The following is a 57671-nucleotide window of genomic DNA, read 5'->3' as shown; positions in this document are numbered from 1 at the left end:
ACATGCTGGTGCTGCGCAACCCCTCGGTGTTCAACTTCTATGACCTGCCCGCAGTGTCGCTGCCGCTGCCGCGCGCGCCTGGCGAGATGCCGGTCGGCCTGATGCTGGTCGGTCAGCGCAACGCCGACCGGGCGCTGCTGGCCGTGGCCGCGGCGCTCGAGCAGTTCCTGCAGCGCTGAGCACGGGCGCCCGCCCCCGACCCAAGGCACCCCGCGCGGGTGCCTTTTTCATGGCGCACAGCGCTTCAGTCCCGGCGCCGCGGCGCCGTGCCGAACGCCACATCCGGCACTTCGGCAATCGCGCGGAACGCCGGCTTGGCGAACAGATAGCCCTGCATCAGGTGGATGCCGATGTCGCGCAGGAAGTCGCGCTCGCCCGGGGTCTCTATGCCTTCGGCGATGACCTCGATGCCCAGTTCCTCGCACAGCCGCACCAGGCTGCGCACGATGGCCTGGCGCGGGCGATGGCTGTCGACATTGCGTATCAGGTCCATGTCGATCTTGACGATGTCGGGCTGGAAGTCCGCCAGCAATTTCATGCCCGCGAAACCCGCGCCGAAGTCGTCGATGGCGGTCTTGAAGCCGCAGCGCTGGTACTCGCGCAGGATTTCGGCAAACCACGGGCCGTCCTTGACGCGCTCGCCTTCGGTCACCTCGAAGATAATCCTGTCCAGCGGGAAGCCGTGCGCCCGGGCCGCGGCCAGCGTGGTGCGAATGCACAGCTCGGGCTTATAGATCGCATTGGGCAGGAAGTTGATCGACACCAGCTCCTGGATACCCAGCTCGGCCGCGCCCTTGATGGCCTTGACGCGGCAGGCCTGGTCGAAGCGGTAGCAGTTGCTTTCGTCGACCTGCGACAGCACCGACATCGCGCTTTCGCCATGCGGCCCGCGCACCAGCGCCTCGTGCGCGAACACGCGGCCGTTGGCCAGGTCGACGATGGGCTGGTACGCGTAGTCGAACTGAAACGGCAGGCGCTCGCCCCGCGCGCAATCCTCGCAGTCCTGCGCACTGCCGTGCAGTGGAACGAAGCCGGCGGGAAACGACGTATGAGGGGTGGAGTGGGGAAGCGGGTGCATGCGGAACATTCTGCGCGCAGGATGAGCGCCCCGGGCATGTGGCCGCCAATACCCTGACCCGGCACAAGCCCGTCCCGGAGCGCAAATCGCGCCCGTTTTTGCCGCAGCCGGCATTTGGTTCATTTGCACATCCGATTTTACAAATGGCCGCGCTGCATGCGCGTCCGGCATTCTGGCGCCGTGGTAAAAACCGTCGCTTCCAGATATTCACAAGGTTTTCATGGCCGAAGAAAAACACGGGCAATTGTCTTTGCCCGCATTGATTGCCGTGGTGGTAGGCTCCATGGTCGGCGCGGGAATCTTCAATCTGCCCGGGCGCTTCGCCATGGCCACCGGCCCCTTGGGCGCGCTCGTATCCTGGGCCATTGCGGGCGCGGGCATGTATGCGCTGGCCCGGGTTTTCCAATGGCTCGCGCAAAAGCGCCCCGATATCGATTCCGGAGTATTTGCCTATGCCAAGGCGGGTTTCGGCAATTACCTGGGTTTTCTCTCGGCGTTTGGATATTGGTTGGGCAGTTGCCTGGGCAATGTCTTTTACTGGGTGCTGATCTGCACGACGCTGGGCCGCTTTTTCCCCGGGATATTCGGCGGAGGCAGCAGCCTGGGCGCGATCGCGGTGGCATTGCTGGGCATCTGGTCGTTCCACCTGCTGATCCTGCGCGGCGTGGAACAGGCGACCTTCATCAACACCGTCGTCACCATTGCGAAGCTCGTGCCCTTGCTGGTGGCAATCGTGGCGATGGTGGTGGCCTTCAATGCCGATCTGTTCCGGGCGAATTTCCACGGGGGCGCCGGCATGGCCGGCAAGCCGCTGTGGACGCAGGTGCGCGACACCATGCTGATCACGGTGTTCGTGTTCCTGGGCATCGAAGGCGCAAGCGTCTATTCGCGCTACGCGAAAAAGCGCGCTGATGTCGGCAGCGCCACGCTGCTGGGCTTTGTGGGCGTGACCGGGCTGATGGTGGCCATCACGCTGCTGCCCTATGGCATCGCCAGCCCGCAGCAGATTGCCGCCGCGGCCAAGCCGTCGCTCGCCGGCGTGCTGGAACAGGCGGTCGGGCCGTGGGGCGCGCTGATGGTGTCGGTGGCGGTGCTGGTGGCCGTGCTGGGCGCCTACCTGGCCTGGACGCTGATGGGCGCAGAAGTGCTGTATGCCGCGGCGCGCTCGCGCGACATGCCGCGGCTTTTCGCCGCGCAAAACCGCAACGGCGTTCCGGCCAATGCGCTGTGGGCCACCAATGCCATCGTGTCGCTGTTCGTCATCTCCACCCACTGGTCGACCGACGCGTTCAACTTCATGCTGGACATGGCCAGCGTCACCGCGCTGTTTCCCTATCTGATGGTCGCGGGATATGCCGTTGTGCTCACGCGCGCCGGCGGCGCGGCGCGCAAGGACCGGGCGGTTGCCTGGGTGGCCCTCGCCTATACCGTGTTCATGTTCGTCGCCGCGGGCCTGCAATATGTGCTGCTGACGGCCTTGCTCTACGTGCCCGGCAGCCTGCTTTATGCCTGGGCGCGGCGCGAACACGGGGCGCTGGTCTTCGAGCCCTTCGAACGCCCCATCCTGCTGCTGGCGGGCGCCGCGGCCGCGGCCGGGCTGTATGGACTGCTCGGCGGGCAGATTGCGCTCTGACCGGCGCCGCCAGCATCGCAGCCCGGCCGGCCGGGGCCGCAGGCGATGCCGCTGGCCTCGGCGCCGCGCGCATATGCCGATTCGGCGCTTGCAAACGCGATCTTCTTCTTTGGCCTGCGCCGCACCCGGCGCTACCATGGCTCCATGGAACAAGCCTCCCGAACGTGCCGCAAGGCCCCGTTCGCCAAGGCAGTTGCCATGGCCCAGGCGCAAAAAAACGCGGCAAGCCCGCTGGAAGGCCCATGCCTCCAGCAGCTCCCGCGTGATGCCTGAGCCACCGCGCCTGCGGGCCCCGCGCCGGGGCCCGCAGGCGCGCCATGTCAGTTCTCGAGCGTGATGTTCGACGCCTTGATCAGGCCGCCCCAGCGCACGGGCTCGTCGGCGACGATCTTGTCGAACTCCTTGCCGTAGGTGCCCGCGGGCACATAGCCCTGCGAGACCAGGCGCTGGCGCACTTCGGGCACGCGCAGCGCGTTCGATGCGGCCTTGGCCCAGCTCGCGACCTGTTCGTCGGAGGTGGCCGACGAGGTGACGAAAGCGATCCAGCCGACCAGATCGTTCATCGAGGCATAGCCCTGCTCGCCGAACGTCGGCACGTCGGGGAAGCCTTCGGAACGCGCCGGGCCGGTCACGGCCAGCGCGCGCAGCTTGCCGTCCTTGCCGATGTGCTGGCCCGCGACACCGAAGTCGGCGACCACCGAGTCGACCTGGCTGCCCAGCAGGTCATTGATCGCGGGCGCCGTGCCCTTGTAGGGCACATGCACCTGCTTGAGGCCGGCGGCGTTGTTGAAGGCCTCGCCCGTGACATGGCTCGAAGTGCCCGCGCCATACGAGCCAAAGGTCTGCGGCTTGCGCTTCGACATCGCGACGAATTCGGCCAGGTTCTTGGCGGGATGGTTCTTGTTGACCAGCAGCACGAAGGGGGTGATGCCCAGCTGCACCACGGGCTTGACGTCCTTGACGCTGTCATAGGGCACCTTCATCAGGTGCGGCACCACGGCCAGCGTCGAGCCCAGCACCAGGCCGAAGGTCGGGTTGCTGACGGGCGTGCGGATCACTTCGCCCAGTGCCAGCGTGCCAGAGGCACCGGGCTTGTTTTCGGCAACGATGGTGGTGCCCAGCGTCTTGCTCATCTCGTTGGCCACGGCGCGGCCGATGGTGTCGGAGCTGCCGCCCGCGGCCAGCGGCAGCAGCATGCGCACCGGCTTGCCCGATTGCGCCAGCGCCATGCCGGACACCGCCAGCAGGCCGGCGGCGGCCATGATCTTCAGAACCTTGCGCTTGGAATCCATTGCTTGTCTCCTGTTTGTCGTGGGGTGGAACTCAGGCGCGCGCGGCGATGAGTTCCCGGGTGGATTGGCAGGCGTCGCGGTATTGCTGCGCCAGCTTGTCGATGAATGCGGCCGCGGGCTGGATCTCGCTGAGCACGCCAATGCCCTGGCCGCAGCCCCAGATGTCCTTCCAGGCCTTGGGCTTGGCGGTGCCCGCGGCCCAGTTCATCTGGCTGGCATCGCCGGCGGGCAGGTTGTCGGGGTCGAGCCCGGCGCGCGCCATCGAGGGCTTGAGGTAGTTGCCATGCACGCCGGTGATCAGGTTGGTGTACACGACGTCGTTGGCGGCGCTGTCGAGGATCATCTGCTTGTGGCCCTCGACCGCATTGGCCTCCTGCGTGGCGATGAAGGCCGAACCCATATAGGCCAGGTCGGCGCCCATGACCTGCGCCGTGAGGATGGCGCGGCCGCTGGAGATCGAGCCCGACAGCGCCAGCGGGCCGTCGAACCATTGGCGGATTTCCTGCAGCAGTGCGAACGGCGACTGCGCACCCGCATGGCCGCCCGCGCCCGCCGCGACCGCGATCAGGCCATCGGCGCCCTTCTCGATGGCTTTCCTCGCGAAACGGTTGTCGATCACGTCATGCAGCACGATGCCGCCCCATGCATGCACGGCGTCGTTGATTTCCTTGCGCGCGCCCAGCGAGGAGATGACGATCGGCACCTTGAAGCGCGCGCAGACTTCCATGTCGTGCTCCAGGCGCTCGTTGCTGCGGTGCACGATCTGGTTCACGGCAAACGGCGCCGAAGGCTTGTCGGGGTTCTGCCGGTCGTATTCGGCCAGCTCCGAGGTGATGCGTTCTAGCCAGACCTCGAGCTGGTCGGCGGGCCGCGCGTTGAGCGCCGGAAACGAGCCGACGATGCCGGCCTTGCACTGTGCAATGACCAGTTCGGGCGTCGAGATGATGAACAGCGGCGAGGCAATCAGCGGCAGTCGCAGCTTGTCTTTGAGAATGGAAGGCAATGCCATGGGAAAACGGGTCCTGGAAAATGTCGTTTCAGATGCGGCGGTCGACGCCGGCCCAATAGGGTTCGCGCAGCAGGCGCTTGAAGATCTTGCCGGTGTCTTCGCGCGGCAGGCTGTCATGGAAGGTGATGGTCTGCGGAATCTTGTAGTTGGCGATCTTCTCGCGCAGGCGTTGCTGCAGCGTGGCGGGATCGAGCCGGCAGCCGGGCTTGAGCTGCACCGCGGCGGCCATGGCTTCGCCGAACTCGGCATCCGGAATGCCGAACACCGCGACGTCGCTGACTTCGTCCATGGTCAGGATGCTGGCCTCGACCTCTGCCGGGTAGATGTTCACGCCGCCGGAGATCACCATGTCCGACTTGCGGTCGCAGATGAACAGGTAGCCGTCGTCATCGATGAAACCCATGTCGCCCAGCGTGACCAGCCCGTCGCGGCTGATGTTCTCGCGGTCCTGCGCACGGCCGATATAGGTGAAATCGGGCATGGCCGGCTGGCGCACATAGATCAGGCCGATCTCGCCGCGCGGCAGCTCCTGCCCGTCGTCGCCGACGATGGACAGCTGCGCGCTGCCCAGCGCCTTGCCGGCGGAGCCGGGCTTGGCGAGCCATTCGCCGGCGGTGATGAAGGTGGTGTAGCCGGCCTCGCTCGAGCCATAGGCCTCGGTGACGACCGGGCCGAACCAGTCGATCATGCGCAGCTTGAGCTCGCGCGCGCAGGGAGATCCCGTGGACGACACCTGCTGCAGCGAGCCCAGGTCGTGGCGCGCGCGCACCTCGGCGGGCAGCGCCAGCAGCCGCTGGTACATGGTGGGCACGAGGTACGCATGCGTGACGCGGTGCTGCGCGATCAGCTCCAGCGTGCGCTCGGCCTTGAATCCGGGCTCGAGCACCAGCGTCGCGCCGCGCGCGCAGGCATGCGAGACGAACGACATCGTCGCGCTGTGGTACATGGGCGCGCTCAGCAGCGCCACCGATTCGGGCGTGGTGCCGTAGACCGCCTGCGCCACCTTGGCGGCTTCGGCATCGATTTCGGCGCGCACTTGCGGCGCGACCGGCAGGCGGCGCACGCCCTTGGGCTTGCCCGTGGTGCCCGAGGTATAGACCACGGCATTGAAAGGAAAGCGCTGGCTGTCGGGCAGCGGCTCGCCCTGCTGGCCCAAGGCGGGCCACTCCTGGCGGGCCACGCTGTCTGCATCCTCATGCAAAGGCGCGACCAGCAGCGCGACCTGCGCGGGCACCCCGGCGCGAATCGTCTCCACCAGGTCCTCGTGCACCACCAGCGCCTGGGCACCGCTGTCTTCGAGCAGGAACTGCACCTCGCCGGCCTTGAAGTGCCAGTTCAGCGAGACCAGGTAGACGCCCGCGCGCTTGCAGGCAATCACCGTGGCCACGTAGCTGGGGCTGTTCCTGAGCATCGCGGCCACGGTGCCGCCTTCCTTGACGCCCAGCGCGTTGAGGCTGCGCGAGATGCGCTCGGCCAGCAGCGCGACGTCTTGCTTGCGCCAGTGCTGATTGCCGAAAACCAGGGAAGGGACCATTTTGACTCCGCGCGCGAACTGAATTGAACAGTGTTCAATTTAGCGCCCTCCACCGGTTTCCCATGCTAGGGACTTCCCTGGTTTACGCGCTTTCGCCAACCGGCAACCATCGGCCATCTCCCCGTTGATGGCGCTGCCCCGGCAGCCGCAAAAGATTTGAACCATGCTTGATCCCTCCCGCGCACCCGCCGTGAAGCCACCGGGCCAGTGGCACCACGGCAACCTGCGCGAGTCGCTGGTGCAGTGGGGCATTGCGCTGCTGCACGAGGTGAGCCTCGACCAGCTGAGCCTGCGGCTGATCGCCAAGTCCGCGGGCGTCTCGGTGGGCGCGCCCGCGCACCATTTCGGCGACAAGGACGGCTTGTTCGCGGCCATGGCCGCGCAGGGTTTCCGGGAGTTGATCGCGCTGCGCCGCAGCTATCTGGCGCAGCTGCCCGCCGACGACCTGCCCGGCCGCATGCATGCGCTGGTGCGCGGGTATGTCGAATTCGCGCAGGCCAATGGATCGCTGTTCGAGCTGATGCTGGGCCCGGGCCTGCGCCACCGCGAGCAGTACCCCGAACTCGTCGAGGAAGGACGCGCCTCGTTTGCGCTGTTCTGCGAAATGGCCCAGCCCATGCTGCCGCCGCCCGGCCAATGCGCGATGCCGCATGCCGATGCGCTGCAAATGCTCTGGTCATCGATCCATGGCCTGGCCATCCTGCGCGTGCACCGCCGGCCCGCACCCGTGAAGGCCAGCCGCTCGCGCACGCTGGACCATCAGGTGGGCACCATGACGCAGTTCTGCCTGGCGGCGATTGCGGGGCTCAAGATCGCCTGACCTACTGGCTCATTGCTGCCCTTCCGAACGGCGTATGCACCGGTCCAGATACGCCTCCAGCCGCAAGGGGCTGCCGTCCGCGACGGCGCAGCCGACATAGCTGTCCGGCCGCAGCAGGTAGGCGGCGTCGCGCTGCAAGCCGGCCGCGGCGTGCGCTGCGCCGAAGTCGAAGCGGTGCAGCGCCATGCCCTGGGCCTCGCACCACGCGGCCAGATCGGGGCGCGCGCGGCCGTAGACATGCACCTGCCAGGCAATGGCGCAAAGCGGCGCGTGGTTGTCGTCCGTGTGCACCCAGGGCAGGCGGTCGCCGCCCTGCACCGCACCGGCCTGCCCCTCGCTGATCGGGCCGCCGCGGTAGCTGATCAGCGTCTGCGACAGCAGCCGGAACAGGTATTCGCGCACATCGTCGATGCCATACGCCAGCGGCGCGACGACCGGTGCGATGCGCGTGCGCACGAAGTCGGCAAACCGCCCCTCGGCGGTGATGAACTGGAACAAGCGGTCGGTGGTCTCGACCAGCCGCAGCGCGAACGCGCGGCGCTCGGCCTGGTAGCTGTCGAGCAGCGCCACCGGCGCACCCTGGCGCAGCACGGCGGCCAGTTTCCAGGCCAGGTTGATGGCATCGCCGATGCCGGTGTTCATGCCCTGGCCGCCGGCCGGGCTGTGGACGTGCGCGGCGTCGCCGGCCAGGAAGGCGCGGCCCGTGCGGTAGCGGTCGGTGACGCGGTGGTGTACGCGATAGGTCGAGAACCAGTGGACCTTGTCGACCTCGATCCCGATGTGGGCGATCGCACGGTGCCCGACGTCATGGAAGCTCAGCGTGTCGGCGCGGTCCGCGCCGTCGTCATCGACCACGCCGATCAGCCGGCCACGGCCCTGGTCGTCATAGGCCAGCCAGGCGACGAAATCGGCGTCATCGAGCGCGATCTGGATGTCGCCGCAGGCCGCCGGCCCATGCGCCTGCACATCGGCCACGTAGAAGAACTTGCCATAGGTGGCGCCGGGAAAGCCGGTGCCCATCTGGTGGCGCACGATGGAGCGCGCGCCATCGCAGCCCACGACATAGGCCGCCGCGCAGCGCTGTTCGCGGCCGCCGGGCAGGCGCAACTGGACCTCGACATGGTCGCCGCGGTCCTCGAAGCCCAGGCATTCGGTTTCCCGCTCGACGGCCACCCCCATGTCCTCCAGCCGCGCGATCAGCAGGCGCTCATGGCGGTCCTGCGGGTAGATCAGCACATACGGATAAGGTGTCAGATCTGCGCCCGCATTGGCGAAGCGCAGCGTCGCGCGCTTTGTGCCGCTGGTCCAGAGGTTGAGGGCCGCATTGCGGTGGCCTGCGGCCACCACGGCCTCGGCCAGGCCCAGCTGGCGGTACAGCTCGAGCGTGCGCGCCTGCACGGCCAGCGCGCGCGACTGCATGCCCGGCCCGCGCGCCTTGACGCCTTGCGCGGTGAGCCACAGCGCAAGCACCAGGCCGGTGGGCCCGGCTCCGACGATGACCACGTTATCGAGCGGCTTCATGGACAGCAGATGGAATGCAGCCCACACAGTGTGGCCAAAGTCCATCCCACGGCTTGTAGGCGCGCATGCGCTCTGGATGGGATTTGCCTGCCACGCCGGCAGCATCGATCACGCCTGCCCGGCCGGCACGGGCTGCCAGCGGCTGCCGGCGGAACTCAGCGCAGGTCTTGCGCCGGATCCACGCGGTCCGCGGCCGGTGCGGACTTCGCTTCGCCAGCGCGGCCGGGCACGGCAACGATGCTGCTGCCCGGCATGGCATGCGCGACCTGCACGATGCTGCCGTCATGCGCATGGTGGATGACGCAGACCGGCAGCTCGCGCAGGCGCCGCAAGCCATCCGCCGGAATGCCGTAGTGGCGCAGCAGGCTGTCGTCGTCCATCGGCAGGGGTGCGGCGCGGCGCTGGTGGCCGCGAAAGCGCCAGAAGTTGTAACGCGCCCACAGCACCAGCAGCCCGCCCAGCACCAGCATCGCCAGCAGGTACAGGCCCAGGTCGGAAAGGCCCGACTGCAGCGGCATCAGCCAGTGCGCCTCGATGTCCTCGCGCGGCGCGGCCAGCACCGACCAGATGCCGCGCGCCATGAGAAAGGTGAAGAACGCCCATGCGATCCAGGTCAGCAGCAGGTCCAGCGCATGGCGCCAGTAGCCGCGCGCGCTGCGGATCACCATGGTGGAGGCATTGATCTCTTGGAAAGTGTTCATGGCTTGGAATCCAGTGAGTGGATGCCCCGGTCGGGACTGACCCAGCGGGCGCGCCTGCGCTTCCTGCCGAGCATGATTTGTGGAAAGCTCACCAGCGTGGTGAGCAGGTTCAGCAGCCAGAACACCAGCGGGTACCAGACGACCCACACCAGGCTGCGCGCAAAGCCTTTTTCATAGCGGCGCTCGATCAGGATGCTGACCACGAACTGCAGCAGGCAGAAGCTCGCGAGCACCAGGCCGGTGAAGGCCGGCGGCACCAGCGTCTCGACACGCAGGTGCGCGGGCAGCGCGATGAACCAGCCCAGCACGTGCAGCAGGATGGACAGCGCAAACGAATAGGCCCACAGCGCCGACAGCGTGAACTCGAGCAGCAGCAGCCACAGCCGGCGGTTCTTCCAGTGGCGCAGCGCGCCCAGGTTCTTGATCAGGATCTCGGCGCCGCCCTGGGCCCAGCGCAGCCGCTGCTTCCACAGGCCGCGCAGCGTCTCGGGCATCAGGATCCAGCACAGCGCGCGCGGCTCGTAGAAGATCGACCAGTGGTCGCGCTGCAGCTTCCAGCTGATATCCAGGTCCTCGGTCACCATGTCCAGGCTCCAGTAGCCCACGCGTGCCACGGCCTGGCGGCGGAACGCGGTGATCACGCCCGAGACGGTAAACACCTGGCCGTAGATGCGCTGCGTGCGCTTGATCAGGCCGATGATCGAGGAGAACTCGCCGACCTGCAGCGCGCCCGTGAGCGTCGAGCGGGTGCGCACGCGCGGGTTGCCGGTCACCGCGCCGACCCGGGGATGGTCGAGCAGCGGCCGCACCAGGAAGGCCACTGCATCCGGGTCGAGCACCGCATCCCCATCGATGCACACCAGGTAGTCGCTGCGCGCGGCCAGCGCCCCCATGCGCAGCGCCATGGCCTTGCCCTGGTTCTGCGCCAGGTGCAGCACGCGCAGCCGCAGGTGCTGCGCGGCCAGGCGTTCGAGCAGCGCGCCGGTGGCGTCGCTCGAGCCGTCATTGACCGCGATCACCTCGACATGCGGATAGTGCTGGCCCAGCGCGGCGAGGATGGTCTGCTCGCCGTTGCGCGCCTCGTTGAAGCAGGGAATGATGATCGACACCAGCGGCATGCCGGGCAGCAGCGGCACGTCGCGCTCGGCCAAGGTCTCGCCCCACTTCCAGTGGCGCTCGCGCTGCAGGTAGAAGCTCAGCCCGCCGATCATCCAGAAGCCGGACATCAGCAGCGGGTAGAAGAAGACAAACGCCAGGATCGCCTTGCCCGTCAGCACGAAGGCCAGCGCCATGGGCAGCGCGATGACGGCTGCCATCAGCATCCAGGAAAGAAGTCGGTGTTTCATGGTGCAGGCAGCCAGGAGGTGGTCATTTGGGAGCGGATGGCATCCACGCGCGGATGGTCCTGGATGAAGTCATCGGGGTAGTAGCCGAAGTTGAGCGCGCCGCGCAGCTTCAGCCGGCGCATCCAGCCGGCCAGCACCTCGGCATCGATGGGCTTGGCCTCGCCGCTGTGAGCCGTGCGCCAGTCCATGCTCTGCAGCTCGAACACCGTGCGATCGAGCGCGCCCGGGCGCCGGCGCATCGCGTCCACCAGGCGGTCGAGCCAGGGCGCGGCCCCGGCATACCCCACGCCTTCCATCAGCGGCATGGCCATGGGCGCGGTCCAGTCATAGGCGGCGAGGAAGTCGTCGGGGTTCTGCGCGAACCACTCCTCGGCGCGCGGATCGAGCACCGGCTGGGCAAAGATGTTGCGCGCCGTGAGCACGCCCGCGCCGCGGATCGCGCGTACCTTTGCCGTGAGTTCCAGCGTGAAATCCACCAGCGCGCGCGACTTCATGCGCGTCCAGGCCTGGCGCTGGCCATCGGCGCGCAGCAACGCCATGTCCGCGGGCAGCCCGGCCGCCGCATAGGCGCGCAGCGCATCGGGGCCCGCGTCCTCGAAATCGGACAGCAGCGCGTCGTCGTGGAACAGCAGGCCGTCGAACGCCGCATGCGCCGACAGGTCCTCGTACAGCTGGCCGATGGCCGCGCGGTTGCCCGCGTGGAACGGGCTCAGGCGCTGGTATTGCGCGGGATCGACGGCCGTGGCGCGCGTCGCCGGATCCCAGCGCTGCACGCGCGGATGGCTCGCATCGAGGTCCAGGCTCAGCACCGGCATCCAGGCATAGACCCTGACGCCGGCACGGCTCTTGAGCTGCCAGGCGACGCGGTTGAACAGGTCGGCGCGCATGGGCAGCACGCGGTTGGGGAAATACACCTGCCGCACCAGGCCGTCGCCCACCGGGTCGGAATACGCCTGCAGGAACACGGTGTTGATGCGCAGGTCGGCCATGCGCTGCACCAGCCGGTCGAGGTTGCGGCCCTGCTGCTGCGGGTCGGGGTCGTAGACATAGTCCAGGTCCACATGCGCGACGCGCAGCATGCGCGGCGCCTGGGCGTCGGCCACGCGGTACGCGACCGCGGTGATGTCGTCTTCGCCCGACATCAGCATGCGCGGCACTTCTGGCCGGCGCACATCGGCCAGGCCATCGTCAAGCGTCAGGAACAGCTCGTAGCCGGCCTCGCGCAGGATGCGCTGCGCCGTGCCGCTGGCCGCGCCATAGGGCCAGACCCAGACGCGCGGCTTGCGCCCCGTGGTCTCGGCCACCGCCGCGCTGATGGCGCGCGCGTCCTCGCGCAGGCGCTGCTCGAATTCGGCTTCGGTCTCGTAGCGCTGCGCATCCGCCAGGTACTGGCGGTTGGCCATCGCCGGCAGCGTGTTGCCCTGCGGATTGCCCTGGATGCCCTTGTGCTGCGCGAAGGTGTGCGCGCCGACCTCGACCAGCGGCGAGCGCGCCACGCGCGCCAGCCCGGCGCGATCGAGAAACATGCTGCGCTCCGTGGCCAGGTCGCCAAACTTCACTTCGCGATCGGCCGGCGTGTCGAGCCAGGAGCCGACCGGCGCGAGCACCGCCGGCCATTGGAAGCTGCGCAGCAGCGGCAGCACGCGGGTTTCGAAATCGCGGTAGCCGTCGTCGAAGCTCAGCAGCACGGCCTTGGGCGGCAGCGCCGGGCCGCCGTCGCGCGCGGCCAGGATCTGGTCGACCGATACCGCCTGGTAGCCGGCGCTGCGCAGCCAGCTCAGCTGCGACAGCAACTGGTCGGTGCGCACCGCCAGGAAGGTCTGGTCGGCCTTGTCGTCCTGCACCGCATGGTAGGCCAGCGCCAGGTAGTGGTTCACGGGCCAGGCCCGTTCCTGCGCCGCCAGCGGGCGCTGGTCGGGAGCGAGATAGGGCGGGATGTCCTTGGCGCAGCCGGCCAGCAGAACCAGGGCCAGCAGGCCCGACATCAGGCGGGAGAGGTAGTTCATGGCCATGTTCAGAAGCGTTGGTTCAGGTCGAATGCAATGCGCCATTCGCGCTCGCGCCGGCCGTCATAGCTGCGCGAGATCGCCGACAGCGTGCCGCCGACCTCGAAGAGATCGTTGATGCGGTAGCGCTGGCCGTAGCTGAGCACGCCCAGCGCACTGCCGCCGTAGCCCTGCTGGGTCAGGCCGCCCAGGCCGATGCCCGCGAACTGCGTCCAGGCCCGCGCGGAGTCCTGGCGCAGCGTGTGGTTCCAGCGCAGCGAGGGCAGCAGGCTGCGCTCGGAGAGCGGGCTGTAATAAGCCACGTCGTTGCGCCGGTTGCGCGTGGCGTAGATCTCGACGCCGGCATCGAGGTACCAGTTCGGCCGGGTCACCAGGCGCTCCTGGCCGCTGAGCAGCAGCGAGCGGCGGCGGTTGCCGTCGCTGAAGTTCGAGGGCGAGGCCGAGAAGCTCCATTGCCGGCGCTCGCTCTGGCGCCAGCGCACGCCCAGGTCCAGCCGGTCGCTGGTGATGTTGTTGCGCAGGGCCTGCAGCGGCGTGTCGCGCGCGAGCCGCTGCGCGCCGGCCTGCAGCGACCAGGCGTCGTCGATCTGGTAGTTGACGCCGATGCCGCCGCCGGTGCGGCCGCCATGGCTGAAATGGTTTTCCGCGAGTTCGCCCAGCACGGTCCAGTCGCGGCTGCGCCATTCGAGCCCGGCGCGCACGAAGTTGTGCTGCGCGCGGCCGTCGCTGAAGTTGCCGCGGCGCTGGCCCAGGCCCGCCAGCAGCCGCCAGTTCTCGGCCAGCGGCCGCGAGTAGAGCGTGGCCTCGGCGCCCAGGTCGCGGCCGCCGGCAATCGGGTTGTCGTTGCCCAGGCCCTTGCTGAGCGCCAGCTGCAGTTCGGCCGAGTCATGCGCGCGCCACTGGCGCGCCAGGCGCTGCGCGCGCTGGTTCTCGGGGTAGCGCGCCAGCGTGTCGGCGCTCAGTTCGCGCGCCTGGCGCCATTCCTGCAGGTCCAGCGCGACCTGCCCCTGGGCCGTCTCCAGGCCCACGTCGCGCGGATCATGGGCTTCGGCGATCTTCAGCTCGATCTCGCCCTTGCGCGGCCAGCCGCGCGCGGCGTAGACCGTGGCGAGATCGACGCGCAGATGGCTGCGCGTCGGCGCCGCGGCCACCAGGCGTTCGAGCGCCCGCTGCGCGCCGGGCGTATCGCCGGCGTAGAAGTCCATCATGGCCGCCATGTGCCGGGCATCGAGATAGGCGGGATTGGGCGTGGCCTCCTTGTCGCCTTCGAGCGTGCGCCAGGGCGGCTGCTGCGCCGCCACCGCGTGCGCCGACTGGCGCGCGGCCTCGAATTCGCCCTGGTCGGCATACGCATACTGCAGGCCGAAGTCCTGGTCCTGGCGCGCGCTCACCTCATGGCGCAGGTAGTTGGCGGCGATCAGCTGGCGGTACAGCGCGGCCGCGCGCTGCGGCTGCTTCAGGTACAGGTAGGCCGAGGCGACATCGCCCAGCGCATAGACCGGCACCTCGGCGCCTTCGGCCACCAGCGCCTCGTATTCATCGACCAGCTCCTGCATCCTGGAGCGCGCATGCAGCGCCTGCAAGCGGTCGATGCGCACGCGCTGCACCAGCGCAGCCGGCACATTGCCGGCGCTGCGCCACTGCGCCAGCAGCGCGTCGTAGCGCGCCAGCGCGCGGTCGGCGGCGTCGAAGCGCTCGGCCTCGCCGCGCGCCGGCAACGCCGCATGGCGCACATTCTCGGCCGCGGCATCGGCCTCGAGCTCCCATTGCTGCTGCGCGCTCAACAGCCCTGGCCGCTGGCGCGCGATCTCCAGCGCCGCGTCCGCGAGATGGGCGCGCTGCAGCGCCAGCAGGTATTCGCGCACCACATACGGCCGCTCGCCAGCGTGCTGCATGGCGCGGTCGACATACTCCAGCGACGCATACACGCCCGCATGGCGCAGCTGCGCATAGCCCATCACCAGCAGCGTGTCGGGATCGTCGGGCCGGCGCTCGAGCAACTGCTGCGCGAGCGCGACGGCCTCGGCGCTCTGGCCGCCATCGGCCAGCGTCTGGATCTCGCCCCACTGGAACGCGAGGTCCTGCGGATAGCGCTCGCGGCCCAGGCGAAAGCTGTGCAGTGCCAGCGGCCAGTCGCGCGCATCGCGCTGGCCTTGCGCCTGCGCCAGCAGCGCGTCGCGCGCCGCCGGCAGCTCGGAAGCCGCGGGCTGCGGCGCTCCCGACGCCATGCCCGCCAGCGCCAGCAAGGTGGCCGCCAGGGCAACGCGCACGCGGAACGGGACTTCGAAGGAACAGGCAGATGTGCGCATAAACCAAGCTGTGAATGCCAATGGGTGGGGACAACCGACAGGCGATTGTTTTGCGTCCCGACCTCAAATGACAACAGCGGTATTGATGCGCTCTACCTAACTTGAAGTAACTAAATGTATATAAATCCTCATGGTGCCCCGGCAATCACCCAAAACCCGTAATCCTCCCCTGTAGGCCTCCTATTTTCTGGGTAGCCATTCCGTGTGACCTCAAATACTTACTTCTATTTTTGTCAAAATAAAATGTAACGCCCGTTGCCTTTTAAAAATAACAAACAACAGGGCGTGACATAGCCCTCATCCGATATGTCCCGGTGCCCGGTTGAGCAGCAGGTTGCGCTTGTCCGCGGTCAGCGACAGATAGCGCTCGTAGTTGCGCAGGATGTCGGCAATCAGTTCCTCGCGCCGCAGGTACTGGATGTCGTAGCCTTCACGGCCGTCGGCAAAGAAGGTGATGGGCTCGACCACATGGCGGCGCATGTTCTCCTCCTCGTCGGTGACTTCGGTGAGGATGTAGCCCGGCAGCTTGCGCCTGACCGGCCGCACGCCGTAGACGAAGTCGCGCAACTCGGCAATCGGAATGCTCAGATGCACCGCGCCCGCATTGCCGCCTTCGGTGTCGGCACTGTTGTCATGCACCACGGCATGCACACCCTGGCGCTCCATTTCCGCGGCCACCTCGCGCATTGCCGGCAGCACGGTTTTCTGCAGGAATCCATGGACGTCGCCGGCGCTGGGCTGGCGCACGATCAGCTCCAGGCGCTTGCGCCAGTGCTCGCCGTTCCAGAAGCTGGTGGCCGGCGCCCAGTCCTGGCTGGCATTGCGCAGGTCGGCCTGCATGCCGCGCCACAGCCCCACGCACAGCACCGCCATGATGGCCGCCACCGGCAGCGCCGCCACCAGCGTCATGGCCTGCAAGGCCTTGAGACCGCCGGCCAGCAGCAGTGCGATCGCCACCACGCCCAGCAGGCATGCCCAGAACAGCCGCTGCCACACCGGCGAGCGCGGGTGGCCGCGCGAGGCAATCGCGTCGACGACATAGGCGCCCGAGTCGGCCGAGGTGACGAAGAACATCGCGATCAGCATGATGGCCAGCCACGACACGCCCTTGGCCAGCGGCAGGTACTCGAAGAAGCGGAACAGCAGCGCGTCGACATTGCCCGCCGTCTGCGCCAGCGCGCCCTGGGCCACATGGGTGTCGATCCAGATCGCGCCATTGCCGAAGGCCGTCATCCACAGCAGGTTGAAGGCAGTGGGGATCAGCAGCACGCCGATGATGAATTCGCGCACCGTGCGCCCGCGCGAGATGCGCGCGATGAACATGCCGACGAATGGCGACCAGGACACCCACCAGGCCCAGTAGAGGATGGTCCAGTCGCCGAACCAGCCCGGCTCCAGCGGCGCCTCATAGGCAAAGGTGCGCAGCGACAGGCCCACCAGGCTCGACAGGTAGTTGCCGATGTTCTCGCTGAACGCCTCGAACAGGTGCACCGTGGGACCGAAGGTCAGCACGAAGCCCAAAAGCAGCATGGTCAACAGCAGATTGACCTCGGACAGCCGGCGCACGCCCTTGTCCAGCCCCGAGGCCGCCGACAGGCCGGCCAGGCCCACGACCAGCACGATCAGGCCGACGCGAAAGCCCACGGTGGAGGTGTCCCAGCCGGTCACGATGTTCAGGCCCGCGGCCAGCTGCAGCGCGCCATAGCCCAGCGTCGTCGCCAGCCCGGCAATCGTGCCGACCAGCGCGAAGGTATCGACACTGTGGCCGATGGGCCCGTTGATGCGCTGCTGCAGCAGCGGGTACAGGCCCGAGCGCATGGTCAACGGCAGGTTGTAGCGGAAGCCGAAATACGCCAGCACCAGCCCCATCACGCCATACACCGACCAGGCATGGATGCCCCAGTGGAAGAAGGTCGAGGTCAGCGCCTCGCGCGCGGCCGCGGGCGTGCCGGGAACCTGCGTCGGCGGCTTGAGGTAATGCTGCAGCGGCTCGCCGACGCCGAAGTACATCAGCCCGATGCCCATGCCCGCGGCAAACAGCATCGCGCTCCATGAAATGAAGTTGAACTCGGGCTTGGCATCATCGGGCCCTAGCCGGATGTTGCCGAAGCGGCTCACCGCGACCAGCACCAGGAACACCGGGAACAGCGACACCACCATGGTGTAGAACCAGTCGAAGTGGCCTATGACCCAGCCCTGCGCGGTGGAAAAGATGCGGTCCGCATGCCGCGGGAAAAAACCGCACAGCACGAGCAGCACGCCCAGCACCAGCAGCGCGGGAACGACCACCGGCGCCGAGAAGGTGATGCGCGGCGCGGCGGGCTCGGGGGGTGGATTGGCGGATTCGGGTGCGGATTGGGCGGGTTGGTCCATGGGAGGCTCCTGAAACAGGCGCCCATTATTGCGACCAGCAGCTCCCATCGTAGTCAGCCACATTCGCTTTCTTGCCGTTGGCGCCGCGCAATCCGCTTTGCTCCAGCGTGAAATTGCCGCAGCGGTCGCCGCGCTGGGCGTTCCTGGCCGTGGCCTGCAAGGTGTAGGTGGAGTCCGTGCGGTCGGTGACCGAGATCGCATAGGTGCCGGAAGACACCGTGGCCAGCGCCGTGGCCGCGAACGCGTCGATGCTGGGGTAGGTGCCGCTCGCGGTCGCGGCGCGCTCCATCCATTGCGCGGCCTGCATCAGGCCGGCGCGGGCCTCGGCGCGGTAGCCGCGGCGCACGTATTCGGTATAGCTGGGATAGGCCAGCGCGGCGAGGATGCCGATCACGGCCACCACGATCATCAGTTCGACCAGCGTGAAGCCGCGCTGGCGCGGCGCCGGCTGCCGGCGGTCCACAGTTTTCATCGTAAGGATTGCCATCATTTGAGTTGCCGCCAGCTGGGGCGGATCAGCACTTCGGGCAGCCGTGCGAGGCGGTCGTTCTTGCCGTCGTTGCCCATGCGCAGCTGCTCGGTCTTGGTGGAGACGCGCAGCTCCTTGGTCGAGGCCGTCATGCGCGCGAAGCGCGCGCCATAGCCCGCGCCCATGTACATCACCGGCACCGACGGCGGCTTGCCGGAGGCGATATGGATCAGCGTGCGGAACGGCTGCGCGGCCTGGGGCGTGGGCGCGCAGATTTCCTCGCCGGCCGCGGTGGCGCTGCCCGACGCCGGCACCTCGCTGATGATTTCCAGCAGGTTGCTGCCGTCGTAGAAGTCGATGTTGGTGGTCACGCGCTCGCCCGACACCGGCAGGTCCAGATACCAGCCCTTCCTTGCCGTGCAGCTGGCGGCGTTGGCCGCGCACGCATAGCTCACGTCGTTGCTGCTCAGGCGCCAGAACGTGCGGCTGGCGGCGGTCTCGGTGCCAGCCGTCTGGCTGCTGCTGTCCACGCCCTGCGCCACCAGCGCCGAGCGGCCGGACACCGCGGCCGGCACGGGTGTGGCCGCGGGCGTGACCTTGCCCTGGTCGGCGCCGCTGGCGGCCACCGCATAGCGGGTGTTGTCGAGCACCGAGTAGACCGACTGCACGGCGCGCTCCGAACGGTCCTCCTCGGTCAGGCTCTGGCCGGTGCCGAAGGCCACCATCAGGCCGCCCACCTCGCGGTTCGGGCGCAGCACGGGCGCGGTCGTGATCGGCTGGCGGCTCGAATTGCCCGCCGCGGCCGAATAGGTCGCGGTGAACAGCGGCGCGCCGCTGAACGCCACGCCCCAGCGGCTGTCGTCGGCATGCGAGATATCGAACTTCCAGAGATTGCCGCGCAGGTCGCCTGCATAGACATAGTCGGGCGCGCCGTCGCTGTTGACATCGAGGAACTGCGGCGTGGACAGGCCGTTGCCCGTGGCCTCGGCCGCGCCGACCGCGACCGCGGGCAGGGTCTTGAGCGCCTTGTCGCCGTCGAGGTACTGGATCAGCAGCACCGGGCGCTCGTTGGCGCTGTTGTAGCCGTTGCCCAGGATCAGCGCCCAGCGGTTGTTGTTGGTGCGCGTGATGTGCAGCGCGCGCTGCTGGTTGCTTTCGGCCACCACCGGCGTGCCCAGGATGTGGCCGATGTCGGCATGGGCATTCGGATCGGCCGGCTTGCCGGCCGTGGGCAGCGCGTCGTTGACGGCCGCGGCGGTCTTGTCCAGCACCACCAGGTTGGCCACATTGTCTTCGGTGAAGCCGTTGCTGACCGTGGAGGTGCGCGCGGCGGGGCCGGGGTTGGTCACGTCCAGCACGAAGTAGCCGCGGCCACCCGCGCCCAGCGTGCCCGCGAGGTAGGTGCGCCATGCGGGCGTGTCCGTGCCGATGTTGACGTCACCCGTGAACGGCGAGCCGTCGACGTAGTACTGGTGGGTGTAGACCGGGTCGATGCGATCGGTGAGCTTGGCGATGTTCTGCAGCACGCCATGCGGCACATAGGCGATCTTCTCCTGGCCGTCCTCGGCCGAGATGCCATGCAGCATGCCGTCGTTGCCGCCCACGTAGAGCATCGGCAGCCGCGTGCGGTGGCTGCTGGCAAAGCTCTGGTAGCTGCTGGCGGAGTAGCCGTTGCTGGGCACGCCGGTGTACCAGATGGCCGAATTGACGATGTCGCCCTGGCGCGACTTGCGGTTGCGGAAGGTGGCGCCGGTGTTCCCGCTGCGCTGCTCCTTGCTGCGGTCGCCGCGGATGAAATTGAGCCGGTCCTCGCCGCGGCCGTCGCCGGCAATGCTGGTGGCGCTGCCCGTGACCCCCTTGTTGAGCCACATGCGCGCCGAGGCCGCCGTGGTGGTGGCCGTGCTCAGGTTGGCCCATTTGAACGAGACCGCCTTGCTGCCGCTGCGCTGGAGGTCGTAGGACACCACCAGGCGCTGCGCGATGTCGCCGGCCGAGCGCGCATCGAGCTTGTCGGCGGAGCTGGTATTGCGCCCGTCCACCACGCCCCAGTCCCGGTTCGGTGTCGAGACACCGCTGGTTGAAATGGCGTTGGAGGTCACGTAGCCGTACCAGCGGTTGTCCAGCGAATTCGCATCGTCCGCGGCAATGTAGTTGGTCTGGTACGACTGCGTGCCCACGCGGCTGACCGAGCGCGACACCGAGGTCGCGCCGCTCACCGGCGCCGTGGTGTCGACGATGATGTCGTCGAAGATATCGGCGAACACGCCCGACAGGTCACCGCCGCTCACGGGATAGAACTTGCCGCGGCTGTTGATGGCCATGTGCCACATTTCCTGCGGGCGGTAGTCGTCGTACTTGCTGTCCGCCGTGGTATTGGTGACGTTGTCCCAGGTGGTTGCGCCGGCTGCCAACGACGCAAAGCCCGAGTCGTACATGCCGAACACGCCACCCGTGAACTGCGGAGAAGTCGTGTTGTTCTTCTTCAGCGTGCCGGCATAGCTGCCATAGCCGATGGTGTATTGCACCAGATGCTGCCAGCTGGCTGGATCGTTTCGCGGATTCCAGTATTCGTCGAACATGACCGACTTCGAGCCGGAGGTGAAAGTCTCCTGGCCGGTCTTGCGTACTTTGGATTTCAGTTCGTTGTTGATGCCTGGCTGCAGATCCGTGGACCAATAGTCGAACGCCAGTTCCGCGAGCGTGGGATAGGCGTAGTAGGTCGTGACCCGATTCACAGTCGTGCTGCGGGTTTGATTGGCATGATCGTCGCGATAGATTCTGGTCTGTGCACTGGAATCCGAATAGCTCTTGCCATCAGGAAAAGTGCCAGCCCTTGAATCTATGTTCTGCACTGGAATGGTGGCGTTCGCATTCGGCAGCTTCATCGCCTCCTTGAATGCCCCGTCAATGTCACCGTAGCTGAAATTCCAGCCGCCGTCCGTGAGGAAGATGTGATACGCGCGCCGGCAGGCCAGCGGAGCGCTGTCGGCCGTGCCAGGCACCGCATTCCACGGGCTGTCCTTGCCCGTCGTCTTGAGGTACTCACCGGCGTTGTAGACCAGGTTGTGCGAAGGCGTGCTGCCTGTCGCGCTTAACTTGGAGACCCAGTTCTTGAAATTGGTCTTGTGCGTGCCGGAAAACTTGGCGATGGAATTGTCGCCATTGCAATTGCCATCTCTGGAGGGAATGCTGTCGCAGGCAAAAGACTGCCAGGAAAGCCGAAACTGCTCGTCATACTTGGTGGTATTGAGCAGCGTCGACTCCAACCCCTGCTTGACATAGGTGATGCGGCGTATGTCCGCGTTGGTTTTGTTGCAGGTCGAGCTGCTGGTGTTTTGCGCACCATTGACATCGCAATAGGCCATGCTCCCCGAAGTATCGACCGACAGGATCACATTGGGAATCGGCGCCTTGTAGGCCGTGCCGGCGGGATACTGCGCGAAGCTCATCTGCGCGGCCCACAGCGACGCGGGCGCCGCCATGGCGGCCAGCAGGAGGGCCAGGGGAAAGGGTGCGCGCATGGTCAGTTCTCCGACATTGCCGAGACGGTAAGAGGCCATAGGGGACGGTGGTGGCTAGTCGATGGATTGCACGGACAGCACCGATTGCAGCACCACCTCGGTGCTGGGCTTGTTGCCGCGTGCCAGCGCGGTGATGCGGTAGACCAGCAGCTTCCTGCGCGACGGCGCAAACCGCTCGACGTTGGAATTCGATGGCAGGCTGGCCAGCAAGGCCACGTTCGGGTCCATGTACGGCAGCATTTCCACCCAGTACCAGGCGCCGCGGCCCGCGGTACGGACGTTCAGCAAGGGGTTGGCCGATTCGGCCGCGTCGGCGCCGGTGAACTGCCCATAGCGGGCCCCGACATCCGCCGCGGTCATCGCCGCCAGCAGGTCGCGGTTGTTCCAGAAATCCTGCACGCCGGTGCGCTTGCGGCAGATGCCCTTGTAGCAGCCCGTCGTGGGCCCGTTGGCACTGATGACCGTCAGGACGCTTTCAAGCTCCCTGGTTTCGATATCGAAATACACCGCGGTGCTGGCGCGGCACACATCGCCACTGGTGTCGCTGGGCAGGCAGCCCTCGCCGCTCGGGCGCACGCCGCGGATGTCGAATTCCGCATCCTGCAGCATCGCCTGCGCGGCCTCGAAGGCGCGGCGGTAGTCGGCATCGTTGCCGACCAGCATCTCGTTGAACAGGCTGCCGCGCGCGGCCCACGAGGCCAGCAGCATCGACAGCATGACGAACACGATCACGACATACAGCGCCACGCCGCGCTCGCGTGCGCGGCGCCGTGGCGGCCTGGAGAAAGAGGTGCGCGGCATGTCAGAGCTGTCCCTGGCTGCGGATCTGGTAGACGGTGCGGAACACCATGCGCAGGCGGTCGCCATAGGACGCATTGGCGCCCGCGCAATTGGTGTATTGCGCATCGGGCGCGGCGATCGCCTCGGTGCCGCTGAGCTCGAGGCAGACTTCCAGCGCATAGACGTTGTTCCAGGCGGCGACGTTCGCCGGATCGGCGAAATAGCGCAGACTGGTGGTGCCGGGGTTCTGCACCAGGTAGCGCACGCGCATGTCGGTGACGTTCGCGATGATCGCCCGGCGGGTCTCGCTGCCCGTGCCGACGCAGGTCAGCTCGTTGGTGTCGGCATTGCGCGCGAAGGTGCTGGCCAGCACTGCGGCATCGGGCACGCCCGACGTCACGCGGTTGCGGCCCAGGCAATCGCGCAGCAGCGCCGCCGTGACCGGCGCGTCCGCCGGCGTCACGGATTCGACGTAGTTCTGGTAGCCCACGGTGAAACTGGGCGAGGTCGTGCCGCTGCCGGTCAGCGTGCTGGTGCTGCGGTTGAACTGGCTGCGCACGCCCGCGGGATCGGGCGGATCGAAGGCCACGGGCGACATGGCCGAATTCGGATCGGCGCCCGGCATGATGGCCGGCGACAGGCTCAGCTCCAGGCTGCCGGCCTGGCGCAGCTGCTGGCCCATGACGCGAAACGCATAGGCCGCCTGCTGCTGCATCACCGAGGCCTCGGAGACGGTGCCGGTGATGCTGCGCGAAGTCATGAGCCCGACCATCGCCACCGCCACCACCACCAGGCCCAGCGCAATGCCGATCAGCAGATCGATCAGCGACACGCCGCGCGCGCGCGCGGGCGAGCGCCGCGCGCAGCGCTGCAGGGAACGCGAAGGCAGCCGCATCATGTCAGTTGGCGCAATAAAGGCCCGCGCCGCCCACCGTCCAGGGCGCGCAGCGCTGCGTCGGCTGCAGGTACTGGATATGGCAGCTCTGGTTGTCTGGGCAGTTCACGGCATTGCCTGCGGCATCCGTGCCGGCCACCACCAGGGGCGCGAGCAGGGCCGTGGTCTGGGCCGTCGTCGCGTCCTTGCCGCCGGCGTTGAAGCGGTTTTCGTTCCAGCCCACCAGCACGCCCAGCTGGCGTGCACCGCCTTGCGGAATGAACACCGTGGCCGAGCCCGCGGGCAGCGCCGCGGCCACGTTCCGGTGCCATTGCCTGACGTCGAAGGCGGCCAGTTGCTGGGGCGTGCAGGCCGCGGCCGCGCAATCCGGCGCGGAGCCCGGGCTGGCGGCATAGGCGCTCAGGTAATTGAGCGCATCGGGATTGCTCTGCAGGCGCTCGCCCAGGTCCTCGATCAGCCGGATCGCCTGTGCGCGGCGCACGCCGGCCTGCGTGTCCGTGAGCGCGCGCATCTGCACGCCGACGATACCCAGGATGCCGAGCGCCATGACCACCATCGCGATCAGCGACTCGATCAGCGTGATGCCGCGCTGGCCGCGCGCACCGCGGCGTGCCCGCGCCTTCAGGTGCTGCATGCGTTCTCCACCTGCGCGGGGCCGACCTGGATGCGCCCGCCGGCCGAGATGCACACGTCCTTGGCCACGGGCGAATTGCTGCCAGACTGGGGCGCGATGGAAAATCCCACTGCATCGCCGCCGCCGATCACGCCCCAACGGTCGACGGCAATGGTGGCCGATGCGGCGGTGCGCGTCACCGTGAGGCTTTGCGCCGGCGCATAGCGCTGGATCTCCTCGCCCGCATCCCAGCGCTGGTTGCTGTTGGCATCGATGAACACCACCCAGCCGCAATCCCAATCCGCCGCCCGGGCGGCCAGCATGCAACCGGGCGTGGTGCTGGGCAATTTCTCCACGAAGATATCGCCGCCGCGGCGGATGGCTTCGGAGCGCGCGTAGAACATCGTGCTGCGCAGGTTGTCGACGGCCTGCTGCACGCGCCAGCGCTCGATCAGTCCCTTGAAGCTGGGCAGCGCCAGCGCCATCAGAATCGAGAGCATCGACACCACCACCATGAGTTCGATGAGGGTGAAGCCGCGCGGGCGGCTGCCGATCGTTGTGGCGGGCATAGAGGCTTGAATGGGCGGCTAATTTGGATACATGTTAACAACAATATATACAAATTAAATGACCGCCTGTCGGACTGGACCTACCGACAAGCGGCATTCACCCCTGCATTGCAGAGCCTTGGCTCACACCCCCAAGTGCATCTGCCAGAGCCGCCGGTCGGCATCCAGTTCCGCCGAACTGCCCTGCCACACCGCATTGCCGCGCTCCAGAATCACATGCCGGTCGGCCAGGCCCACCAGCCGGTGCACATATTTATCGACCACCAGGATGGTTTGCCCCGCCGCCTTGAGCGTGGCCAGGCAGCGCCAGATCTCCTCGCGGATCACGGGTGCCAGGCCTTCGGTGGCTTCGTCGAGGATCAGCAGCCGCGGATTGGTCGACAGCGCGCGGCCGATCGCCAGCATCTGCTGCTCCCCGCCCGAGAGCTGGTTGCCCATGTGGTGCTGGCGCTCCTTCAGCCGGGGAAACACCGCGTAGATGCGCTCCATATTCCAGGCTTCGCGCGTAGCATGGCGCTGCGCCGCAAATGCAAGCAGATGTTCGCGTACCGTGAGATTTGGAAAGCAGTGCCGGCCTTCGGGAACGATGGCCACGCCCATGCGCGCAATCGCGTCGGGCGACTTCGCGCGCACCGACTCGCCGGCGATGCGCACCTCGCCCCGGCTGGGCTTGAGCGCGCCGATGATGGTCTTGATGGTGGTGCTCTTGCCCATGCCGTTGCGGCCCAGCAGCGTCACCACCTCGCCCGGCATGATATGGAAATCGATGCCGAACAGCACCTGGCTCGCGCCATAGCCGGCTTCGAGGCCTTCGCAGGCCAGCAGGGGCGTCGTGTTCATGCGCGCACCTCGTCGGCCGGATCGGTTTCGGTGCCCAGGTATACCGCCTGCACCTGCGCGTCGGCCTGGATCTCGGCCGCGGTGCCGCTGGTCAGCACCTTGCCGTAGACCAGCACCGAGATGCGGTCGGCCAACTGGAACACCGCGTCCATGTCATGCTCGATCAGCAGGATTGCCATGTCCTCGCGCAGGCGCCGGATCAGCGCCACCATCTGCGCCGACTCCACCGGGCCCATGCCGGCCATGGGCTCGTCGAGCAGCAGCAGCTTCGGGCGCGCGGCAATCGCCAGCGCCACATCGAGCTTGCGCTGCGCGCCATGCGGCAGCGTCGCCGCCACCCGGTCCCAATCGGCCTCCAGCGTCACGCGCCGCGCCAGCTCCTGCGCCGCGGCCAGCAGCGCCAGGTCGCTGTCGCGCCGCTGCGCGAAGCGAAAGCTCGAACCCGCATGCGCCTGCACTGCCAGCAGCAGGTTCTCGCCCACGGTCTGGCGCGCGAAGATGCTCGTCACCTGGAAGCAGCGCGACAGCCCCGCGGCCACGCGCCGGTGGGGCGCGAAATGCGTGATGTCGGCGCCGTCGAGCGTGAGCGTGCCGCCGTCGGCCGGCAGCAGCCCGGAAATCAGATTGACCAGCGTCGACTTGCCCGCGCCGTTGGGCCCGATCAACGCATGGATCTCGCCGGCGTTCACCGAGAAACTCACATGGTCCGTGGCCGGCAGCGCGCCAAAGCGCTTGACCAGCTGGTGTGCGACGAGCAGCGTCATGGCGCGGCCTTTCTCGATGCGAGTGCCGCCAGGCCCCGCGGTGCCAGGAACACCACGCCGATCAGCAGCAAGCCCATGGGCGCGTGCCAGTACTCGGTGAACTGCTTGAGCATTTCCTCGAACACCAGCCACACCGCCACGCCCAGCGGCGCGCCCCAGCGCCGGCCGACGCCGCCGATCACCACCATCACGATGAACAGCGCCGATTGCGTCCAGTGCATCAGCGAGGGACTGATGAAGCCGTTCTGCGTGGCCAGCAGCGCGCCCGCGAGGCTGGCGATGCCGCCGGCCAACGCAAAGGCGCAGAGCTTGAGCCGGTAGGTCGGGTAGCCCATGGCCTGCATGCGCGTCTCGTTGTCGCGAATGCCCTCGAGCGCGCGGCCGAAATGCGAGGCTTCAAGGCGCCACAGTGCCGGCAGCACCAGCGCAAGGATAGCCAGCACCACCCAGTACAGCGGCGCGCCGCTGGCGGCTAGTGCCTGCTCGCCGCCCAGCAGGGTCAGCGGCGTGTAGAGCGTGTAGCCGTCGTCGCCGCCGTACTTGCGCAGCGACACGGCCAGATAGAACAGCATCTGCGCGAACGCCAGCGTGATCATGATGAAGTACACGCCGCGCGTGCGCAGCGCCACCGCGCCGGTCAGCCCGGCCACCACCACGCCGGCCAGTGCCGCCAGCGCCCAGATCGCCCAGGCCGAAGTCCAGCCGGCCTCGGCCAGCGCCGCGACCGCATACGCGCCCACGCCGACAAAGCCCGCATGGCCCAGCGCCACCAGGCCGACGCGGCCCATGAGGAAATTCAGGCTGGCCGCAGCCAGCGCGACGATCATCAGCCGGCGCACGAAGCCGGTGTAGTAATCGAGATCGAACAGCGGCGCCAGCACCGGAAACAGCGCCAGCGCCAGCACCAGCAGCAGCAGGCCGATGCGCGGCAGCAGCGCCGGATGGTTGGCAGGAACATTCATCGTGGCAACTCCCATCATGCGCGCGCCGGAAACAGACCCGAAGGCTTGAACACCAGCACGCCGGCCATCAGCATGTACATCGCGATGCTGGCAATCGCCGGCCCCGCATCGGCGGCCAGTGCCGGCGGCAGCAACTCGCGCAGCAGCAGCGGCAGGAAGGCCCGGCCCGCGGTATCGACCAGTCCCACCAGCAGGCTCGCGACAAACGCGCCGCGCACCGAGCCGATGCCGCCGATCACGATCACCACCAGCGCGGGAATCAGGATCGCCTCGCCCATGCCCACGGCCACCGCGCTGATCGGCCCCATCAGCGCGCCGGCCAGCGCCGCCAGCGCCGCGCCCAGCGCAAACACGATGGCGAATACCTTGGACACGCGCACGCCCATGAACTCGGCCATGGCGCGGTTCGATGCGCCCGCGCGCACCAGCATGCCCAGCCGGCTGTGGTTGACCAGCAGGTACAGGCCCGCGGCCACCGCCAGCCCCGCGGCCAGGATCAGCAGCCGGTACGAGGGATAGGGCAGGCCCAGCAGATCGACCGGGCCGGACAGCAATGCCGGCGTGGGCGCCATGATGGGCGACGGCCCCCAGATGAACTTGACCGCATCGTCGGCAATCAGCACCAGGCCGAAGGTGGCCAGCACCTGCGCCAGATGGTCGCGGCCGTAGAGCCGGCGCACCAGCAGCGCTTCAAGCAGCAGCGCCAGCAGCACCGTCGCCAGCACGGCCACCAGCACCGCCAGCATGAAGGAGCCCGACTGCACGTGCACCGCCGCCGCCACATAGGCGCCGACCATGAACAGCGAGCCATGCGCGAGGTTCAGCGTGTCCATGATGCCGAACACCAGCGTCAGCCCGGCCGCCAGCAGGAACAGCATGAAGCCGTAGCCCAGGCCGTTGAAGATCTGTTCGAGGAAGAAGGTCAGGTCCATGGGGGATAGTGGGATAGCTAGAGACACCCTTCGACCGGGCCGCGTAGGCAGGCTCAGGGGGCCCGCCTAGGGGTGAACGGGTATCAACCGTTCGTCCTGAGCCCTGAGCCTGTCGAAGGGTCGAAGGATGGACGGCCGGCTCGACAAGAACCGCCGCTGCCCTTACCTGAGGGAACACTGCCCCGCAAACGCATCCTGATGCGCCGTCAGCACCTTGCCCGGCTGCAGCTGATTCGTCACGCGCCCGTCAGCGCCCTGCACCACCTTGCGCAGGTAGTAGTCCTGGATCAGGAACTGGTTGTTGCCGTACTTCACCGCGCCGCGCACCGAGTCGAACGACGCGCTCTTGAGTGCCTTGGCCAACGCCGGCTTGTCGCCGACCTTGCCGCCGAGCTGCTTCACGGCCGCGTCCATGTTCATCACCACGTCGTACGCGAATGCCGCGTACAGCGACGGGTAGCGGCCGTTGTAGGCCTTGCGGAACTCGGCGACGAACTTCTGGTTGGCGGCATTGGGCAGGTCATGCGCGTACGAAGACGCGTTGAACAGGCCGACCATCGCGCTGCCCACGGCCGGGATGATGTCCTCGTCGGCGGTGAAGGGCGAGGAGATCAGCGTGATGTCCTTGTTCAGGCCCGCAGCCATGAACTGCTTGATGAAGTTGATGCCCATGCCCCCGGCCTGGAAGATGTAGACCGCCTCGGGCTTGGCCGCGCGCAGCTGGGCCAGCTCGGCGGCGAAGTCCAGCTGTCCGACCTTGGTGTAGATCTCGTCGGCCAGCGGCTTCTTGTACAGGCGCTTGAAGCCGTTGATCGCGTCCTTGCCCGCGGGGTAGTTGGGCGCCAGCACCACGACCTTGGCGTAGCCCTTGTTCGCCGCGTACTGGCCCGCGGCCTCGTGCATCGAGTCGTTCTGGTAGCTGGTGCCGAAGAAGTAGGCATTGCACTGCGCGCCCGCGAGCTGGCTCGGGCCGGCGTTGGGCGACAGATAAGGCACCTTGGCGGCAAACAGCGCCGGACCCACGGCCAGCGCCACGTTCGAGGCCACGGGACCGGTGAACAGGTCGATCTTCTCGCGCTGGACGAAGCGGTCGACGAGCTGGCGCGCCTGCTCGGGGTTGCCGGCCATGTCGGCCTGGATGAACTCGGCGGGCACGCCGCCGAGCTTGCTGCCCAGCAGCTTCACGGCCAGGTTCAGGCCGTCGCGGATCTCGGCGCCGGGCGCCGCGAACGGGCCGGAGATGTCCAGCGCCACGCCAACCTTGATGGGCGCGGGCGCCTGGGCCTGGGCCAGCACCGGCAGCGAAACCACGGCCAGCGTGGCCATACCCTTGAGAAACCGCGAAGCAATAACAACAGACATTGTGACCCTCGTATCTTGAATTTTCATCCGGCCGCCAGGATGCGGAATGCAGCGATTGTGCCTGCGCCCGGCTAGAACCCGGCCTCGCGCCAGAAAACGCTTGCCGCCTGGCGCACGAACTGCGCTCCGGGCGCCTCCCACCGGCCGCGTATGCTCACGCGCCCGCGCCAGCGGTGCTGGGCGGCGAGCGCCGCCGATGGCTCGGACGCCACGACGTCCAGCACCACGCGGTACACCGGGCGCTCGGGATAGAGCACGTTCTGCATGCTGCGCACCGGCACGTTGCCGCCTGCCGTCGTCGCCAGCGCGGCCTCGTTCAGGCTGCGGCTGGCATCCTGGTCGATGCTGCGCACGCGCAGCTCCAGCACCGGGCCCGCACCGCCTTCGGCGATGAACAGCCCGCTGTCGCCCGCACGGATGCGGTACAGCGTGTCCTCGGGCACATAGGCCACGACTTCCTGGCCTGCGCTGCCCACCACGCGCCCCAGCAGCTCGCGCCGCGCCACCCATTCGCCGGCGCGCAGATCGGGGTCGACATCGCGCAACTGCCCTGCTCCGCCGGCCCGGAGCCGAAAGCGCGCGGCGTCGCTGTCGACCGCGTCCTGCTGCGCCAGCGCCTCGGCCTGGCGTTCCTGCAAGACCTGCCAGTCGCGCCGCAGTTCACCATCGAACCCGGCCGCGGCCGACTGCTGCGCGACCTGCTGCAGCCGCGCCTGGCTCACCGCCGCCGCGGCGCGCAGCGCCGGCGACTCGAGCGCGAACAGCGGCGCGCCCGCGGCCACGGGCGTGCCCTCGGCCGGGGGCGCCTGCAGCAGCTGCGCGCCCTCGGGCGCATGCAGCGGCCAGAGTTCGCGCGCCTGCAGCAGTCCGCTCGACAGCACCGGCACGGGCCAGGGCACGAAGAGCAGCAAGGCCAGCAGCGCGGCGATCAGCGCGCTGCGCCGCGCGCGCGCACTGCGTGCGATCTTCGGCGCGCGTTCACGCCAGGCCTTGATTTCGGACCACAGGGGCTTGGCAATGAACCACACGATTTCCACCAGAAAGAGAAAGATGCCCAGGGCCTTGATGAAGAAGTGGTACACCAGCGCCGCGATGCCGAGAAACAGCACCAGCCGGTAGATCCAGGTGGCCCAGGCAAACAGCACCAGCGCGCGCCGCTTCGGCGCGGGAAAGTATTCGGGTGCGGGCTCGCCCAGCCGGAACAGCCGCTCCCGCAAATCCCAGCGCGCCAGTGCAAACGCGCGCGCATGCAGGTTGGGCATCTGCAGATAGTCCGACAGCAGGAAGTAGCCGTCGAAGCGCATGAACGGGCTGGCATTGATCACCAGCGTGCTGACCCAGGTCGTGGTCGCCAGCAAAAAGGCCATGGCCTTGGGCCAGCCTTCGGGCAGCCAGAGCCAGGCCAGCAGCGCCCACACCGCGATCAGCAGCTCGGTGGTGATGCCGGCCGCGGCCACGCGCACGCGCTGGCCGCGGTCGGTGAGCTTCCAGACCTCGTTGGTGTCGGTATAGGCCACGGGCCACAGCACCAGGAACGCCAGGCCCATCGTCGGCACGCGGCAGCCATAGCGCTTGGCCGTCACGCCATGCCCGACCTCATGCAGGAACTTCACGAACAGCAGCGTGATGCCGTAGGCCACGAAGCCCTGCAGCGTCAGCAGGTCGACAAAGGTGGCGGTGAACGCATCCCAGGAGCGCGACACGCCCCACAGCCCCCAGACGAAGGCCAGCGCCGTGAGCCACCAGAACGCGGGGCGAAAGAGGAATTCCAGCGCCGGCGTGATGCGCCCGAGCCAGCCGTCGGGGCGCAACAGCGGAATGCGGAAGAACAGGTAGTTGTGCAGCAGCCACTGCAGCTTGCTGGCGCGGCGCTGCTCGCGCTGCGCGGCCCAGCTGGCGGCGCTGTGCATCGCCGGCTGCAGCAGCGAATTGGCCTGCAGGAATTGCTGCATCGCCTGCACCTCGGCCGCGCCCACATGCAAGGTGGTCTGCGCCGCGATATCGGCCTCGATGGCGCCGGCATCGGCCAGATGCCAGCGCCGCAGCAGCTCGAAGCTGGCCCAGTCGAGCTGGAAGAACAGGTTGCGCACCGGATCGTGCAGCGTCCAGCTGGGCTGGCCATCGGGCAGCACCGGCCCGGGCAGCAGGTCCAGCTCCTCGCGCAGCAGCGCCCAGGGCGCGCCTGGCGTCACAGCGCCACCCACTGGCGCACGCTGGCCCAGGGCTTGCGCAGAACCCAGTAAGCCAGGCTCACGCGCTCGCCCTGGAGCTTGGCCGTGCCCTTGAGGCCGATGCGCGCCTTGCCGGCCTGCGTCACCTCGGCGCGCACGCGGTAGGCGTATGAGCCGTCGGGGCGCGCCACCGCGTCGTACGCGACATAGCGGATGCGCGCCTCGATCGAAGCCAGCGGATCGGCCGCGAGATACAGCTGCACCGGCGCGCCCGGCGCGAGCGGGATCGCGTCGCCGATCGGCAGCCAGGCTTCGATCTCGACCGCGTCGGGCTGGGCGATGCGCATCACGCGCTCGCCGGTCTGCACCGGCTTGCCTATCCACTCCGAAGGCGCGTCGAACAGCACCATGCCGTCCTGCGGCGCCACGACCTGCGCGCGCTGGCGCTGCTCGGACTGGAAGGCCTGCTCGGCGCGGCGCTCCCCGATGCGCCCGGCCTGGGCCGCGAGCTGCGACTTCGAGCGCGCATCGCCCAGCGCCAGCTGCGCGAACTGGCGGTACTCGGCTTCGGCGGTCTGCAGCGCCTGCTGCGACACTTCGAGCCGGCTCGCGATCTGCGCCTCGTCGAGACTGAACAGCAGTTCGCCCTTCTTCACCATCTGGTTGGGCTGCACATGCACCTGTTCGACCACGCCATCGAGCGGCGAACGCAGCACGGCCGGCTGCGAAGCGACCAGCTCGCCCGGCGCCAGCACCGACAGGCGCACGGGCCAGGCGGCCAGCACCAGCACGCCGGCCACGGCCCAGGCCGCGGGCTTGCGCCACCAGACCTGCTGCGCCTGGCGCTGGCGCAGTCCGCGCCACCATTGCAGCGGTGTCCAGCCGCGCCGGCGCTGCAGGGCCTGCCAGGCGTGCGTCCAGACGCCGCCCCATTCCTTGAGAAACGTCCAGCGTTCGGGCGATTCGGCGCCGGCCAGCAGCAGCCCTGCCCTGCCGGTGGCGCCGGCGCTTGCAGCCTCACTCCCGCTGGGTATGGCCGACAGCGGCACCCAGACCGCCGCCGCCGGCAGCCATTGCGCCCACTGCGCCGCCAGCGCCGGCGGCAGATCGGCCGGTCCCACCGCGCGGACTTCGGCGGCCTCGGCCTGCGCCAGATGCGCGCACACCTGGGCCACCCACTGCGCATACGGTGCGTTGCGGTCGGGCTGCATGACACCGGACAAGGCGGCCACGCCCTGCTGCTGGTTCCACCAGACGGCCTGGCGGTAAGGCAGCAGCAGGCGCGTGTCGTTGACCAGCATGAACTCCAGCTCGGCCACGCTTTTCGCCTGCCGGGCACGGTGGCCCAGCTCGAGCAGCAGGACCGCGGGATGCACGCCACCGGGCGCGATCTGAGCACTCATCGCCATCCTTCATCAGCCCTGCAGGCGCTGGCCTGCGGCACCCCCCGCGCGCTGCAGGGCGGCACGCTGGAACTGCTCGGCCAGGCCCGCGCGCGCGGCCGCCTGGGCGCCGGGCTTGAGCCTCACCGTGGTCTTCACTTCATTGCCCTGGTTGTCGCGCGCCGTGAGCTGCAGCACCAGGTCGCCGCGCCAGCCCTCGGGCAGCTGAACCTGCAGCGTGCCGGTGCGCGCATCGAACCTCACCCACTGCGGCAGCGGCCGGCCATCGGCCAGCGTCATGCTCAGGCTCACCACGGCCAGCGGGTTGGTGTGGCCGAACACGTTGGCTGGCACCTTCCACGCCAGCTGGCCGCCTTCGCCAATGCTCAGGTCGTTGACGCTGCGCAGCAGCTGCAGGCCTTCGGGCGCGCCCGCAGTGCGGGAAATCGGCTGCGGCACATAGGGCGCCTGCGCCGCCTGCTGCGCGGTTTCGGGCGATACCGTCTCGCGCGTGGCCAGCGGCAGCTCGGAGAAGCCGGCCAGCGCCAGGGCCAGCGGAGAGCTCAGCGGCGACAGCAAGGCATTGTCATTGGCCGGCGACAGGAAACCAAAGTCGCTGGACGTGGCTTCGCCCTGCGCCGGCGACAGCTGGACGCTGGCGAGGCCCGGCACCGTGGGCAGCGCGATGGGCGCGGGCGCCATGGTGGCGTTCGGCACCGGCGCGGTGGCGACGGCGTAGCTGTCGGAGCCGGTCTCGCCCACGCCGGTATTGCCCGCCAGATCGGTATAGCCGGCGTTGTTCAGGCGGATCAGGTTCGAGTTCGCCTGCACGTCGTTGGCCGGCGTCAGCGTGGCCTTCCAGGTGATGCCGTCCGTGCTGCGCAGATCGCTCAGCGTGCCATTGGGCACCGTGAAGTCCGACAGGTCCAGGCCCTGCACGGGCTCGCTGAACACGATGGTGACCTCGGTGGTCATGCCGGCCAGCAGTTCGCCGTCCTGCAGCACGATGCTGGCCGTGGGCAGTTGGGTATCGATGGCAATGCCTTCGGACGGTGTCGAGCCCACGCCGGAGTTGCCGGCCAGGTCGGTGTAGCCCGCGTTGTTCAGCACGATGCGGTTGTCTGCGGCCTGCACGCCTGCATTAGGCGTGAGCGTGGCCGTCCAGGTGATGCCGTCCTGCGTGCGCAGATCGGACAGCGTGCCGTGGGCGACCGTGAAGTCAGCCAGGTCCAGGCCCTGCACGCGTTCGCTGAACACGATGCTGACCTGTGCCGTTTCGCCAGCCTTCAGCGCCGTGTCGGCCACCGTGATGCGGGCCGTGGGCAGCTTCGTGTCGATGGCGTAGCCGTTCGAGGGCGTGGCGCCGCTGATCGCGTTGCCCGCGGCATCGCTCACCGCGCCGCTGCGCAGCGTGATCGCATTGCCGGCCTGCTCCACGTTGGCGCCGGGCGTGAACACGGCCGTCCAGGTCAGGCCGCCGTTGGCGGTGGCCAGGCCCGACAGGCTGCCGTTGGCGACCTCGAAGTCCGACAGCTCCAGGCCGTTCACGGCTTCGCTGAATGCAATCGTCACCTCGGTGGTCTCGCCGGACTGCAGCGCGGTGTCCGCGACCGTGATGGTGGCCGTGGGGCGCTGGGTGTCGATGGCGTAGTTGTTGGATTGGGTGGTGCCGCTGCCCGCATTACCCGCCAGATCGGCCACGCCGGCGTTGTCCAGCGTGATCAGATTCGTGGCATCGGTGATGTTGGTGTTGGGTGTGAACGTTGCCGTCCAGGTGATGCCGCCATCGCGGCTCTCGACATCCGTCAGCGTGCCATTGGCCACCGACAGGTCGGCGTTGCTGAAGCCCGTCACGGCCTCATTGAAGCTGATCGTCACCAGCGAGGTCTCGCCGGCCGACAGCGCGTTGTCGGCGACCACGATGGTGGCCGTCGGGCGCCGGGTATCGATGGCGTAGTTGTTGGATTGGGTGGTGCCGCTGCCCGCATTGCCCGCGAGATCGGCCACACCGCTGTTGTCCAGCGTGATCAGATTCGTGGCATCGGTGACATCGCTGGTCGGCGTGAACGTTGCCGTCCAGGTGATGCCGCCGTCGCGGCTCTGAACCTCCGTCAGCGTGCCATTGGCCACCGTCAGGTCGGCGTTGCTGAAACCGGTCACCGCCTCGCTGAAGGTGATGGTCACCAGCGAGGTCTCGCCCAGGCGAAGCGCCGAGTCGGCGATGACGATGCTGGCCGTCGGGCGCAGCGTGTCGATGGCGTAGTTGTTGGACTCCGTCGTGCCGCCGCCCGCATTGCCCGCCAGATCGGCCACGCCGGTGTTGTCCAGCACGATCAGATTGGTCGTGCCGGTGACGTTCGCGTCCGGCGTGAAGGTCGCCGTCCAAGTGACGCCGCCGTCGCTGCTGCTGACTGCCGACAGCGTGCCATTGGCCACCGACAGATCGGCGTTGCTGAAACCTGTCACCGCCTCGCTGAAGGTGATGGTCACCAGCGAGGTGTCGCCCGCCGCCAGCGCGTTGTCGGCGACCACGATGCTGGCTGTCGGGCGCTGGTTGTCGATGGCATAGTTGTTCGAGTCGGTGGTACCGCTGCCCGCATTGCCCGCCAGATCGGCCACGCCGCTGTTGTCCAGCGTGATCAGATTCGTGGCATCGGTGATGTTGGCGTTGGGCGTGAACGTTGCTGTCCAGGTGATGCCGCCATCGCGGCTCTCGACATCCGTCAGCGTGCCATTGGCCACCGACAGGTCGGCGTTGGTGAAGCCCGTCACGGCCTCACTGAAGCTGATCGTCACCAGCGAGGTCTCGCCCGCCGCCAGCGCGCCGTCGGCGACCGCGATGGTGGCCGTCGGGCGCTGGGTATCGATGGCGTAGTTGTTGGATTGGGTGGTGCCGCTGCCCGCATTGCCCGCGAGATCGGCCACGCCGGTGTTGTCCAGCACGATCAGATTGCTGGTGTCGGTGACATTCGCGTCCGGCATGAAGGTTGCTGTCCAGGTGATGCCGCCGTCGCTGCTGGTGACTGCCGACAGGCTGCCATTGGCCACCGTCAGATCGGCATTGGTGAAGCCCGTCACCGCCTCGCTGAAGGTGATGGTCACCAGCGAGGTTTGACCCACTGCCAGCGCCGTGTCGGCGATGACGATGGTTGCCGCTGGGCGTTGGGTGTCGATGGCGTAGTTGTTGGACGTGGTCATACCCGTGCCCACATTGCCCGCCAAGTCGGCCACGCCGGTATTGTCCAGAGTGATCAGATTGGTGGTATCGGTGACCTCGGCGTCCGGCGTGAATGTCGCCGTCCAGGTGATGCCGCCGTCGCTGCTGCTGACTGCCGACAGCGTGCCATTGGCCACCGACAGATCGGCGTTGCTGAAGCCCGTCACCGCCTCGCTGAAGGTGATGGTCACCAGCGAGGTCTCGCCCGCCGCCAGCGCGTTGTCGGCGACCACGATGCTGGCTGTCGGGCGCTGGTTGTCGATGGCATAGTTGTTCGAGTCGGTGGTACCGCTGCCCGCATTGCCCGCCAGGTCGGCCACGCCGGTGTTGTCGAGCGTGATCACATTGCTGGTGTCGGTGACATTCACGTTGGGGGTGAGGGTCGCCGTCCAGGTGATGCCGCCGTCGCTGCTGCTGACCGCCGACAGCGTGCCATTGGCCACCGTCAGATCGGCCCGGGTGAAGCCCGTCACCGCTTCGCTGAAGGTGATGGTCACCAGCGAGGTCTCGCCTGCCGCAAGCGCGTTGTCGGCGACCACGATGGTGGCCGTCGGGCGCAGGGTGTCGATGGCGTAGTTGTTGGACGTGGAGACGCCGCTGCCCGCATTGCCCGCGAGGTCGGCCACGCCGGTGTTGTCCAGCACGATCAGATTGCTGGTGTCGGTGACATTCGCGTCCGGCATGAAGGTTGCTGTCCAGGTGATGCCGCCGTCGCTGCTGGTGACTGCCGACAGGCTGCCATTGGCCACCGTCAGATCGGCATTGGTGAAGCCCGTCACCGCCTCGCTGAAGGTGATGGTCACCAGCGAGGTCTCGCCGAGGCGCAGCGCCGTGTCGGCGACCACGATGCTGGCCGTGGGCAGGCGGGTATCGATCGCATAGTTGCCCGATGTGGCCGCGCCGTTGGCATTGCCCGCGGCGTCCATGACGCCGCCGCTGCGCAGCCTGATGGTGTTCACTGCCTGCTCGACATCGGCGTCGGGCGAGAAGGTCGCGGTCCAGGTCCTGCCGCCATCGGCGCTGGCCAGGTTCGACAGGGTTCCGCCGGATACATCGAAATCCGCCCGGTCCAGGCCGCGCACGGCTTCGTTGAACGCAATCGTGACCTGCGCGGTCTCGCCGGCGCGCAGCGCCGTGTCGTCCAGCGTGATGGTGGCCGTGGGCCCGATGGCATCGATGAGCACGCCGGACGTGCTCCCCACGCTATTGAGCGAGAGCTGGGCGGCATTGCCCGCCAGGTCGGTGATGCGGCCGCCGTTGAGATCCAGGCCGGTGCCGACGCTGATGCCGTTGGCATCGAGCTGGCCGCTGGCCACGGTCATGCGGAACACCAGCGCGCTGCTGCCGCTGCCCGATACATAGCTCGCATAGACCGTGCCGCCGGTATCGAGCGTGACCGCGATGCGCGGCGTGCCGCCCGAGGTGTCCAGCGTGATGGCCTCGCTGAAGTTGACGCTGAAGTCCAGGTTCTGGCCCGCGACATAGGTGCCAGCGGCGGGAACGCCGACGCTGCCCACCACGGGTACCACGCCGTCGACCACGATGCTGCTGCGCCCGCCCAGCGAATCGGCACCGCCCACGGTGGGCAGCGTGAGCACGGCGAGGTCGCTGGTGCTGTTGCTGATCACCGCGCCATTGAGCTGCAGCGCCGCCGTGCTCTGGAAGTCCAGGTCGGCGCTGATGTCGCCGGCCTGCACGGTGTACTTGAAGACCAGCGTGTTCGTGCCCGAGCCGCTCTGGTAGACCGCGCTGCGGTCGACAAGGCCGGTCTCCAGCAGCAGCGTGGGCGTGCCGCCGGCCGTGTCGACATTGACGGCCTGGTCGAAGACCATGTTGACCAACACCTCGTCGCCGACCTTGACGGTGCGGTCAAGGCCTTGCGCCGCAACACTGGTGATCTTGGGGTTGACGGGAACGACGTTGATCGAGACCGTGTCGACATCGCTTTTCGCGCCGCCGGTGCCCGAATTGCCGTTGTCGTTGGTCTCGATGGTGATGCTGGCGGCGCCGATGTAGCCGCTGGCCCCCCGGAAACTCAGCGTCTGCAGCGCGGCATTGAGGTTGGCCCGGTTGCCCTCGAAGCTCATGGTGACGTTGTTGACGCCGGTGCCCCACACCAGGTTGATGCCGCTCATGCTGCCCAGCGACAGCGTGCCGTTGACCGCGGTCAGGGTGACCGTGATCAGGCCGTTGCCCGCGTCCACATCGCTGATCGAGATCGCATTGCCGCTGGCGGTGTTGAATCCGAGCGCGATGCCCTGCCCCACGGTCTGCGCGGCAGGCACGTTGTTGACCGGCGCATCGTTGACCGCGGTGACATTCAGCGTCACGGTCTTGGTATTGGTCTGCTCGCCGCCGGTGCCGCTGTTGCCCCGGTCATTGACCGTTACCGTCAGCTGCACGCTGGCGGTCGCATCCTGCGCGGTCTTGAAGCGCAGGCCGTTGGCGGAAATGAAGAAGTTGATGTCGGACAGGCTGCCCGACAGCGTCAGTTCGCCCGTGCCCGAGCCGGCGACCGTGACACCCATGCCGGTGGTGGCCTGCAGCGTGCCGCTGGGCACCGAGAAGGTGGCCGTGACCACGTTGATGCCGGCATCGACATCGGTGAAGCTGATGCCGGTGATGACGCTGGCCACGTCCTCGGTCACGGTGATGCTCGGCGGCACGGTGGCCACTGGGGCGTCGTTGACCGCGGTGACCTGCAGGGTCATGGTGGTCGTGGCGTCGGACACGCTGGTCGTGTTGACGTTGATCGTCAGCGTCACGTCGCCCGAGGCATTGGCCGCCGGGGTATAGACCAGGCGGTTGTTGGCAATGAACTGGTTGATGTTGGCGAGGGTGCCGCTGAGCGTCAGCGCCGTGGACGTGCCGCCCACGGTCACGCCGCCGGCGCCGGTCGCGCCGAGCGTGCCGGTGCCTACCGAGAACGTGACGGTGCCGGTGGTCGAGTCGACATCGCTGAAGGTGATGTTGCCGAGCGCCGTTGGAATGTCTTCGTTCAACTGCAGGGATGCGGGCGCGCTGATGGTCGGCGAGTCGTTGACCGCGACGATGGTGATATCGCGGGTGACGGCGATCGAGGACAGGCCGCCGCCATCGGTGACCTGGAACTGGACGGTGCGCGAGGTGGTGTTTGGCGAATCCGAGCTGTTGCCGTAGGTCACGGCACGCATCGCTGCCTGGAACTGCGCCGTGGTCGCCTGGTTGCCGGCCGAGCTCAGGGTCAGGATACCGGTGCCGGCGCTCCAGGTGCCGACGATATTGCCCATGGTGAACCCGTCGTTGGCGAAGGCCAGCGTGTCCTGGGCGCTGTAATAGGTGAGCAGCCGCACCGTGGCGCTGAGCGGGTTGGGGCCGTCGGCGTCGGAGACCGTCACGGCGGAGTCGACCACGCTGCGGCTGGATGCGACGTTGTTGCCTTCGGTCCAGATCGCCGCCGCGCCGGACACCGACACTACCGGCCGGTCGTTGATCGCGGCCACCACGACGGTCGCGGTGTCGGTGGCCGATGAATACGCCGAGGTGCCGCCCGAAGTGGTGGTATCGACCTTGGCGCCCTGCAGACCCAGCGTGCTGTTGGTCTGGTCCCAGGCCTTGTAGCTAATGGTCGCGGTCTCGCCGTGGATGCCATCGGGCACGAAGCGAATGGAGTTCTGGGCGGTCAGTATCAGCGCGGAAGTGACAGACACCGCGCCCACGTCGGACCAGGTGCCGCCGGCATTGATGCTGTACTGCCACTTGCCATAGGTCGCGGTCAGGCCGGTGACGGCCATGCCTTTGAGGGCGCCGGTATCGACATCGGTCACACCGCCCAGCAGGTCGCTCACCAGCGCGCCGTTGCTGTTCGTCGCGGTATCGGTCAACCCGTTCAGCGTCGGCGCCACCGGGATCATGAAGGGTGCATCGTTGACCGAAGTGACGATCTGGTTGACTGCCCCGGTACCGACGGAGAACGCGGAGGTGCCGCCATGGCTGGTGGTATCGGCCAGGCCGCGAATGCCGTTGACGGACGCGGTGCCCATGGTCTGGTCCCAGCCGCGGAAAGTGAGCGTGGCGGTCTCGCCATTGGCGGCATCCGGCACGTAGCGCACATAGGTCGTGGCGGCCAGCAGCAGCGCGCTGGTGTTCGACACCGCGCCAAAGTCGGTCCACGTCGCGTTGTCGGTGGAATACTGCCAGGTGCCCCTGCCGGTCTTGGCAATCACCGCCACGCCGCCCTGGGCGCTGGCGTCGGGGTCTACCATGGTGTGGTTGGCCAGCACGGTCGAGACCCGGACGCCCGTGGCCGTCGTGTCCTCGTTGATGCTTGCGAAGTTGTATGGTCCGCCGCTGAGAATGGGCGCATCGTTGATGCCCACCACGGTCACGGTGCTGGTGATGCCCACGGTCGCCGTGGGCTGGCCGCCGTCGGCGCTGCCGCCGTTGTCGCTCACGGTGCTCAGGGTCACGACGCGGTTCGCGGTGTTCGGGCTCTCGCTGTCGTTGCGGTAGGCCATGCTGTTGAGAATGGCCTGCGCCGTCGCCGTCGAAAGACCGGCCGCTTTGTCCAGCGTGACGCTGGCGGTGCCACCGGACACCGAAACCTTGACCGTAACGCCGTTGATGACGGTGGTCACATTGGTGCCCTGGACCAAGACCACGTCGGTGCCATCGATCACCAGCTTCTCGGCGGCGCCGTTGGCAACGCCGCTGACCGTGAAGACCAGCTGGACCACGCTCTGCCCGGATTCGATGGTGTTGATCGCCGCGCCGGAGAACAGCTGCACGGCGGAGGCGTTCTCGGTATAGGTCGGGTTGGTGGCGGTGATGTTGACCACCACGGGCATGTCATTGACCGGATGCACCTCGATGCCGACCGTGGCAACCGTGCTGCTGCCGCCCGCGCCGTCATCCATGCTGATCGACACGGTGCGCGGGGTGGTGGATGGCTCGATGGTGTTGCTGTTGCGGTAGGCCAGGTTCTGCACCAGCGCGGAAACCGTCGTCGGGTTGGCATTCGAGGTGAACGTGACCACCAGCGGGTTGCCGTTGGTGCCGCCGGCGAAGGTGCCGATCACCAGGCCGTTGTACAGGATGCTCGCGCCACTGACCACGATCTGGTTGGCGCCCGCGCCCTGGTCCCGGATGAACAGCGCATCCTCGCCACTGGAGAGTCCGGCCGTGATCTGCACCGTCAGCTTGCCGCCGTTGAAGTTCGCCGAGTCGGCGTCGGTGACCACGGCGTTGCCGCCTGCGTCGAGCAGCACATAGGCGCTGTCTTCGACGTAGGTGACGGCGTCGCCGTTGAGGTTGGCGATCACGGGCGGCTGAACGCTCGAGGTGGTGAAGTTCAGCGTGGCGTTGTCCGCAATCCCCTTGTAGGTCCTGCCGTCGGCGCTGACGAAGGACTTGGCGTCGATGCGCACCGAATAGCCCGTGCCCTGGGCCAGGTCGGCCGGCGGGTCGATGGTCCAGGTGGTGCCCGAGCCCGTGACAGCGGAGCTGCCCACCGCAATCGTCTGCACCACGGCACCATCGCTGGTGCGCACGATCTGGATATTGCCCGTGCCCTTGCTCACGCCTTGATCGAAGGTCAGCGTGATATTGGCCGTGGGCGCAACGCTGGCGCTGTTGTCGGCCGGGGTGGCACTGACCAGCTGGGGCCGGCCGCCGCCTTGCAGGAAGACGCTGCCGGCGGTGCCGGGAGTGGTCTTGAAGACATCGATATCTCCATCGCCATCGAAATCGCCAACGCGGTAGTAGCGCAGCTCGCCGCTCAGCGTGAGCGCGCGGAATGGCGAAGCGGAATCCGACGCCAACATCGTGACAAACGTACCGTTGTCATTTCTCGCATAACGGAAGTCGGTGGTGCTGTTCTGGTACAGGATGTCGACATCGCCATCGCTGTCGAAGTCTGCCGCCAGGATGACGGCGCCGAAACCGGGCGCGGGCATGCCCGCCAGCGGCATCTCTTCGATGATGCCGTGGTTGTTGTGGAAGTAACGCAGGCTTCCATTGGATATGTAGATGAGATCCGAATAACCGTCGCCATCGACATCGAGGACCTGGTAATTCAAACTGGCAAAGGCCGGCAACTGCACATTCCTGAATGGCGACTGTGCGTCACCGAGCGCCAGGTCGCTGAAGGTGCCATTGCCGTTGTTCAGCCGTATCCTCCACGTGGCCGTCGAACTGGTATCGGTTTGGTAGAGGATATCCGCGAAGCTGTCGCCATTGAAATCGCCGACCAGTGTGCGCACGCCATACATCGGACCACCGGGTAGCGGCTGGGCAACGAATCCCGATCCCGTGTTGCGATAAAGCGTGACCCCCGGGACGCCATTGCTCGAGGCCGAGGCCAGCAGATCGATCCTGCCATCGCCATCGAAATCGGCAGCCTGGAAGTTGTTTCCGCTATTGGCGCCTTCCACGAACATTCCGCTCACGCTGGCAAATGGCGAGGCGCTCATGGCCTTGATCTCGAAGCTGCCGTCTTCCTTGCCTTGCGCATACGCCCACGCCGAACCGGTTCCCGCCGGCTGGTAAAGGATGTCGTCGATTCCGTCGTTGTTGAAGTCGCCCACGACCGTTCTCTGCTGGTTGGTCGTCGCGCCCGTGATCGTCGGGGAACTTGCCACGGTTCCGCCGCTGTAGAGACCGGTGGGCGTCGAAGCCGCGCGCACATTCTGCACATCGATGTTGTCGATCAACAGGACGCCGACTTCGGCGCCACTGGTCTGGGTAATGACAAAGCTGTCGATGCCTTGGAAATTGCTGTTGTCCAGGACGCTGATGGTCTGCAGTGCCTGGTGCACGCTGTCGACCGCGAACGTGAACTCCTTGGCGGCGCCGGCCACCGCGACACCGTTGCGGTAGCCGGTGACCTGCAGTTTCACCTGGGAATTGACGGCATTGGCCTCGAGGAACAGCAGCATGCCCTGCAGATCGAACACGAAACCATTGTTGGAGGACACCCTGAAGGATTCCAGTGGCGTGATATCTCCCTGCGTGCTCGTGTAATAGATGTTGTTCCCGTCTATCTGGTAAAAAGTGCCGATACCGATGGCGATCTCGCCGGCTGTCGTGGTCTTCACGCTCATATCCCACCCGGTGCCGGCCACGTTCAGCGCCGTCACCCCGGCATTGCCCGGCCCGACGCCCAATGCGACATCGTCGGTGTTAGGAACCGCAGGACCGAAGCTGGTGACACCATTGCTCGGCGACACCAGCAGCTCGCCATAGCCCGCGACCCGCTGGGCATCGAAGGGCAGCGCGGCTTCGATATGGCCGGACTGGCGCTCGAGCACCCAGTCGCCGCCCAGCGCCTGCGCGCCCGTGGCATTGCTAGATGCCGCGACATCGGCGCCCGTGGCGCCGGCCAGCGCCGCCAGGAAGCTCTGGCCCTGCGCATCCGCAGCGATATTGCAGCCGTAAAGCAGGATGTCGCCATCGGCCGTGAGGCCTGCGCCGATGGCCGCCAGCTCGGCCGCATAGCTGGACAGGTTGGATTGCTCCAGCGAGCTCGCGCCCAGGCGCACCTGCCCATCGGCACCGTGGCTCACGATATGGATGGCGTCGATGCCGCTGCGGCCCTGCAGGTATTGCGCCATCTGCTGCACGCCGTCGCGGCTCGCATCGAGCAGCACGACCTCGGTGCCGGGCAGCACGCTGGCCACGATCTGCGCGTAATCCTTCACGGCGCTGTCGATGAACACCACCTCGTTGCGCGGCGCGGGCGCGGCGCTGGTGGCGGCTTCGGCCATCAGCGCATGCAGCGGCGCCTCGGCCTGCGCATCGGCAGCGTGCGCGCCCGCATCGACGGCCGCATGGGCCACATCGACCGCAGCGGCGCCGTCGAACATGAAGCGCTGCTCCAGCGCCAGCGGGCGCATGCTGCTGGCCAGGCCGACGGGCGCGGCCGGCAAGGGCCCCGCGGCCTGGGCGTCGGCGGCAAACATGCGGCTCCAGAGAGTGCGGCGTTTCGAGTTCATGGCAATGTCCTGTAGAGGTAACGGTTCAGCCGCACCGGCTGTTCTGGAGAGGGGTTCTTACTGCGCTGCTGGCGGCTTGAGCAGCACCTGGCCGCTCATGCCGGCGATCAGTTCGGCAAAGCGGCCATGGATGGCGGCATTGACCTTGACGGACTGGCTCACCGGATCGACGCGAGCCGCCAGGCGCTGCACCTTGGCGGGATAGGTCTTGCCGGTTTCATCGATGCGCACCTGGAATTCCGTGCCCTGGTGCAGCCAGCTGAGCCAGCGCGAAGGCACGAGGAACTCCAGCTCCAGCACGCTGTCGTCGATGATGTCGAGCAGCGCCTGGCCCGGCTGGGCGTATTGCTGCTCGCGGATCTTCTGCTCGGCGATGCGGCCCGCGTAGGGCGCGGTGATCTGGCACTTGCCCAGCAGGCTGCGGTTGGCCGCGACTTCGGCGCGCGCCTTCTGGTATTCGCCCTGCGAGGTATCGAGTTCGATCCGGCCGACGGAGTTGAGTTCGGCCAGGCGCTGGTTGGCCTTCCAGGTCTTCTCGGTCACGTCCTGGCCGGCCTGGGCGCGGTTGAGCTGCGCCTGCTGCAGGCTGCAGTCGAACTGCACCAGCAGCTGGCCCTGGCGGAAGGCGCTGCCTTCGGTCACGGGCAGGCGCTGGACCTTGGCGCCGATCTCGGCGGCCAGCGTGGTGTAGCGCCGCGGCGCGAGCTGGGCGCGGATCTCGCGCTGCTCGAGCACGCTGGGCAGCGTGCCGCCGGCGCGCGGCGCGGGTGCGGTCTGCGCCTGCAGCGCCGGGGCCAGCGCAGCGCCGGCCAGCAGCGTCCAAAGGATGCGGGAGTTCATTGCAGCTGTCCTGCTTCCCAGCGCTGCAGCGCCTGGCCCACGGCCGCGGTCAGTTCGGGCAGCGGCAGGCTGTCCGAGCCGTCGATCGCGGGCTCCATGCCCAGCGTGGCCTGCAGGCGCGAACCCGCGGCCTGCATGTTCGACAGCGCCTGGTAGCGGCGCAGCGTCGACAGGATGGAGGCGGTCTGCTGCGACACGCCGTCCAGGCGGGTCTGCTTCTCGGCGATCACCTGGTTGTCGACATGCTGCGCCAGGCGCTGGTCGACCTGGGCAATGGTGTCGGCGCGCTGGTACTGGTGCACGGCGTTGGCGAACTGCAGGCGCGCGATGTGCACCTGGCTCAACACGGCCATCTGCGTGGCCATGCGCTTCTGGTCGGCCAGTTCCACGCCGGCTTCGGCCAGCTGCTTTTGCGCGGGCATCGACAGCAGGCCCAGCAGGTTGAACGAGATCTGCAGGCCGGCATCGCGCCAGCTGTCGTTGATCAGGTAGCTGTCGCTGCTGTGGTTCAGGCCGTAGTTGAACGACAGGCCCGGGAACATGCGCAGCATCACGCGCTTGGTTTCCTCCTGGGCGATGCGCGCGCCGTACTGGCTTTCACGCAGGTCGGGGTTGCGCACCAGCGCCAGGGCTTCCATGTCTTGCACCGGGCGATTCAGCCAGTTCTGGTGGGCGGCCACTTGCGGCTCGGCCACCTTCCAGCCGGTGGTCGCCTGGCCGGGTGCGAGGCCCATCAGGGTGGCGAGTTCGATGCGCGCCGAAGACAGCTCCTGCTCGATGGTTTCCAGCAGGCGCATGTTCTCCAGCAACTGGCGCTGGTAGCGCAGCGGCTCGATGGGCGAGCGCAGCTTCTCGGCTTCGGCCTTGCGCACATCGTCGAGCGCCAAGTCGGCCTGCTTGTTGGCTTCGCGCAGCGAGGCTTCGAGCGCCTGGCTCGCGGCCACGCGCCAGTAGGCGATGCGCACGTCCTGCACCAGCGTGTGGATGGCCTTGCGGCGGCGCTCGCCCGCGATCAGCGCGCGGTCGGCATGCTGGCGCGCGGCGTAGTAGCTCTGACCGAAGTCCAGCAGGCTCCAGGAAAAGCCCAGCGAAGCGGTGGTGGCATCGCGGTCGCTGGAGATATAGGGGTTGGCCAGCGAAGGACGGCCCGTGACCGAGTCGACGCTGCGCGTGATCAGGTCGCGGTCGCGGTAGCGATAGCCGGCCGCGGCCACGACCTTGGGCAGCATGTCGTACTTCGACGCCTCGAAAGTGCCGGTGGCCACCGCTTCTTCCATGGCGCGCAGGCGCTGGCCGGCGTTGTACTTGATGGCGCGGGCAATGGCTTCTTCCAGGCTCACCGTGGCCGAAAGCGGCGCCACGTCCTGGGCCAGCTTCAGCTGGTCGGCCTGCACCTGGTCGCGCAGCTCGGCTTCGGTCAGGGGCTGGGCATTGAAGCTGGCGCAACCGGACAGCAGCAGCGTGCCGCCCAGCAGATAGCACGCACGCAGCGCAAAGGGGTTTGCCCTGCGGCTTGGGATAGAAGTGTTCATGGTAAGGACGTTGGCGTCTGGACGGAGGCAGTAAAGGCAAGCGGCTGACCGGCCGTGGCGTCACGCAGGCCACGGATTTCGCACACGAAACAAGTTCAGAAATGTCACGAAATTAATCGGATTTTTACACTAAACAACATTTGCGATGGAACTATTTTTTTGCAAAGTTACTGCTTTGGTCACTGGCTTGGCATCTAACCGGATTTACCTTCCAATTGGCGGCTTCTATTGGCAATTGGCAGTGCGTGCATGGCAACGCAGGCGATCCCAGATCGGCCTGCTATTAACTTAGTAGCAAAGAAAGTGTCAGGGATTTTCCGCGGGCATGTAAACGCCCGCTTTTTTCAGTTGGTAATTACTCACACCCCAGGTGTGGGACCGCGGACTGCGCCGCGAAAGTGGGCAGGCCAAGGCCCGCAGCCGCGTTGCACGGCTTGCGGTTCCCAGGCCCTCAGCGTGGATCATGCGAATGGATCTGCAATGCCTCGAGAAAGCGCGACACCATGTTGTAGGCGGCCACGGTGGCGGTGATTTCCACGATCTGCGCGGGCGGGAACAGCGCCGAGACCGCGGCAAACACCGCCTCGGGCACCTGGACGCTGCGCGTCATCGCATCGGTATAGGCCAGCACCGCGCGTTCGTCGTCGGCAAACGCCTCGCTGTGCTCCCACGCCTGCAGCGCATCGAGCTGGACCTGCGTCATGCCTTCCTGCAGCGCGATGGGCGCATGCTGCTGGGCCTCGTAAGGCGCGTTGTTGAGCAGCGCGACGCGCATGATGATCAGCTCGCGCAGCGCGCCGGCCAGGCTGCTTTGCTGGCGTATCGCAGTCAGGTAGCCCAGCCAGCCCTGGGCAATGGGCGTGCTGTGCATCAGCATCTGGTACAGGTGCAGGATGCTGCCGCGCTCGGCGATGATGCGCTCGGCGAGCGGGCGCGCGGCCTCGCTGCTGCAGTCGGCATAGGGAATGCGTGCCATGGAAAACCTCTTGTATGGATGAAAGGGATTGCGGCTCAGTCGGCGTTGACGATCTTGCGCTTGACCAGATCGGCCATCAGCTCCGAGTCCTTGCGCACGCGTTCGGCAAACGCCTGCGGCGTGCTGTTGACCACATCGAAGGCGTTGTCGCCAAAGCGCTTCACGATGGCCGGATCATGCATGACATCGTGCACCGCCTTGAGCAGCTTCTCGCGCACGTCGGCGGGCAGGCCCGGCGGCGCGACCAGGCCGATCCAGGTGGGAAACTCGAAGCCCGGAATGCTTTCGTTCATCGCCGGCACGTCGGGCAGTTGCGCCGAACGCTGCGGCGAGCTCACGGCAATCGCGCGGATCTTGCCGGCCTTGATGTGCGGCAGCATCACTGACAGGCCGGCGAACGCATAGTCGATATGGCCGCCCAGCAGGTCGGTCAACAGCGGAGCCGCGCCCTTGTAGGGCACATGTTCGGTCTTCAGGCCCTTGGCCAGCGACAGCTGCGCGCTGTTCACATGGCCGGCCGAGGCCGTGCCCGCCGAGCCGTAGGATGCCTTGGGATGGGCCTGCAGATAGGCCACCAGCTCCTGCAGGTTCTTCGCCGGCACATCGTTGCGCGTGACCAGGATCTGCGGCGTGGTCACCAGCAGGCTCAGGTAGTCGAAACCCTTGAAGGTGTCGAAAGGCAGGTTCTTGACGATCAGGTGGTTCACGGCCTGCGAGTCCAGCGCTAGCATCAGCGTGTGGCCGTCGGGCTTGGCGCGGTGCAGGTCGGTCGCGCCCAGCGCGCCGCTGGCGCCGGGCTTGTTGTCGATGACGACGGACTGGCCCAGCCGCTCCCCCAGCGCATTGCCGATGGTGCGCGCGGTCTGGTCGACGGCGCCGCCCGGCGCGAACGGCACGATCAGGCGGATGGGCTGGCTTGGATAGCCCTGGGCCAGCGCGGCGGCCGGCAAGCCCAATGCCAATGCGGCGCTGGCGCAGGCCAGCCAGGAACGGCGATCGATCATGTTTGTCTCCTTGGTATGGATATGCCGCGGCCGACAGCGCCCCCGCGCAGCGGCCGCACTGTGCTCAACGCGTTGCGGCCACCAGGCCGCCATCGACGACGATTTCGGTGCCGGTGACATAGCGGCTTTCATCGGCCACGAGAAACAGCACCGCATGCGCGGTGTCCCAGCCGGTGCCCATGTGCTTCATCGGCACCTGGTTGTTGCGGTGGTCGATAAAGCCTTGCGTGTCGCCCTGGGCGTACTTCTGCGCCAGTCCCTCGATCAGCGGCGTATGCATCAGGCCCGGTACCACGCAGTTCAGGCGTATGCCTTCGGCCGCATGGATCACGGCCGTGGTGTGCGTGAAATGCAGCAGGCCCGCCTTGGCCGTGGCGTAGGCCACCTGCGGCTTGCCGACATAGCGCAGGCCGGCCACCGAGGAGACGTTGACGATGGCGCCGCCGCCCTGCGCGCGCATCTGCGGGATCACATGCTTGCAGGACAGGAAAGTACCCTTCAGATTGACCTGGAGCTGCGCGTCCCAGACCGCCTCCTCCATGTCCACCGGCCCGCCGGGCTGAGACAGCCCGACGTTGTTGACCAGGATGTCGATGCGCCCGAAGCGCTGCAAGCAGTCGGCGACGACGCGCGCGACCTCGTCGGCGCGCGTCACGTCGCAGGCGTCGACATGGCAGTCGCCGCCCTCCTGCGCCACGAGGCGCTGCGTCTCCTGCGCCTGCTCCAGGGACAGGTCCGTGCCATACACCTTTGCCCCCTGGCGCGCGAGCAGCACCGCCGTCGCGCGCCCGTTGCCCCAGCCCTGCGCGACCGCGCCGCAGCCCATCACCAATGCCACCTTGCCTGTCAGATCCAGCACCTTGTCTCCTTTGTCGGCATCTTCTCGAAGCGCGCCGGGCGGCGCCCGCGGGATGCATGGATCGATGCTACGGCGCCACCATATATTTTTGAAATTCTTTATTGCTCGCAATTTATAGAATCAAGGCATGAATATTCCGCCGCGCCAACTGCGCATGTTCCTGGCCCTGTCCGAGTCGCTGAACTTCAGCAAGACCGCCGAGCAGCTGTTCATGACCCAGCCCTCGCTGAGCAAGGCCATCCGCGATCTCGAGCAGACGCTGGGCCTGCCGCTGTTCGAGCGCACCACGCGCAGCGTGCAGCTCACGGCAGGCGGCCAGCGGCTGGCGGCCATGGCGCGCTCGGTGATTGGCGAATACGATGCCGGCTTGCAGCGCATGCTGTCTTCCGCGGGGCAGGAGGCACGCCAACTGGCCATTGCCTCCCTGCCCTCGCTGGCCACGGTCATGCTGCCCGCGGTGTGCACGGCGCTGGAGCGCGAGTACCCGGAGCCGCACATCACCATCCATGACTGCTCCAACGGCGCCTGCGTGCAGCGGCTGCTCGACTGCCAGGTCGACTTCGCACTCGCGTCGGTCGCGCCCTCGCACCCCGCGCTGCTTTACGAGGAGGTGCTGCGCGACCGCTTCGTGCTGCTGTCGTGCGGCCCCTGGCGCAAGCGTTTGGGGCCGCGCCTGCAGCTCGACGACCTGTCCGGGCTGCCGCTGATCACGATGACCGATGCCAGCACGGCGATGCGCTACATGAGCGCCGCCTTCCTGCAGCGCGGCATCGAGTTCCGCCCGAAGATGCAGCTCGATCAGGTCGGCACCATTGCGGGTTTCGTCAAGGCGGGGCTGGGCATCGCGGTGCTGCCCTATCTGGGCATGATGCCGATGCAGACCCTGCGCGGGCTGCAGGTCTCGGAGATCGCCGACGGGCCGGTGCGCTCGGTGAGCATCGTCACGCGCCGTCTGGCCACGCCCACGGCCATCGCGCAGCAGGCCATGGCCGCGGTGCGTGCCGTCGGCGTGGGACTGATGGAGAAGCACGCGGGCTGGATACTCCCGCCCACGGCCGGCCGCCAGTCCTAGCTACAGAGGCAGTAGCAAAGCAGCCTCCATGGATTTGCCGAAGGGGCCGAAACATGTAGTTATGTACAGTAGCGCCATGTTCACCCCGGTTGAGATCTCCGGCCTTCCCGTTGCCGGCAGCCGGTCCGGCAAATCATGACCGCGTCCATTCCGGTGCCGCCGCACCGCTATTACTACCTGCACAACTTCGAGCGCGCGCTGGCCTGGATCGCGCAGCGCTACAGCGACCTGCTCGACAGCGCCGAGCACGACTTCCTCGCGCAGTTCGCGGCGCTGCCGCCGCTGTCGCGCGCGCTGCTGGTGCGCATGCTGATGCGCCGCGGGCCGTGGTTCCGCGCCTCCAAGCTGGTCTACGAGGAAATTCCCGAAGTGTCTGCGGCCGCCGACCCGCTGCTGGCGCTGGGCTGGCTCGACACCCAGGCGCCGATGCTGCTCGAAGAACTGTTCGACCTGCACACCAAGGGCGAGCTGGCCACGGTGTTTGCGGGCGCCGAGCGCGGCGGCGGCACGCGCAAGTCGGACTGGCTGCTGGCGCTGGGCAGCCAGCATGCCGAGCCGCGGCGCTATGCCGAATGGCATCCCAAGGCCGCGGAGCCGGTATGGCGCGTGATGCTGGGCGCGCTCAGCGAGCGCCTGCGGCTGATGTTCTTTGGCAACCTGCACCAGGACTGGACCGAATTCGTGCTGGCCGACCTGGGCGTGTTCAAGTACGAGAGCGTGGATTTCGATGCGTCTTCACGCGCTTTCCAGACACGCGAGGACATCGACGCCTACCTGGCGCTGCAGGCCTGCCGCGAGGCCCTGGAGGAAGGCGGCGACGCCGCGGCCCTGCGCCAGGCCATCGAAGCCTGCCGCAGCAGAAACCCCTGGCTGGAAAAGCGCCGCGCCAAGCTGCTGCTGCGCCTGGGCAACGCCTGCGAGCGCGCGGCCGAGTGGGACGAAGCGCTGCTGACCTATGCGCAGTGCAGCTATCCCGGCGCGCGCCACCGCTACATCCGCGTGCTCGAACGGCTGGAGCGCCATGAGGAAGCCTTGCAGCGCGCGCTGGCCGCGCAGCAGGCGCCCGAAAGCGATGAGGAGCAGCAGAAGCTGCTGCGCATGCTGCCGCGGCTGCAGCGCAGCCTGGGCCAGGGCCCGCCTGGCCGGCGCCCGGGCGCGGCACGCGCGCTGCTGCGCCTGCGCACGGACATCGAGCTCGACCCGCCCGCGCTGCCGATGTCGGTGGAATACGTGCTGCGCCAGCACTGGCACAGCGACGCGAGCCCGGTGTTCTATGTCGAGAACGCGCTGGTCAATTCGCTGTTCGGCCTGCTGTGCTGGCCCGCGATCTTCGCGCCGGTGCAAGGCGCGTTCTTCCACCCGTTCCAGAGCGCCCCCGCCGACCTGAGCGCGCCCGACTTCGCGCAGCGCCGCGCCGACGAGTTCGCGCGCTGCCTGGCCCTGCTCGATGCGCCCGACTACATGCAGGTCATCTGCGAGCGCTATGCCGACAAGCAGGGCGTGCAGTCGCCGTTCGTGTTCTGGGGCGTGCTGACCGAGCCGCTGCTCAGGCTGGCGCTGGACTGCATCAGCGCCGCGCATCTCAAGCTGCTGTTCACGCGGCTGATGGCCGACGTCAAGGCCAACCGCACCGGGTTTCCCGACCTGGTGCGCTTCTGGCCCGGGGAAAAGCGCTACGAACTGGTCGAGGTCAAGGGCCCGGGCGACAAGCTGCAGGACAACCAGATCCGCTGGCTCGAATACTGCAGCGCGCATGGCATTCCGGTCAGCGTCTGCCATGTGCAATGGCGCAGCTGCGGGGCTGCGCCGTGAGCTATACCGTCTCGGTGCGCACGCTGTGCGAGTTCACCGCCAAGCAAGGCGACCTCGACATGCGCTTCACGCCCGCGCCCACGGCGCAGCAGGGCATCGAGGGCCATGCGCTGGTGCAGTCGCGCCGTGGCGCCGAATACGAGGCCGAGCTGCCGCTGCAGGGGGTGTACGAGACGCTGCGCGTGCGCGGCCGCGCCGACGGTTTCGACGCGCAGGCCGGCCAGCTCGAGGAGATCAAGACCTACCGCGGCAACCTCGACGCGATCCGCGCCAACCACCGCGCGCTGCACTGGGCCCAGGCCAAGGTCTACGGCCATATGCTGTGCGCCGGGCGCGCACTGCCGCGGCTGAAGATCGCGCTGATCTACTTCAACATCACGACGCAGAAGGAAGACGCCATCGTGCAGGCCTTCGAGGCCGCCGAGCTGCAGGAATTCTTCACGCAGCAATGCGCGCGCTTCCTGCATTGGGCGCAAAGCGAGGATGCGCACCGCAGCGCGCGCGATACGGCGCTCGCGGCGCTGAGCTTCCCCTGGGGCGCGTTTCGCGCGGGCCAGCGCGCGCTCTCGGTCGCGGTCTACCGCTGCGCGCGCGCGCCCGAGCCCGGCAGTTGCCTGATGGCGCAGGCGCCCACGGGCATAGGCAAGACCATAGGCACGCTGTTTCCCATGCTCAAGGCCTGCCCCGACCAGGGGCTGGACCGGATCTTCTTCCTGACCGCCAAGGGCACGGGCCATGGGCTGGCCACGCAGGCGCTGGATCTGGTCAATGCCAGGCTGCAGGCCGACGGCGCCCCGCCGCTGCGCGCGCTGACGCTGCAGTCGCGCGAGAAAAGCTGCGAGCACCCCGACAAGGCCTGCCACGGCGACTCGTGCCCGCTGGCCAAGGGCTTCTACGACCGCCTGCCTGCGGCGCGCGCCGCGGTGCTCGGCGTGCGCGCGGTCTGGGACAGCGCGCGCCTGCGCGAAGTCGCGCTGGCCCACGAGGTCTGCCCCTACTACCTTACGCAGGAAATGGCGCGCTGGAGCGACGTGGTCGTCGGCGACTACAACTACTTCTACGACGGCGCGGCCATGCTGTACGCGCTGACCCAGGCCCACCAGTGGAAGGTCGGCATCCTGGTCGACGAAGCGCACAACCTGCTCGACCGCGCGCGCAGCATGTACACCGCCGAACTCGCGCCCGGCTCGCTGGCCGCGGCGCGCAAGCATGCCAAGGGCCGCATCCGCAAGTCGCTGGATGCGCTCGGCCGCGCCTGGACCGACATCCACGCGGGCCAGGAGGATGGCTACCAATGCCACGCCCAGGTGCCGCTGGACTTCATGGCCGCGCTGCAAAAGGCCGTCTCGCTGATTGCCGAGGCCAATGCCGACATACCGATGCTGCCCGGCGACCCGGTGCTGGCGTTCTATCTCGAGGCGCTGCAGTTTTCCGTGCTCGAGGAAAAGTTCGACGACCATGCGCTGTTCGATGTCACGCTGGTGCCCGCGCAAGGCCGGCGCAAGCGCGCGTCGGTGCTGTGCATCCGCAACGTGATTCCCGCGCCGCACCTGCTCGCGCGCCACGCGGCCGCGCATGCCACGGTGCTGTTCTCGGGCACGCTGAGCCCGGCGACGTTCTACCGCGACACGCTGGGCATGCCCGAAGACACGGGCTGGATCGACGTGCCCGCGCCGTTCAAGGCCGCGCAGCTCGCGGTGCACATCGTGCGCGATGTCTCCACGCGCTACCAGGACCGCGAGGCCTCGGTGGCGCGCATCGTGGCGCTGATCCGCACGCAGTACGGCAAGCGCCCGGGCAATTACCTGTGCTTCTTCAGCAGCTTCGACTACCTCGAGCGCGTGGCCGATGCGCTGTGCGCCCAGCCCGATGCGCCGCCGGTCTGGCGCCAGGTGCGCGCCATGGGGGCGGACAGCCGCCAGGCCTTCATCGACCGCTTCCAGCCCGGCGGCCACGGCATTGGCTTCGCGGTTCTGGGCGGTGCCTTCGGCGAAGGCATCGACCTGCCCGGCGACCGGCTGATCGGTGCGTTCATCGCCACGCTGGGCCTGCCCCAGCTGAACCCGGTCAACGAAAGCATGAAGCGCTGCATGCAGCAGCGCTTCGGCACCCGCACCGGCTATGACTACACCTACCTGTTCCCCGGCCTGCGCAAGGTGGTGCAAGCCGCGGGGCGCGTGATTCGCTCGGAAAGCGATACCGGGGACTTGTTTCTGATGGACGACCGGTTCGGGCGGGACGAGGTGCGCAGGTTGATGCCGGGGTGGTGGGGATAAGCCAGACCGGCTTTCAGCGCAGGCCGGGAGGTGCCCTCTCGCGCCGCATCGGCCACAGCCTGGGCTGCAGCATGGCAGCCGCTGCGCACCAGCGTGTTTCATCCCTGCAAGCCTTCATTTCACCGATGAAACCCGCCACGGTGATACGGCCACGCGCGGGTGCAGCGAAAGCGGTAAAACCCTGTCAATTCAACGACTTGCAGGGGTAGTGGTTTACCCTGGTTCGGACTGGCATGCGGTTTGCACCTTGGCTTGCAATACCAACGACTCCAGGAGACCTCGATGATCTTGCACCGCCGCCATCTGATTGCCCATTCCCTTGCGCTGCTGGCCGTGGCCCCGCTGGCCCATGCCGCCGACGCGGCCGACAGCTGGCCGACCCGTCCGATCCGCCTGGTCGTGCCCTTCGCCGCCGGTGGCGCCAATGACCTCATGGCACGCTCGGCCGCCGAAGGTGCCTCCAAGGTGCTGGGCCAGCCGGTGGTGATCGACAACCGTCCCGGCGCGGGGGGCACCGTGGGCGCCGACATCGTGGCCAAGGCCGCGCCCGACGGCTACACGTTGCTGGTCAGCGCTGCGGGCGTGATCTCCAACAGCATGATCAAGAAGTCCATGCCCTTCAAGGACGACGCGCTGCAGCCCGTGGTGATGATCGGCCTGGCGCCGTCGGTGATCGTCGTGCCCCGGAATGCGCCCTACGACAACCTGCGCGATTTCGTCGAGGCTTCCAAGAAGGGCCAGGGCTTCAACTTCGCCACGGCCGGCACCGGCAGCACGCCGCACTTCGTCGCCGAGATGCTCAACGTCAAGTATGGCGCGCAGCTGCAGCCCGTGCCCTACAAGAGCGGCTCCGAAAGCACGACCGCCGTGCTCGGCGGCCAGGTCGAGGGCACCTCCGAGGCCAGCATCATCGCGCTGCCGCACATCCTGCATGAAGGCAAGTTCAAGCCGCTGGCAACCACTTGGACGCAGCGCATCTCGGCCTATCCCCAGCTTTCAACCGCCGTGGAACAAGGATTCCCCGACCTGCAGATCGCCCACTGGGCCGGCATCCACGCCCCCAAGGGCACGCCGGCCGCCATCCTCGACAAGCTCGCCGCGGCCGTGGACAAGGCCATGAAGGAACCCGCGACCGTGGACAAGCTCAAGGGCCTTGGCATCGAGCCGGTCGGCGGCACGCGCCAGGAGTTCGTGAAGTTTGCCGATGCCGAACGCAAGCGCCTGGGCGAGATCGTCAAGGCCGCAAAAATGCAAGAGAAATAAACGTCCCATGAATCCCAAGCAACAACTCAGAGCCCTGGCCGATGCGCGCCGCGGCGTCATCGTGCCCGGCGCCTTCAACGCGCTGTCGGCGCGGCTCGCGGCCGACCTCGGCTTCGAGGCCATCTATGTGACCGGCGCCGGCGTGACCAACATGTGGCTCGGCATGCCTGACCAGGCCTTCATCGGCCTGACCGACATCGCCGAACACACGGCGCGCATCCGCGATGCCGTCGATGTCCCCTTGCTCGTCGATGCGGACACGGGTTTCGGCAATGCCGTCAACACCTACCATGCGGTGCGCACGCTCGAGCGCGCGGGCGCGGACTGCATCCAGCTCGAGGACCAGGTATCGCCCAAGCGCTGCGGCCACTTCAACGGCAAGGCCGTGATCGAGACCAGCGAGATGCTGGGCAAGATCCGCGCCGCCGTCGACGCGCGCCGCGACAGCGGCACGCTGATCATGGCGCGCACCGATGCGGCGGCAGTGCACGGCTTCAATGCCGCCGTCGACCGCGCCCAGGCATTCGCCGAGGCCGGCGCCGACATTCTGTTCGTCGAAGCCGTCACGCGCGAGGAGGAGGTGCGCGCCCTGCCCCAGAGGCTCGACCGCCCGCAGCTCATGAACATGGTGATTGGCGGCAAGACGCCGATCTTCGGCGCCGACGAACTCGGCCAGCTGGGCTTCGGCTTCGTGCTGTATGCCAACGCCGCGCTGCAAAGCGCGGTCGCGGGCATGCAAAATTGCCTGACGTTGCTGCGCGACAAGCACCAGGTCGACGAAGACCCGGCCATCGTCGCGCCGTTCCTCGAGCGCCAGCGCCTGGTCAACAAGGACTTCTGGGACGCGCTGGAGCAGAAGTACACCTAGGATCTGTCTGACTGAGAAGCTGGGCCGCAGCCAATATTGACTGTTGGTGGAACCGTTCGTGGTGAGCCTGCCTGGGCGGCCCCGTCGAACCATGAACGGCCGTCCTCATGCCTTGAGCGCAGGACGTTCATCCTTCGACAGGCTCAGGACGAACGGTTATTTAGGACTCAGCTTCTTGTTGCTGTGAATGTCGCTTTATTGTGGCTCGGCTCCCATGACTTCAGTCAGACAGACCCTAGCTCCAGCGGCGCTGGCCTGGCGCCGCCGCAGCCGTGATCCGGCTCAGAAGGCGCTTGGCACCGCGCTCCAGCCCCCGCCCAGTGCGCGGAAAAGCCCTACCCGCGCCTGCAGCCGCGCCAGCTTCAACTGCACTCCCAGATCCTGCGCCGCGTACAGCGTGCGCTGCGCATCCAGCAGCGTCAGCAGGCTTTCCGCGCCCGCGCGCCAGCGGTTTTCGGCAAGTGCCAGCGCGCGCTGCGCCTGGCGCTGCTCCTGCTGCTGCGCCAGGCTTTGCGCGGCCAGGCCGTGCGCGGCGTTGAGCGCGGCTTCGACATCGGCAAACGCCGACACGATGGCCTGGCGGTAGTCGGCCAGCAGTTCCTCGCGCTGCGCCTGTGCCAGATCGCGGCCTGCGGCCCGCCGGCCCGCATCGAAGATCGGCGCCACCAGCCCCGCGGCCAGCGCATACAGCGGGTTGTCGAACATGCGGCCCGGACTGCTGCCGCCCGCGTCCAGGCCGGCGCTGAGCGTCACACGCGGCAGCATCGCGGCGCGCGCCACCGCGACGTTGGCATCGGCGGACGCGAGCCGCGCCTCGGCACGCGCGAGATCGGGGCGCCGCGTGAGCAGCTGCGCGGGCAGGCCCGCATCGATGCGCGCTTCATGCAAGCCGGCCCATTCCGCGGGCTGCGCCGACACCTCGAGCGCAAGCTCTGGCTGCCCCAGCAGCAGCGCCAGCGCAGTGCGCGCAGCCCGCGCCTGCTGGCGCAGCGCGGCCAACTGCCGCTGCTGCGCCGCCACCAGCCCGCGCTGCTGCGCGAGCTCCAGCGCTGTGGCCGCGCCCGCGCGCTGGCGCGATGCCACCCAGCCCAGCAGGCGCT

39 protein-coding genes (2 of these 39 running past the window's edge) are annotated in these 57671 nt (G+C 67.7%); 9 read left to right on the top strand and 30 right to left on the bottom strand.

What is annotated here, in order from left to right; all coding sequences use genetic code 11:
- On the top strand, positions 1-179 hold the final stretch of the coding sequence (locus HUK68_RS04335) for an amidase (RefSeq protein ID WP_175503090.1). 1132 nt of this gene lie to the left of the window's left edge; the window shows 179 of its 1311 coding nt (coding positions 1133-1311); its start codon lies off the left edge, out of view; the stop codon is at positions 177-179.
- A 65-nt stretch (positions 180-244) separates the two neighbouring features.
- Here HUK68_RS04335 and HUK68_RS04330 read toward each other — a convergent pair whose 3' ends face one another.
- Positions 245-1078 carry an EAL domain-containing protein gene (locus HUK68_RS04330; protein WP_175503089.1) on the bottom strand — a complete coding sequence of 278 codons (834 nt, stop codon included), beginning with the start codon at positions 1076-1078 and terminating at the stop codon, positions 245-247.
- Between the two features lie 38 nt (positions 1079-1116).
- On the opposite strand from HUK68_RS04330, the gene HUK68_RS04325 reads away from it, so the two are divergent.
- Together HUK68_RS04325 and HUK68_RS04320 are read left to right on the top strand one after the other, a co-directional pair.
- Positions 1117-1341, top strand: coding sequence for a hypothetical protein (locus tag HUK68_RS04325; RefSeq protein ID WP_175503088.1), 225 nt, complete (start codon positions 1117-1119; stop codon positions 1339-1341).
- Positions 1299-2711 carry a basic amino acid/polyamine antiporter gene (locus tag HUK68_RS04320; protein WP_175503087.1) on the top strand — a complete coding sequence of 471 codons (1413 nt, stop codon included), beginning with the start codon at positions 1299-1301 and terminating at the stop codon, positions 2709-2711. Before HUK68_RS04325 ends, HUK68_RS04320 begins: the two co-directional genes overlap by 43 nt.
- 320 nt (positions 2712-3031) lie before the next feature.
- Here HUK68_RS04320 and HUK68_RS04315 read toward each other — a convergent pair whose 3' ends face one another.
- Genes HUK68_RS04315 through HUK68_RS04305 form a run of 3 tightly spaced genes read right to left on the bottom strand, consistent with a single transcriptional unit; the run spans position 3032 to position 6546 of the window.
- Complete coding sequence (locus tag HUK68_RS04315) at positions 3032-4003, bottom strand: Bug family tripartite tricarboxylate transporter substrate binding protein (protein ID WP_175503086.1); 972 nt, start codon at positions 4001-4003, stop codon at positions 3032-3034.
- Positions 4004-4034: 31 nt separating this feature from the next.
- Positions 4035-5012 carry an NAD(P)H-dependent flavin oxidoreductase gene (locus HUK68_RS04310; protein ID WP_175503085.1) on the bottom strand — a complete coding sequence of 326 codons (978 nt, stop codon included), beginning with the start codon at positions 5010-5012 and terminating at the stop codon, positions 4035-4037.
- A 28-nt stretch (positions 5013-5040) separates the two neighbouring features.
- The gene (locus HUK68_RS04305) at positions 5041-6546 is read right to left on the bottom strand and encodes an AMP-binding protein (protein WP_175503084.1); all 1506 of its coding nucleotides are present in this window, start codon (positions 6544-6546) and stop codon (positions 5041-5043) included.
- Positions 6547-6709: 163 nt separating this feature from the next.
- On the opposite strand from HUK68_RS04305, the gene HUK68_RS04300 reads away from it, so the two are divergent.
- The gene (locus HUK68_RS04300) at positions 6710-7366 is read left to right on the top strand and encodes a TetR/AcrR family transcriptional regulator (protein WP_175503083.1); all 657 of its coding nucleotides are present in this window, start codon (positions 6710-6712) and stop codon (positions 7364-7366) included.
- Positions 7367-7375: 9 nt separating this feature from the next.
- Here the strand turns inward: HUK68_RS04300 and HUK68_RS04295 are convergent, their stop codons facing one another.
- The 25 genes from HUK68_RS04295 to HUK68_RS04175 all read right to left on the bottom strand — a co-directional run bounded on the left by HUK68_RS04295 (position 7376) and on the right by HUK68_RS04175 (position 49280).
- A complete protein-coding gene (locus tag HUK68_RS04295; protein ID WP_175503082.1) occupies positions 7376-8887 on the bottom strand; it encodes an FAD-dependent monooxygenase in 1512 nt (503 codons plus the stop codon).
- A gap of 155 nt (positions 8888-9042) precedes the next feature.
- A complete protein-coding gene (gene pgaD, locus HUK68_RS04290) occupies positions 9043-9588 on the bottom strand; it encodes a poly-beta-1,6-N-acetyl-D-glucosamine biosynthesis protein PgaD (RefSeq protein ID WP_175503081.1) in 546 nt (181 codons plus the stop codon).
- Positions 9585-10934: a poly-beta-1,6-N-acetyl-D-glucosamine synthase gene (pgaC, locus tag HUK68_RS04285; protein ID WP_175503080.1), complete on the bottom strand. Its 1350-nt coding sequence runs from the start codon at positions 10932-10934 to the stop codon at positions 9585-9587. The genes pgaD and pgaC overlap by 4 nt, the downstream gene beginning before the upstream one ends.
- Positions 10931-12940 (bottom strand): poly-beta-1,6-N-acetyl-D-glucosamine N-deacetylase PgaB, encoded by a 2010-nt coding sequence (pgaB, locus tag HUK68_RS04280; RefSeq protein ID WP_350355230.1) that lies wholly within the window; start codon positions 12938-12940, stop codon positions 10931-10933. The genes pgaC and pgaB overlap by 4 nt, the downstream gene beginning before the upstream one ends.
- An 8-nt stretch (positions 12941-12948) precedes the next feature.
- Positions 12949-15249: a poly-beta-1,6 N-acetyl-D-glucosamine export porin PgaA gene (pgaA, locus tag HUK68_RS04275; protein WP_175503078.1), complete on the bottom strand. Its 2301-nt coding sequence runs from the start codon at positions 15247-15249 to the stop codon at positions 12949-12951.
- 297 nt (positions 15250-15546) lie between these two features.
- On the bottom strand, positions 15547-17622 hold the full coding sequence (locus tag HUK68_RS04270) for a BCCT family transporter (protein WP_175503077.1): 2076 nt from the start codon (positions 17620-17622) through the stop codon (positions 15547-15549).
- A 25-nt stretch (positions 17623-17647) separates the two neighbouring features.
- Entirely contained in the window at positions 17648-18094 is a 447-nt protein-coding gene (locus HUK68_RS04265; protein ID WP_175503076.1) for a type IV pilin protein, read from the bottom strand.
- Positions 18095-18108: 14 nt separating this feature from the next.
- A complete protein-coding gene (locus tag HUK68_RS04260) occupies positions 18109-21612 on the bottom strand; it encodes a pilus assembly protein (protein ID WP_175503075.1) in 3504 nt (1167 codons plus the stop codon).
- A gap of 54 nt (positions 21613-21666) precedes the next feature.
- A complete protein-coding gene (locus HUK68_RS04255; protein WP_175503074.1) occupies positions 21667-22413 on the bottom strand; it encodes a pilus assembly PilX family protein in 747 nt (248 codons plus the stop codon).
- 1 nt (position 22414) lies between these two features.
- Positions 22415-23290 carry a PilW family protein gene (locus HUK68_RS04250; protein WP_175503073.1) on the bottom strand — a complete coding sequence of 292 codons (876 nt, stop codon included), beginning with the start codon at positions 23288-23290 and terminating at the stop codon, positions 22415-22417.
- 1 nt (position 23291) lies between these two features.
- Positions 23292-23921: a type IV pilus modification protein PilV gene (gene pilV, locus HUK68_RS04245; RefSeq protein ID WP_175503072.1), complete on the bottom strand. Its 630-nt coding sequence runs from the start codon at positions 23919-23921 to the stop codon at positions 23292-23294.
- Positions 23909-24469 carry a GspH/FimT family pseudopilin gene (locus HUK68_RS04240; protein ID WP_175503071.1) on the bottom strand — a complete coding sequence of 187 codons (561 nt, stop codon included), beginning with the start codon at positions 24467-24469 and terminating at the stop codon, positions 23909-23911. The genes pilV and HUK68_RS04240 overlap by 13 nt, the downstream gene beginning before the upstream one ends.
- A gap of 123 nt (positions 24470-24592) precedes the next feature.
- Positions 24593-25309 (bottom strand): ABC transporter ATP-binding protein, encoded by a 717-nt coding sequence (locus tag HUK68_RS04235; protein ID WP_175503070.1) that lies wholly within the window; start codon positions 25307-25309, stop codon positions 24593-24595.
- Positions 25306-26073 carry an ABC transporter ATP-binding protein gene (locus HUK68_RS04230; RefSeq protein WP_175503069.1) on the bottom strand — a complete coding sequence of 256 codons (768 nt, stop codon included), beginning with the start codon at positions 26071-26073 and terminating at the stop codon, positions 25306-25308. The genes HUK68_RS04235 and HUK68_RS04230 overlap by 4 nt, the downstream gene beginning before the upstream one ends.
- A complete protein-coding gene (locus HUK68_RS04225) occupies positions 26070-27035 on the bottom strand; it encodes a branched-chain amino acid ABC transporter permease (protein ID WP_175503068.1) in 966 nt (321 codons plus the stop codon). The genes HUK68_RS04230 and HUK68_RS04225 overlap by 4 nt, the downstream gene beginning before the upstream one ends.
- Before the next feature lie 14 nt (positions 27036-27049).
- Complete coding sequence (locus HUK68_RS04220) at positions 27050-27967, bottom strand: branched-chain amino acid ABC transporter permease (protein WP_175503067.1); 918 nt, start codon at positions 27965-27967, stop codon at positions 27050-27052.
- A 162-nt stretch (positions 27968-28129) separates the two neighbouring features.
- Positions 28130-29329, bottom strand: a complete 1200-nt coding sequence (locus HUK68_RS04215) for an ABC transporter substrate-binding protein (protein ID WP_390887716.1) — start codon at positions 29327-29329, stop codon at positions 28130-28132.
- A gap of 71 nt (positions 29330-29400) precedes the next feature.
- Positions 29401-31533: a site-2 protease family protein gene (locus tag HUK68_RS04210; protein WP_244146249.1), complete on the bottom strand. Its 2133-nt coding sequence runs from the start codon at positions 31531-31533 to the stop codon at positions 29401-29403.
- The gene (locus HUK68_RS04205) at positions 31518-32903 is read right to left on the bottom strand and encodes an efflux RND transporter periplasmic adaptor subunit (protein ID WP_175503066.1); all 1386 of its coding nucleotides are present in this window, start codon (positions 32901-32903) and stop codon (positions 31518-31520) included. Before HUK68_RS04205 ends, HUK68_RS04210 begins: the two co-directional genes overlap by 16 nt.
- A 12-nt stretch (positions 32904-32915) precedes the next feature.
- Positions 32916-44069 carry an Ig-like domain-containing protein gene (locus HUK68_RS04200; RefSeq protein ID WP_175503065.1) on the bottom strand — a complete coding sequence of 3718 codons (11154 nt, stop codon included), beginning with the start codon at positions 44067-44069 and terminating at the stop codon, positions 32916-32918.
- Between the two features lie 57 nt (positions 44070-44126).
- Positions 44127-44909, bottom strand: a complete 783-nt coding sequence (locus HUK68_RS04195; RefSeq protein ID WP_175503064.1) for an efflux RND transporter periplasmic adaptor subunit — start codon at positions 44907-44909, stop codon at positions 44127-44129.
- Entirely contained in the window at positions 44906-46441 is a 1536-nt protein-coding gene (locus HUK68_RS04190) for a TolC family protein (RefSeq protein WP_244146248.1), read from the bottom strand. The genes HUK68_RS04195 and HUK68_RS04190 overlap by 4 nt, the downstream gene beginning before the upstream one ends.
- 451 nt (positions 46442-46892) lie before the next feature.
- Positions 46893-47417 (bottom strand): carboxymuconolactone decarboxylase family protein, encoded by a 525-nt coding sequence (locus HUK68_RS04185; protein WP_175503063.1) that lies wholly within the window; start codon positions 47415-47417, stop codon positions 46893-46895.
- 35 nt (positions 47418-47452) lie between these two features.
- Positions 47453-48421 carry a Bug family tripartite tricarboxylate transporter substrate binding protein gene (locus tag HUK68_RS04180; protein WP_175503062.1) on the bottom strand — a complete coding sequence of 323 codons (969 nt, stop codon included), beginning with the start codon at positions 48419-48421 and terminating at the stop codon, positions 47453-47455.
- A gap of 64 nt (positions 48422-48485) precedes the next feature.
- Entirely contained in the window at positions 48486-49280 is a 795-nt protein-coding gene (locus tag HUK68_RS04175; RefSeq protein WP_244146247.1) for an SDR family NAD(P)-dependent oxidoreductase, read from the bottom strand.
- Positions 49281-49407: 127 nt separating this feature from the next.
- On the opposite strand from HUK68_RS04175, the gene HUK68_RS04170 reads away from it, so the two are divergent.
- From HUK68_RS04170 to HUK68_RS04150, 5 genes are all read left to right on the top strand, one after another.
- Entirely contained in the window at positions 49408-50352 is a 945-nt protein-coding gene (locus HUK68_RS04170; protein ID WP_175503061.1) for a LysR family transcriptional regulator, read from the top strand.
- A gap of 135 nt (positions 50353-50487) precedes the next feature.
- Complete coding sequence (locus tag HUK68_RS04165) at positions 50488-52164, top strand: VRR-NUC domain-containing protein (protein ID WP_175503060.1); 1677 nt, start codon at positions 50488-50490, stop codon at positions 52162-52164.
- Positions 52137-54440 (top strand): ATP-dependent DNA helicase, encoded by a 2304-nt coding sequence (locus tag HUK68_RS04160; protein WP_244146246.1) that lies wholly within the window; start codon positions 52137-52139, stop codon positions 54438-54440. Before HUK68_RS04165 ends, HUK68_RS04160 begins: the two co-directional genes overlap by 28 nt.
- A gap of 282 nt (positions 54441-54722) precedes the next feature.
- Positions 54723-55703, top strand: a complete 981-nt coding sequence (locus HUK68_RS04155; protein ID WP_175503059.1) for a tripartite tricarboxylate transporter substrate binding protein — start codon at positions 54723-54725, stop codon at positions 55701-55703.
- Between the two features lie 7 nt (positions 55704-55710).
- A complete protein-coding gene (locus HUK68_RS04150; RefSeq protein WP_175503058.1) occupies positions 55711-56571 on the top strand; it encodes an isocitrate lyase/PEP mutase family protein in 861 nt (286 codons plus the stop codon).
- A gap of 282 nt (positions 56572-56853) precedes the next feature.
- Here the strand turns inward: HUK68_RS04150 and HUK68_RS04145 are convergent, their stop codons facing one another.
- Positions 56854-57671, bottom strand: partial view of an efflux transporter outer membrane subunit gene (locus HUK68_RS04145; protein WP_175503057.1) — the 3' portion only. It continues 589 nt past the right edge of the window; only the last 818 of its 1407 coding nucleotides appear in the window; its start codon lies beyond the right edge, outside the window — the gene reads right to left on this strand; the stop codon is at positions 56854-56856.

This window comes from Comamonas antarctica, from assembly GCF_013363755.1.
Taxonomy (GTDB): domain Bacteria; phylum Pseudomonadota; class Gammaproteobacteria; order Burkholderiales; family Burkholderiaceae_C; genus Comamonas; species Comamonas antarctica.
The sequence above is the reverse complement of the archived record's forward strand: the minus strand, read 5'-3'. Positions and strand labels throughout refer to the sequence as shown.

Coding starts and splice junctions, on each gene's coding strand:
- HUK68_RS04330 (WP_175503089.1), bottom strand. CDS start 1,078: ATGCACCCGCTTCCCCACTCCACCCCTCATACGTCGTTTCCCGCCGGC.
- HUK68_RS04320 (WP_175503087.1), top strand. CDS start 1,299: ATGGCCGAAGAAAAACACGGGCAATTGTCTTTGCCCGCATTGATTGCC.
- HUK68_RS04315 (WP_175503086.1), bottom strand. CDS start 4,003: ATGGATTCCAAGCGCAAGGTTCTGAAGATCATGGCCGCCGCCGGCCTG.
- HUK68_RS04310 (WP_175503085.1), bottom strand. CDS start 5,012: ATGGCATTGCCTTCCATTCTCAAAGACAAGCTGCGACTGCCGCTGATT.
- HUK68_RS04305 (WP_175503084.1), bottom strand. CDS start 6,546: ATGGTCCCTTCCCTGGTTTTCGGCAATCAGCACTGGCGCAAGCAAGAC.
- HUK68_RS04300 (WP_175503083.1), top strand. CDS start 6,710: ATGCTTGATCCCTCCCGCGCACCCGCCGTGAAGCCACCGGGCCAGTGG.
- HUK68_RS04295 (WP_175503082.1), bottom strand. CDS start 8,887: ATGAAGCCGCTCGATAACGTGGTCATCGTCGGAGCCGGGCCCACCGGC.
- pgaD (WP_175503081.1), bottom strand. CDS start 9,588: ATGAACACTTTCCAAGAGATCAATGCCTCCACCATGGTGATCCGCAGC.
- pgaC (WP_175503080.1), bottom strand. CDS start 10,934: ATGAAACACCGACTTCTTTCCTGGATGCTGATGGCAGCCGTCATCGCG.
- pgaB (WP_350355230.1), bottom strand. CDS start 12,940: ATGAACTACCTCTCCCGCCTGATGTCGGGCCTGCTGGCCCTGGTTCTG.
- pgaA (WP_175503078.1), bottom strand. CDS start 15,249: ATGCGCACATCTGCCTGTTCCTTCGAAGTCCCGTTCCGCGTGCGCGTT.
- HUK68_RS04270 (WP_175503077.1), bottom strand. CDS start 17,622: ATGGACCAACCCGCCCAATCCGCACCCGAATCCGCCAATCCACCCCCC.
- HUK68_RS04265 (WP_175503076.1), bottom strand. CDS start 18,094: ATGAAAACTGTGGACCGCCGGCAGCCGGCGCCGCGCCAGCGCGGCTTC.
- HUK68_RS04260 (WP_175503075.1), bottom strand. CDS start 21,612: ATGCGCGCACCCTTTCCCCTGGCCCTCCTGCTGGCCGCCATGGCGGCG.
- HUK68_RS04255 (WP_175503074.1), bottom strand. CDS start 22,413: ATGCCGCGCACCTCTTTCTCCAGGCCGCCACGGCGCCGCGCACGCGAG.
- HUK68_RS04250 (WP_175503073.1), bottom strand. CDS start 23,290: ATGATGCGGCTGCCTTCGCGTTCCCTGCAGCGCTGCGCGCGGCGCTCG.
- pilV (WP_175503072.1), bottom strand. CDS start 23,921: ATGCAGCACCTGAAGGCGCGGGCACGCCGCGGTGCGCGCGGCCAGCGC.
- HUK68_RS04240 (WP_175503071.1), bottom strand. CDS start 24,469: ATGCCCGCCACAACGATCGGCAGCCGCCCGCGCGGCTTCACCCTCATC.
- HUK68_RS04235 (WP_175503070.1), bottom strand. CDS start 25,309: ATGAACACGACGCCCCTGCTGGCCTGCGAAGGCCTCGAAGCCGGCTAT.
- HUK68_RS04230 (WP_175503069.1), bottom strand. CDS start 26,073: ATGACGCTGCTCGTCGCACACCAGCTGGTCAAGCGCTTTGGCGCGCTG.
- HUK68_RS04225 (WP_175503068.1), bottom strand. CDS start 27,035: ATGAATGTTCCTGCCAACCATCCGGCGCTGCTGCCGCGCATCGGCCTG.
- HUK68_RS04220 (WP_175503067.1), bottom strand. CDS start 27,967: ATGGACCTGACCTTCTTCCTCGAACAGATCTTCAACGGCCTGGGCTAC.
- HUK68_RS04215 (WP_390887716.1), bottom strand. CDS start 29,329: ATGTCTGTTGTTATTGCTTCGCGGTTTCTCAAGGGTATGGCCACGCTG.
- HUK68_RS04205 (WP_175503066.1), bottom strand. CDS start 32,903: ATGAGTGCTCAGATCGCGCCCGGTGGCGTGCATCCCGCGGTCCTGCTG.
- HUK68_RS04200 (WP_175503065.1), bottom strand. CDS start 44,069: ATGAACTCGAAACGCCGCACTCTCTGGAGCCGCATGTTTGCCGCCGAC.
- HUK68_RS04195 (WP_175503064.1), bottom strand. CDS start 44,909: ATGAACTCCCGCATCCTTTGGACGCTGCTGGCCGGCGCTGCGCTGGCC.
- HUK68_RS04190 (WP_244146248.1), bottom strand. CDS start 46,441: ATGAACACTTCTATCCCAAGCCGCAGGGCAAACCCCTTTGCGCTGCGT.
- HUK68_RS04185 (WP_175503063.1), bottom strand. CDS start 47,417: ATGGCACGCATTCCCTATGCCGACTGCAGCAGCGAGGCCGCGCGCCCG.
- HUK68_RS04180 (WP_175503062.1), bottom strand. CDS start 48,421: ATGATCGATCGCCGTTCCTGGCTGGCCTGCGCCAGCGCCGCATTGGCA.
- HUK68_RS04170 (WP_175503061.1), top strand. CDS start 49,408: ATGAATATTCCGCCGCGCCAACTGCGCATGTTCCTGGCCCTGTCCGAG.
- HUK68_RS04165 (WP_175503060.1), top strand. CDS start 50,488: ATGACCGCGTCCATTCCGGTGCCGCCGCACCGCTATTACTACCTGCAC.
- HUK68_RS04160 (WP_244146246.1), top strand. CDS start 52,137: ATGGCGCAGCTGCGGGGCTGCGCCGTGAGCTATACCGTCTCGGTGCGC.
- HUK68_RS04155 (WP_175503059.1), top strand. CDS start 54,723: ATGATCTTGCACCGCCGCCATCTGATTGCCCATTCCCTTGCGCTGCTG.
- HUK68_RS04150 (WP_175503058.1), top strand. CDS start 55,711: ATGAATCCCAAGCAACAACTCAGAGCCCTGGCCGATGCGCGCCGCGGC.